The 57,671-nt window shown below is 59.8% G+C and carries 40 protein-coding genes (1 of these 40 running past the window's edge); 16 read left to right on the forward strand and 24 right to left on the reverse strand.

Annotation, left to right across the window (positions count from 1 at the left end; all coding sequences use genetic code 11):
- Both M2447_RS02050 and M2447_RS02055 read left to right on the forward strand, forming a co-directional pair.
- Window positions 1-118 (forward strand): IS3 family transposase (locus M2447_RS02050; protein WP_277557410.1); only part of this gene is annotated, 118 nt, incomplete at its 5' end.
- Window positions 119-247: 129 nt separating this feature from the next.
- The gene (locus M2447_RS02055; protein WP_277557196.1) at window positions 248-1,084 is read left to right on the forward strand and encodes a hypothetical protein; all 837 of its coding nucleotides are present in this window, start codon (window positions 248-250) and stop codon (window positions 1,082-1,084) included.
- Window positions 1,085-1,789: 705 nt separating this feature from the next.
- Here the strand turns inward: M2447_RS02055 and M2447_RS02060 are convergent.
- Window positions 1,790-5,143 (reverse strand): family 78 glycoside hydrolase catalytic domain, encoded by a 3,354-nt coding sequence (locus M2447_RS02060; RefSeq protein ID WP_277557197.1) that lies wholly within the window; start codon window positions 5,141-5,143, stop codon window positions 1,790-1,792.
- Window positions 5,144-5,296: 153 nt separating this feature from the next.
- Here M2447_RS02060 and M2447_RS02065 point away from each other — a divergent pair, with 153 nt between their 5' ends.
- A complete protein-coding gene (locus M2447_RS02065; protein ID WP_277557198.1) occupies window positions 5,297-7,891 on the forward strand; it encodes a U32 family peptidase in 2,595 nt (864 codons plus the stop codon).
- Window positions 7,892-8,265: 374 nt separating this feature from the next.
- Here M2447_RS02065 and M2447_RS02070 read toward each other — a convergent pair whose 3' ends face one another.
- From M2447_RS02070 to M2447_RS02095, 6 genes are all read right to left on the reverse strand, one after another.
- Entirely contained in the window at window positions 8,266-8,616 is a 351-nt protein-coding gene (locus M2447_RS02070) for a hypothetical protein (protein WP_277557199.1), read from the reverse strand.
- 12 nt (window positions 8,617-8,628) lie between these two features.
- Window positions 8,629-9,006 (reverse strand): VOC family protein, encoded by a 378-nt coding sequence (locus M2447_RS02075; protein WP_277509433.1) that lies wholly within the window; start codon window positions 9,004-9,006, stop codon window positions 8,629-8,631.
- An 81-nt stretch (window positions 9,007-9,087) separates the two neighbouring features.
- A complete protein-coding gene (locus M2447_RS02080) occupies window positions 9,088-10,083 on the reverse strand; it encodes an alpha/beta fold hydrolase (RefSeq protein WP_277557200.1) in 996 nt (331 codons plus the stop codon).
- The gene (locus M2447_RS02085; protein WP_277557201.1) at window positions 10,083-11,123 is read right to left on the reverse strand and encodes a 3-oxoacyl-ACP synthase III; all 1,041 of its coding nucleotides are present in this window, start codon (window positions 11,121-11,123) and stop codon (window positions 10,083-10,085) included. Before M2447_RS02085 ends, M2447_RS02080 begins: the two co-directional genes overlap by 1 nt.
- Window positions 11,124-11,286: 163 nt before the next feature.
- The gene (locus M2447_RS02090; RefSeq protein WP_277557202.1) at window positions 11,287-12,144 is read right to left on the reverse strand and encodes an SDR family oxidoreductase; all 858 of its coding nucleotides are present in this window, start codon (window positions 12,142-12,144) and stop codon (window positions 11,287-11,289) included.
- Between the two features lie 29 nt (window positions 12,145-12,173).
- The gene (locus M2447_RS02095) at window positions 12,174-12,740 is read right to left on the reverse strand and encodes a 3-hydroxyacyl-ACP dehydratase FabZ family protein (RefSeq protein WP_277557203.1); all 567 of its coding nucleotides are present in this window, start codon (window positions 12,738-12,740) and stop codon (window positions 12,174-12,176) included.
- Between the two features lie 94 nt (window positions 12,741-12,834).
- Here M2447_RS02095 and M2447_RS02100 point away from each other — a divergent pair, with 94 nt between their 5' ends.
- The 9 genes from M2447_RS02100 to M2447_RS02140 all read left to right on the forward strand — a co-directional run bounded on the left by M2447_RS02100 (window position 12,835) and on the right by M2447_RS02140 (window position 23,087).
- A complete protein-coding gene (locus tag M2447_RS02100; protein ID WP_277557204.1) occupies window positions 12,835-13,137 on the forward strand; it encodes a DUF971 domain-containing protein in 303 nt (100 codons plus the stop codon).
- A gap of 148 nt (window positions 13,138-13,285) precedes the next feature.
- On the forward strand, window positions 13,286-13,744 hold the full coding sequence (gene hisI, locus M2447_RS02105) for a phosphoribosyl-AMP cyclohydrolase (protein ID WP_277557205.1): 459 nt from the start codon (window positions 13,286-13,288) through the stop codon (window positions 13,742-13,744).
- A gap of 109 nt (window positions 13,745-13,853) precedes the next feature.
- On the forward strand, window positions 13,854-14,786 hold the full coding sequence (locus M2447_RS02110) for a metalloregulator ArsR/SmtB family transcription factor (protein WP_277557206.1): 933 nt from the start codon (window positions 13,854-13,856) through the stop codon (window positions 14,784-14,786).
- 216 nt (window positions 14,787-15,002) lie between these two features.
- Complete coding sequence (locus M2447_RS02115; RefSeq protein ID WP_277557207.1) at window positions 15,003-15,980, forward strand: MoxR family ATPase; 978 nt, start codon at window positions 15,003-15,005, stop codon at window positions 15,978-15,980.
- 143 nt (window positions 15,981-16,123) lie between these two features.
- Window positions 16,124-17,035: a DUF58 domain-containing protein gene (locus tag M2447_RS02120; RefSeq protein ID WP_277557208.1), complete on the forward strand. Its 912-nt coding sequence runs from the start codon at window positions 16,124-16,126 to the stop codon at window positions 17,033-17,035.
- Between the two features lie 235 nt (window positions 17,036-17,270).
- Complete coding sequence (locus tag M2447_RS02125) at window positions 17,271-18,329, forward strand: VWA domain-containing protein (protein WP_277557209.1); 1,059 nt, start codon at window positions 17,271-17,273, stop codon at window positions 18,327-18,329.
- The gene (locus M2447_RS02130) at window positions 18,326-19,423 is read left to right on the forward strand and encodes a VWA domain-containing protein (RefSeq protein WP_277557210.1); all 1,098 of its coding nucleotides are present in this window, start codon (window positions 18,326-18,328) and stop codon (window positions 19,421-19,423) included. The genes M2447_RS02125 and M2447_RS02130 overlap by 4 nt, the downstream gene beginning before the upstream one ends.
- Window positions 19,420-20,493 (forward strand): hypothetical protein, encoded by a 1,074-nt coding sequence (locus tag M2447_RS02135; RefSeq protein ID WP_277557211.1) that lies wholly within the window; start codon window positions 19,420-19,422, stop codon window positions 20,491-20,493. Before M2447_RS02130 ends, M2447_RS02135 begins: the two co-directional genes overlap by 4 nt.
- 23 nt (window positions 20,494-20,516) lie before the next feature.
- Window positions 20,517-23,087, forward strand: coding sequence for a BatD family protein (locus M2447_RS02140; RefSeq protein ID WP_277557212.1), 2,571 nt, complete (start codon window positions 20,517-20,519; stop codon window positions 23,085-23,087).
- A gap of 21 nt (window positions 23,088-23,108) precedes the next feature.
- On the opposite strand, the gene mfd is transcribed toward M2447_RS02140, so the two are convergent.
- From mfd to M2447_RS02165, 5 genes are all read right to left on the reverse strand, one after another.
- Window positions 23,109-26,645, reverse strand: coding sequence for a transcription-repair coupling factor (mfd, locus tag M2447_RS02145; RefSeq protein WP_277557213.1), 3,537 nt, complete (start codon window positions 26,643-26,645; stop codon window positions 23,109-23,111).
- A gap of 142 nt (window positions 26,646-26,787) precedes the next feature.
- Entirely contained in the window at window positions 26,788-33,000 is a 6,213-nt protein-coding gene (locus M2447_RS02150) for an alpha-2-macroglobulin family protein (RefSeq protein ID WP_277557214.1), read from the reverse strand.
- Between the two features lie 120 nt (window positions 33,001-33,120).
- A complete protein-coding gene (locus M2447_RS02155) occupies window positions 33,121-34,548 on the reverse strand; it encodes an NAD(P)/FAD-dependent oxidoreductase (RefSeq protein WP_277557215.1) in 1,428 nt (475 codons plus the stop codon).
- 140 nt (window positions 34,549-34,688) lie between these two features.
- A complete protein-coding gene (locus M2447_RS02160) occupies window positions 34,689-35,228 on the reverse strand; it encodes a DJ-1 family glyoxalase III (protein WP_277557216.1) in 540 nt (179 codons plus the stop codon).
- A 210-nt stretch (window positions 35,229-35,438) separates the two neighbouring features.
- Window positions 35,439-36,419 carry an RNA polymerase sigma factor RpoD/SigA gene (locus M2447_RS02165; protein ID WP_277557217.1) on the reverse strand — a complete coding sequence of 327 codons (981 nt, stop codon included), beginning with the start codon at window positions 36,417-36,419 and terminating at the stop codon, window positions 35,439-35,441.
- A gap of 413 nt (window positions 36,420-36,832) precedes the next feature.
- Between M2447_RS02165 and M2447_RS02170 the strand changes: the two genes are divergently transcribed.
- Entirely contained in the window at window positions 36,833-38,152 is a 1,320-nt protein-coding gene (locus M2447_RS02170; RefSeq protein WP_277557218.1) for a hemolysin family protein, read from the forward strand.
- A gap of 360 nt (window positions 38,153-38,512) precedes the next feature.
- Here M2447_RS02170 and fmt read toward each other — a convergent pair whose 3' ends face one another.
- The 4 genes from fmt to M2447_RS02190 form a co-directional block, all read right to left on the reverse strand.
- Window positions 38,513-39,589 carry a methionyl-tRNA formyltransferase gene (fmt, locus tag M2447_RS02175; RefSeq protein ID WP_277557219.1) on the reverse strand — a complete coding sequence of 359 codons (1,077 nt, stop codon included), beginning with the start codon at window positions 39,587-39,589 and terminating at the stop codon, window positions 38,513-38,515.
- Window positions 39,590-39,685: 96 nt separating this feature from the next.
- Window positions 39,686-41,218: a ribosome biogenesis GTPase Der gene (gene der / locus M2447_RS02180; protein ID WP_277557220.1), complete on the reverse strand. Its 1,533-nt coding sequence runs from the start codon at window positions 41,216-41,218 to the stop codon at window positions 39,686-39,688.
- A gap of 165 nt (window positions 41,219-41,383) precedes the next feature.
- Window positions 41,384-41,812, reverse strand: coding sequence for a biopolymer transporter ExbD (locus M2447_RS02185; RefSeq protein WP_277509406.1), 429 nt, complete (start codon window positions 41,810-41,812; stop codon window positions 41,384-41,386).
- A gap of 126 nt (window positions 41,813-41,938) precedes the next feature.
- Window positions 41,939-42,625: a MotA/TolQ/ExbB proton channel family protein gene (locus M2447_RS02190; protein WP_277509405.1), complete on the reverse strand. Its 687-nt coding sequence runs from the start codon at window positions 42,623-42,625 to the stop codon at window positions 41,939-41,941.
- 223 nt (window positions 42,626-42,848) lie between these two features.
- Between M2447_RS02190 and ribH the strand changes: the two genes are divergently transcribed.
- The 3 genes from ribH to ftsY all read left to right on the forward strand — a co-directional run bounded on the left by ribH (window position 42,849) and on the right by ftsY (window position 44,937).
- The gene (gene ribH, locus M2447_RS02195; RefSeq protein WP_277557221.1) at window positions 42,849-43,328 is read left to right on the forward strand and encodes a 6,7-dimethyl-8-ribityllumazine synthase; all 480 of its coding nucleotides are present in this window, start codon (window positions 42,849-42,851) and stop codon (window positions 43,326-43,328) included.
- Window positions 43,325-43,777, forward strand: a complete 453-nt coding sequence (nusB, locus tag M2447_RS02200; RefSeq protein WP_277557222.1) for a transcription antitermination factor NusB — start codon at window positions 43,325-43,327, stop codon at window positions 43,775-43,777. The genes ribH and nusB overlap by 4 nt, the downstream gene beginning before the upstream one ends.
- Window positions 43,778-43,986: 209 nt before the next feature.
- Window positions 43,987-44,937, forward strand: coding sequence for a signal recognition particle-docking protein FtsY (gene ftsY, locus M2447_RS02205; protein WP_108825574.1), 951 nt, complete (start codon window positions 43,987-43,989; stop codon window positions 44,935-44,937).
- Between the two features lie 18 nt (window positions 44,938-44,955).
- Here the strand turns inward: ftsY and M2447_RS02210 are convergent, their stop codons facing one another.
- The 8 genes from M2447_RS02210 to M2447_RS02245 form a co-directional block, all read right to left on the reverse strand.
- Window positions 44,956-45,537 (reverse strand): NAD(P)H-dependent oxidoreductase, encoded by a 582-nt coding sequence (locus M2447_RS02210; protein ID WP_277557223.1) that lies wholly within the window; start codon window positions 45,535-45,537, stop codon window positions 44,956-44,958.
- A gap of 432 nt (window positions 45,538-45,969) precedes the next feature.
- The gene (locus tag M2447_RS02215) at window positions 45,970-49,083 is read right to left on the reverse strand and encodes a type I restriction endonuclease (RefSeq protein ID WP_277557224.1); all 3,114 of its coding nucleotides are present in this window, start codon (window positions 49,081-49,083) and stop codon (window positions 45,970-45,972) included.
- Window positions 49,080-50,363, reverse strand: coding sequence for a restriction endonuclease subunit S (locus M2447_RS02220; RefSeq protein ID WP_277557225.1), 1,284 nt, complete (start codon window positions 50,361-50,363; stop codon window positions 49,080-49,082). The genes M2447_RS02215 and M2447_RS02220 overlap by 4 nt, the downstream gene beginning before the upstream one ends.
- Before the next feature lie 14 nt (window positions 50,364-50,377).
- Complete coding sequence (locus M2447_RS02225; RefSeq protein WP_277557226.1) at window positions 50,378-52,375, reverse strand: AAA family ATPase; 1,998 nt, start codon at window positions 52,373-52,375, stop codon at window positions 50,378-50,380.
- A 128-nt stretch (window positions 52,376-52,503) separates the two neighbouring features.
- The gene (locus tag M2447_RS02230; protein ID WP_277557227.1) at window positions 52,504-53,505 is read right to left on the reverse strand and encodes a virulence RhuM family protein; all 1,002 of its coding nucleotides are present in this window, start codon (window positions 53,503-53,505) and stop codon (window positions 52,504-52,506) included.
- Entirely contained in the window at window positions 53,502-55,835 is a 2,334-nt protein-coding gene (locus tag M2447_RS02235) for a class I SAM-dependent DNA methyltransferase (RefSeq protein ID WP_277557228.1), read from the reverse strand. The genes M2447_RS02230 and M2447_RS02235 overlap by 4 nt, the downstream gene beginning before the upstream one ends.
- Window positions 55,836-55,897: 62 nt before the next feature.
- Entirely contained in the window at window positions 55,898-56,938 is a 1,041-nt protein-coding gene (locus M2447_RS02240) for a PDDEXK nuclease domain-containing protein (RefSeq protein ID WP_277509392.1), read from the reverse strand.
- 119 nt (window positions 56,939-57,057) lie between these two features.
- Window positions 57,058-57,671 carry the 3' portion of a carbon-nitrogen hydrolase gene (locus M2447_RS02245; protein ID WP_277509390.1) on the reverse strand. The gene runs 268 nt beyond the window's last position, so only the last 614 of its 882 coding nucleotides appear in the window; the start codon falls outside the window, past its right edge — the gene reads right to left on this strand; it ends in the stop codon at window positions 57,058-57,060.

Consider the following 57,671-nt stretch of genomic DNA (forward strand, 5'->3'; position numbering starts at 1 on the left):
CCGGGCGCAGGGCCGTGCGACGGTCTTTGAGTGGATTGAGGCGTTTTACAATCCCCGGCGTCTGCACTCCTCACTCGGATATCTTTCCCCGGTTGACTTCGAAAAACTTAACAACTGATCTCCCTTTCCCGTCTGCGCCACTGTCCGCAATTCGAGGGTAAGCCCACCTGATCGCATCGTTTACCATCGTGGCAGCGTCATTTATGCGCGCTTAAAGGATGGAGGAGAAGAGGACTACCGGCATCCGTTGGATGTATCCAATGGCCTTGAGTGCGGTTGTGTGTGTGATGAGTGTAATGAACCGCTTTTGGGGTGTGCGAATGACCCGGTGAAGCGGGAAGCTGGGGCATACAAGAAAATCGCCTATTTTGCCCACCAGTCCAACTCTGAGTGCGCGCCCAAGGGCGAACGTGGATTGTTGGAGGCTTTCAGGTTGGTGATTGATGCTTCGCGAAAAATACTGCTGCCGGCGGCCTGCCAGAGGCTGGATGATGGACAGGTGCTGAATGTCCCTTATCGAAAGGCGGCAGTGGCTGATGTCTATTCGCTCTCAGTCGAGCCCAGACAGCCGGGTGAGCCGTATTCGCTTTGGGTTGAGACTTCGCTGGGGACAATCCGCTTGTTGGTCGTCGTCAATCGCCCACGGGTCTTGAGCGCAAAAGCGTTGGAGCAAAAAACGTGTTCGATTGTGACTGCAAACATGGTTCCTGATGTTGGCGGAATCATTCAAATGAGGGACGTGCTTGCGGCGGTTAATGAGGCGAGGGGATTGTATTGGGAATATTATCCAGAGATGGAGGCGGACAAGGCTGCTCAGGCGGAAAAGATCCGTCTTTCCCGAGCAATCGAGCAGATTCGTAGCCGCGAGATTAGGATAGCACCGAAACGTGAGGTGCGGGTAGCGTATGGAGGGAGAGTAAAGGAAAAGAAGGTGGATATCAGCGACGAAGAGGCGGTGCGGAGGGGGTGGAGGCGTGTGCTCTGTGTAGCGTGTAAGGCAGAGACCTGTTACGGCCCACCAGCTGGGGTTTGGCGGTATTGCACGGAATGCGGTCGATACACCAATTTCTGGACTATGGATTGAAGGGTTTATTTAACAGGAGAATGCGAATGTTGTCGAAATGCCAACAGCTGTGCCCGACGCGCCATTTTATCACGGCTGTGCAAGGTAGTGCTCGTTCCTCGCCTCCACCTTGACAGCCGTGTTTTTTTGCGCCTATCGGGTCACTGCTTAATAGGAATCACATGGAGAACTTAATGCGCCGCTCGTTGGCGGCTGGGTCGCCTGGCCTTGACGTTTCAAGAACGGCAAAGATTCCACGTCATGCCTTGTCCGCGATAGAGCAGTAAAACGCATAGGATGCATCGAATCGGCAGGGGCCAACCTCAAATTTGCCAGTGTCGGCTTCCACCCATTAAGGACATCGGCAAAAGTGCAGGTGTTGCGATTATCCGAAAGACGGACACTGGCAGCGTAAAGCACTTATACGCGAGTGCGCACCAACGCGCAAAAATGAAATTTTAAGGCGTGCAAAACTGCAAATAAACACCCATCTTGAAATATAGAAATGTATTCATTTTTTGAATACAAGAGGCGTTCAAGTGATGCCAAAAAAGAGCTTAGGTTGCCACAAGGTTGCCAAAAACGCTTCTTTTTGCTTCCCTTGTTTGCCCTTTTCTGCTACTGTATTCCTTTCGTAAAATATTAATAATCAACAAGTCCGCCAATCTCAACGACTTAATCAAAAGCATGGAATAGGGTTCGAATCCCTCCTCCTCCGCCATGCGGTTACTGCTCCGCGGTGAAAATATAATTGCCAGATTCGATGGCGTAGACGGCCTTGTTATCGGAATCGGCACCGCGCAGGGCGCGGACGCCCTTGGCGTTTGCGACTGCAACACCGCCTTCGCGCACGGTTGCCGGATTTTTGGTCGGGATGTGGACCGTGGCGGTAGAGCCGGTGGGTATTGAAATTTCCAATACAAATTTTCCGCCTTCCTTTTTCCATGCGCACGCGACCGGGCCGCGAGGTGATTCGTAGGTGGCGCGTGCCCAGGTGATGTCTCCGACGACTTGCGGCTTGATGATGATTTTGCGGAAGCCGGGGCCTTCGGGATCGGGCTGCACGCCCACAAGGTCGCCGTAAAACCATTCCGTGACCTGCCCGAGCATGAAGTGGTTTTGCGAGGTTTGGCGGCGGGCGTTCCATGCCTCGGTCAGGCTGGTCGCGCCTTGGGCGAGTTGGTGGGCGTAGCCGGGTTTTTCGTCGCCTCGCGTGAGCATTTTGTGGATGAGGTCGGAGCGGCCGTTGTCGGCGAGGGCGCGGAGAAGGTAGCGATAACCGACATCGCCCGAGGTGACGCCGTAGTCGTCGGCTTGAAGGCGCGCGACGAGTGTGTCGAACACGACTTTGCGGCGTTCGGGCGGGACAAGGCCGAGCGCGAGGGGCATGGCCTGCGCGGTTTGCGAGCCGGTGGCGTAAGTGGCGATGTTTGGGTCGTCGGTGAAGGGTTTTTGCGCGGGGTCGCCGTCGTTGTTGAGGAAGGCGCGGTTGAATGCGTCGGCGATTTTTGCGGCTTCCTTGTTCAGGCGGGAGGCGTCGTCGGCGCGGCCGATGACGGTGGCGATGCGCGCGAGCGTGTGTGTGATTTCGTAATAGATGGCGGTGGCGGTGAGGGGCACGGGGGTGAGTTGAGAGACGCCGGGGCGGCGCGGGCCGGAGTCAAACCAGTCGCCGAGGCCGTGCGAGAGGATGTGTTTTTTTGCGCGGGTGTTGAGATAATCGACGTAGTCATCCATCGCGTCGAAGTAGTCGCGCAGGGGTTTGTCGTCGTCGGTCCAGATGTAGTGCTGCCAGGCGGCGAGGACAAACGCGGCGCCCCACTCGGGGGAGTCTCGGAAGCCGCCGGCGAAGATGGTGTATTCGGGCGCGATGTCGGGGACGAGGCCGGAGGGGAGTTGCGAGTCGGCCATGTCGCGGAAGCATTTTGCGAAGAGGCGCGCGGCGTCCCATTCGTAGCGGAGCGCGGGGCCGTTGAGGTGGTATTGTTCGAGCCAGCCGAGTTTTTCGCGGTGCGGGCAGTCGGTGAGAACGTGCGCGAGGTTGCTGCGCTGCGCCCAGCGCACGAGCGTGCGGATGCGGTTGAAGAGTTCGTCCGAGCAGGCGAAATCCCCTGCGGGCGGCGTGTCGGAATGGGTGACGAGTGATTTGATTTTTTCGACGACGGGGCGGTTTTGGCTGCCGTCGGGCGGGATGCGCTCGACCTGAATGTAGCGCGTGCCGTGGTAATAGGTGTCGGGAGTCCACGATTCGCCGAAGGGATCGCCGCGCAGCGTGTATTGCCAGTAGGCTGCGCCGCCGCCGACCGACCTGCGGTCGAGGGCGCCGGTGCCGGGATCAACGAGCTCGGCGGGCGTGAGTCGCACGATGGAGCCGGCGGGGCCGCGCACGGTGAGCGAGGGCATCATCGAGGCGTTTTGCCCGAAGTCGATGATGCTGACGCCGTCGCGTATTTGTTTTTCGGATACAGGTGAGAATTCCTCGAAATGGTTGAAGTGCGGGGATGCGAGCGAGAGTCCGCGGAATTTGCCGGCGGGGCCGGGGGTGGTTGCGGCGGGCGTCCATGCGCTGTCGTCGAACCCGGAGTCGGTCCAGCCACGCGGTTCGAGGCGGGCGTCGTAGTCCTCGCCGCCGTAGAGGTTGGAGTAGGTGGCGGGGCCGGTCGAGACGCGCCAGGCGCCGTCGGTGCTGATTGTTTCGACGAGGCCGTCGTCGTATTCGAGGCGGATTTGTCCGTGGGCGACGAGGGGCCGGAAGGGGGTTGTGAATTTGTGATAGCGGTTTAGTGGGTCGGGCCGGATGTTGTAAAAACCGCCGTGGAGGATGAGCGCGAGGACGTTGGATCCCTCGTGGAGCCGCGAGGTGATGTCGTAGGTGTCGTAGAGGACGGTTTTGTTGTAGTTGGTCCAGCCCGGTGCGAGGAGGCCGGTGGTGATGCGCGTGCAGCCGACGGAAAACTCGTAATGGCCAAGGCCGGTGATGTGGGCGAGCGCGCGGACAAGGCCGGGGCGCACGTTGAATTTGCGGCGCAGGAGAAGGGTGGTGTTGGCGCGCGGGTTGTGCTCGGAGGTGTCGAGCCCGTCCGTGATCGCGCCGGGCCGCCAGTTCACGCTGTCGTCGCTGGTGTCGCTCGCGGTGACCGGGGCGTTGAGTGCGATGTTCTTTTTTTCGGGGCCGGAAAGGACTTCGATCTGGCTGAGGGCGAGAACGGGTTTGCCGTCGGCGGGCGCGCGGAGCTTGGTGGCGGTGACGCGGAGGTAGCGCGCGATGGCTGTGTGCGTTGCCGGGGGTGTGCGCTTGATGACGGCGCTTCGCGGATTGAGATCGTTTGCGGTGTCGTCGGAGATGGTGTGGATGCGGTGGGCTTTTTTGAAGGCGGGATCGTCCGACGCCTCGATTTTAAAACGAACGGGGAAGCCGTGCCGGTCCGGAAAACCGTGCCTGACGGCGCGAAGGATGACGGTGTCGATGGGCTGCGGCGAGCCGAGGTCGAGTTGCACCCACTTGGGCGTGTTTGCGTGTTTTGCCTCGCGAGAACAGAAGCCGAACGCCTTGCGCTCCCATTTGAGGAGCGCGGGGTCGGTGATCCATTGCGCGCCGGGTTGCCAGCCGGGGCCGAGAGGAGTGTCGAGCACGCCCGTGGTGAAGGTGGCGACGGGACTCCACTTCGAGGCGCGCGAGCCGGGGGCGTTGCTCCAAACTCGAACTTTCCAGAAAACTTGCTGCGAGGTGGCGAGCGGGCGTCCGTTGTAGGGGATGTTGAGGGTTTCGGACGATGTGACGCGTCCGCTATTCCAGAGGTCGCCGTAGTCGCGCGCGAGACGCTCGGCGCTCGTGGCCGCGAGGATTTCGTAGGCGAGCTGGTTTTCGCCGCGTTCGGGCGAGGATATCCGCCAGCTGAAACGCGGTTTTTCGGAGTCGATGCCGAGCGGACTTTCGAGATTTTCGCAGCGCAGCGAATCGACCTCAAGCGCGGCGCGAGCGGCGGATGCGAAAGCGAACAAAGTGACAAGCATCGCAACCGCCGCGAGGGCGTGGCGCGACCCGCATGTTTTGCAAATCATCGTTCCGATACGAAACATGAAAAGATGTTTTATGCGCATGGGCCGCGAGGTGAAGCGGAAACGCAGAAAAGCGCGCAAAATTTGGGGGATTTTTTTTGAACGCGTTTGGCGAAAAATGACGGCGGAATTGCGCGCGCTTGATTTGGGCGGGTTCGCTTGTAGTTGTTTTGCATGGTGCAAAATAACGACACGCCTCGCCGTCCCGAAATCCTCGCGCCCGCGGGGGATTGGGAATGCGTGCGCGCGGCGGTCGAGAACGGCGCCGACGCGGTCTATTTCGGACTGGAGCGCTTCAACGCCCGCATGCGCGCGAAAAATTTCACGCAGGCCGACCTGCCCGCGCTCATGGCGTTTCTGCACACGCGCGGCGTGCGCGGTTACGTGACGTTCAACACGCTTGTGTTTCCCGGCGAGATCGGCGAGGCGCGCGACTACGCGCGCACGATCATCGCCGCCGGCGCCGACGCAGCCATCGTGCAGGATGTGGGCGCGTGCAAACTCATCCGCGAAATCTCGCCCGATTTCCCCATCCACGCGTCCACGCAAATGACGGTCACGAGCGCGGCGGGCGTTGCGTTTGCGCGCGAACTCGGCGCGTCGCTCGTGGTGCTTGCCCGCGAAAACACGCTCGCCGACATCGAGGCGATCCAAGCCGCGCAGCGCGCCTCCGGCCACGCGCCGCTTTCGCTTGAGGTGTTTGCGCACGGCGCGCTTTGCGTGGCCTACTCCGGCCAATGCCTGACCAGCGAGGCGCTCGGCGGGCGTTCCGCCAACCGCGGAGAGTGCGCGCAGGCGTGCCGGCTGCCCTACGAGTTGATTTGCGACGACCGCAAGGTCGATCTCGGCGACCGGCGCTACCTGCTCAGCCCGCGTGATCTCGCGGGCATCGACGTGCTGCCGGAACTCGCGCGCCTCGGCGTCGCCTCGCTCAAAATCGAGGGCCGCCTGAAATCGCCCGAATACGTGGCGAGCATCACGCGCGTTTATCGGGCGGCGCTCGATAAACTAATGGAGAACGAAAAATGCATAATGGAGAATGTCGGGGGCGATTGGCAGTCCGGGACTGCCCCGCATTCGAAATATGAACTGGAGATGACTTTTTCGCGCGGGCTGGGCACGGGATGGTTTCGCGGCATCGACAATCAAAATCTCGTCCACGCGCGCTTCGGCACCAAGCGAGGCGTGTTTTTGGGCGAGGTCGCGCGCGTGCAAAACGAAAGCGCCACGCTCCGCCTCGCCGCGCCGCTCAAGCCGGGCGACGGCGTTGTGTTCGACGCGGGCACGCCCGAAATCCGCGAGGAAGGCGGACGCGTTTACCAAGTCGATGCGCGCCCCGGCGGCGAAACGACCCTGCGCTTCGGCCATGGCGACATCAATTTCGGGCGCGTGCGCCCCGGCCAGCTTTTGTGGAAAACCAACGACCCCGCGCTCGACCGTGAATTGCGCGCCACCTACGACGGCGACAAGATTCGTCACACGCGCCCCGTTGACGCCGAGGTGCACGGCCACGCCGACGCGCCGCTCACGCTGATTCTCAACGACCGCGCCGGGCATGTCGTGCGCGAGGATTCCGCGGTCGCGCTTTCGCCTGCGCAAACCCAGCCGCTCACGGAGTCGCGCCTGCGCGACCAAATCGGACGCCTCGGCGGCACGCCCTACAGTCTTGGCAAACTCGCCTCGCGCATCGAGGGCGACGTCATGCTGCCGATGAGCGAGCTCAATCGCCTGCGCCGCGCCGCCGTTGAAAAACTCACCGCCCTGCGCGCCGCGCCGAAACGCTGGACGATTCACAACGGATCGAGTGGCACGGGCGACTCAACCGTGATTCGGCGCATTCAACACGGGCGAGTCGCCCGTGCCACTCAACCCGCCGCAGCCGAAATCATTCCCGTCTTGCGCAATCTTTCCCAGCTTGAGGCGGCGCTCACGGTGCCGGACATCGCGACGGTTTATTGCGAGTTCGAAAATCCGAAACACTACCGCGAGGCGGTGGCGCGCGTCCGCGATTTGGGAAAACCGGATTTGGAAATATGGGTTGCGCCGCCGCGCATCACCAAACCCGGCGAGGAATGGATACTCGCGCAAACGCGCTCGGCAAACGCCGACGGCTACATCGCGCGCAATGCCGACCACCTGCGCTACTTCGCGGACGACCGCAAGCGGGGCGATTTTTCGCTCAACGTCGCCAACCAAATCGCCGCCGAATATTTTCTCGCACATCATGGACTTGAGCGCGTTACCGCATCCTACGACCTGAACATCGCGCAACTCGAGGCGCTGTTGCAGGCGTCGAACAACGCTGCGCGTGCGCTCACGCCGGCATCCTACGACATCACGATTCACCAGCGCATGCCTATGTTTCACATGGAGCATTGTGTGTTTTGCACGTTTCTCTCCGGCGGCAAGGATTACCGCGACTGCGGACGTCCCTGCGAAAAACACCGTGCGCGCCTGCGCGACAGGACGGGCGCGGAGTTTCCGCTCAAGGCCGACGCCGGCTGCCGCAACACCGTTTTCAACAACCGCGCGCAAACCGGCGCCGAGTATGTCGCGCGGTTGCTCGCGCTTGGCGCGCGCCATTTTCGCGTGGAGTTTGTCGATGAGACGCCCGGCGAAGTCGTGCAAACGCTCGCGCGCTACCGTCAACTCCTGCGCGGTGAAATCGACGGCGCGGCACTCTGGCGCGAATTAAAACTGCTCAACCAGCTCGGCGTGACGCGCGGCCAGATGGAAGCCGCCCCGAGAATCCTCCGCCGCAAAAATTGACGGGAACGCGCTTGCGCCCCGGGAGCGCGGGCATCCTGCCCGCCGGTTTGGATGCTTGGGCGGCGCGGTGTGCCGCGCCGTCTTGCGGGCAAGATGCCCGCGCTCCCAGGCGCAATCCTGGTTTGAGCAAAGTTTTGAGATATGCCCCTTTTCCCGCAGTGGTTATTTCTTGTCTTCAAAAACGGCCGCGGTTGCGTGATACGTTTTCTGATATGTCCGCAAACAACACACAGGCTGCGAAACTTGTTTTGGATGTCCGCGCCGAACTCGGCGAGGGGGCGTTTGAATTTGCGGGGTAGAAGCTTTTAACCGCGAATGAACGCTAATGGACGCGAATAAAGGCAAGGGCAAGGTTTGTGAATTAGTTATGATTACTAGGTGTAGTTCTTTGTATAAATAATCCATCCCTCTTCATAATTTATGGTTATTATCAAATGATTATTTTCGCTTTTTTTCTCATATCGTGTGTCGTTGATTCGATGGCCAGACATCTTCATTTTTTCAACAAATAGAAGAAACTCTTCATGAGTTCCGCGTGATTGGAGTGTGTAGGTATAATCGTTATCGCCACAAAATGTTCGGGTCATTTCTTCTCGGACAAATGTATAGGGCATCGCTTCTTTTGGGGTCACTGGCTGGAAATAACTCCACACCAACGATAGGGAAGGCAGGAAGAGGACGCCCAAGAAAACCCATACCCAACGGTGGCGCAGAATTTTTTTCATAACTGGATGTATTCAGAACGGTTGCGTGCGCTGGCAGAATTGGAGGGCTAGGCCCCAGGGGTCGCGCATCATGAGGAGGGCGTTGCCGCCGGGGGTTTCCTCGACGACGAAGGTGGCTCCGGCTTTTTCCAGGCGGGCGCGGTCGGCTTTGGTGTCGGTTGAGACGAAGGCGACGTGGAGGACGAGCGGGGGCTGGTTGGCGTAATCGGGATAGGGCGTGGCGGGGTTGCTGTAGATTTCGATGAAGACGCGGCCGGTTTCGTCGGCAAGGAAATGCGTGTGCGGCGCGGCTTCGACGCGGCGGGCGACCGTGAGGCCGAGGTGCTCGACCCACCATGCGGCTTGGGCGCGGGCGTCGGGAGAGTTGAAGGCGAAGTGTTCGAATTTCATGGGCGGGTTGGTGCGGTTGGTGGTGGGTGGGTGTTGGCCGAGGGAAGCGACTTAAATCGACCGAAGTCGACTTGAGTCGATTTAAGTCGATGGAAATAGAGGCTCGAAAAACTGCACGATTTTGGCGCGCACTTCCTCGCCGCCGTCGTCGAGGAGGTAGTGGCCGGTGTCGGGGAAGTGGTGCGTGGCGGCGTCGGGATAAACTTTGCGCCAGCGGTTGTAGAAGTGATCGTTGAAACAGAAATCGGCGCCGCCCCAGACGATGAGTTTCGGGTTGGCGGCGAGGAGCGGGAGGTTGCGCTCGATGGCGGTCAGCGTGGCGTGGGTGGGGTGCGCGGGCGACATGGGGATGTCGCGCACGAATTCGTGCACGGCGACGCGGTTGGCCCAGTTGTTGTGGGGGAAAAGATAGGCGCGTTTTTCGTCGGGGGTGAGTTTGCGGCGGTGCATGGTCATCCATGTCGCCGGCCATGCGAAGCCGTTGACGCCGCGGACGATCAGGGCGCCGATGCCGAGGGGGGCGCGGCAGAGGCCGATGCGCGCGGGCATGTGGATGTCGGGGAACGCCGCCGTATTCAGAATTGTGATACGTCCGATTTTTTCGGGGTGGCGCGTGGCGAAGCCGAAGCCGATTGCGCCGCCCCAATCGTGAACGATGAGGTGAACGCGGCGGAGGTTGAGCGCCGCGACGAGCGCCTCGATGTCGGCGATGCGTTGCGCGAGTGTGTAGGGGTAATCGCGGGCGGAGGGTTTTTCGGAGAGGCCCATGCCGATGTGGTCGGGGGCGATGCAGCGGAGCGAGGGCGAGAGGGCGCGGATGATGTCGCGATAAAAAAACGACCACGTGGGATTGCCGTGAAGCATGAGCACGGCCTCGTCGGTGCGCGGGCCTTCGTCGGCGTAGTTCATGCGCGCGCCGCGGGGCGTGACGAAGGTGTTTTGCGCAAAGGGATAGAGGGCGCGGAGCCAGTCGGGGAGGGGCGCGCAGTTCGTAGCGCGGACTGCCAAGTCTGCTTTTTCGGAGGCAGACTTGGCAGTCTGCGCTACGCTGGCGTTCGTTTCGTTCGGGGTGTTCATCACCATTCGACTCCGAGCATGAGGCAGTTGAGGCCGCTGCCGATTCCGAGGAGGGCGACGCGGTCGCCGGGTTTGACGGCGGAGTTCTCGGCGGCGAGGGCGAGCGTGACGGGGAGCGAGGCGGAGCCCATGTTGCCGAGTGTTTCGAAGGTGGAGAAATCCTTGGCGAGATCGAGTCCGACGGTTTCGTAGAGTTTGCGGCGGTGCACGGAGCCGACTTGGTGGCAGATGTAGCGGTCGATGCCGGCGGTGTCCCACGCGGTGGCGGCGGTGAAGTCGGCCCAGGTTTCGCGGGCGAGGCCGACGCCGGCGATGAGGAGTTGCTCGGAGTCGGTTTGCATGGCGAGGGCTTCGGCGCCGTGGGTGTCGCCCTGGCAGAGGTCGTTGTATTGCGTGGCGGCGCGCCCGGCTCCGCCGATGAGTCGCGGGGCGCGGCTGCCGGCGGGGAGGAGCGAGCGGTGGCAGAGGATGGCGGCGACGGCTCCGGAGCCGATGGTGAGGTTGGCGAAGTAGGGTTTGATTTCGTTGCGGTTGAGCGGCGCGGTGGTGAGGTGCGCGAGTGTTTGCTCGATGAGGGGGCGTCCGTTTTCGCCGGAGACGATCATGCCGGCGCCGATCTGGCCGGATTCGATGAGGCCGGCGAGGATGACCATGCTGTTGAGGAAACCGAGGCAGGCGTTGGAGACGTCGAAGATTTGCGCGCGGGCGGTGAGGCCGATTTTGCGGTGGGCGAAGGAGGCGGTGGCGGGTTCGAGCATGTCGCGGCAAACGGCGGCGTGCGTGAACATTTCGATTTGCTCGGCGCGGAGGGAGGATTTGGCGAGCACGGCGCGTCCGGCGGCGGCGCTGGCGTCGGATGCGCGCGTGTGCGCAGGCCAGTGGCGGCGCTCGCGAATGCCGGTCATGAGTTCGAGGCGGCCGAAGGGCAGGCGCAGGCGTTCGTAGAGCGGGCGGAGTTGTTCCTCGATCGCGGCGGATGTCCAGACTTCGTCAGGCAGCGCGATGGCGAGGGATTCGATGTGGACGTTTTCGAACTTCATGAGTGGGAGGCGGAGTGCGCGAGCGCTAGAAATTCCAAATTCCAGTGATCAAATTCCAATGGGCGAGGCTCCGCCTCGTCCGGCGGCTGAAAGCCGCCGCTCCTTGTCGCATGCGCGTGTCTCACACGAGTTTGTCCATTGGAATTTGGCATTTGGAATTTGATCATTGGAATTTGGAATTTCCACCGGCGTCAGCCGGTGGCTCGGGTCTCATTGCGAGGCGGATGATTTCGGCGTCGTAAAAGTTGCCGCCGAGGCCGGCGTCGATGGTGAGCGTGGTGGCGTTGATGCCGCTGGCGCGCGGGCTGAGCAGGAACACGGCGGAGTCGGCGACTTCCCGCGTGGCGAGGTTGCGTTTGCGGAGGGTGAGTTTTTCGGAGTAAAGGTAGCTTTCGATGTAACCGGGGATGCCGGCGGAGGCGCTGGTTTTGAGCGGGCCGGCGCCGACGATGTTGAAGCGCACTTCGCGCGTGGCGGGATCGGCGGAGAAGGATTTTGCGAGGAAGCGCGAGGCGGATTCGAGCGCGGCCTTGATCGGGCCCATGTAGCCGTAGTTGTCGGGCGTGACGAGGAGCGACGAGATGCCGATGGTGACGACGGAGGCGTCGGACGCGAGGTGCTGCTTGAAGGCGCGGGCGATTTCGACGAGCGAGAAGGCGGAGATGGTCACGGCCTGGAGGAAGTCGGTGCGCTTGGTTTCGTCGAAGGGTTTCAGGCCCTCGGAGTAATTGGCGAAGGCGATGGAGTGGACGATGCCGTGGATGGGCGCGTGTCCGGCGGTGGCGATTTCGGCGGCGAGGCGCGCGGGCGCGCCTTCGTGTTCGACGTCGCAGATGAAAACGGGTTTTCCGGCGAGAAGGTTTTCGAGGGATTTTTTGCGCGCCTCGGAGCGGACGCTGTAAATGACGCGCGCGCCTTGTTCCTCGAGCGTGCGCGCGATGTGCCACGCGACGCTTTTGCGATTGGCGACGCCGAAGACGACAAATGTTTTTCCGGCGATTTGGAGGAAGTCGGTGCTCATATTGTTTCAGTTTTTCCGATTTCAGCCCTTCAGCCCTTCAGGCCTTGTGTCTCTGCCGGCCCAGAGGGCACCCCGTCAGAGCCAGCCCTTCGGGCCGCCACCTCCGGTGGCGCCATCTTCGCGCTGTCGCGCTCGTCAGCCTTTCCTGTTTGGCCTTCGGGTGTTTTCCAGACGACGGAATAATCGACGTTCATGACGCGCGTGCCGTCGGGTTTTTTGATTGAGCCGGTCATCATGGTGAAGCCGCCGAGGGTTTCTTTTTTCCTCACGTCGATGACGATGGTGTCACCGGGATAAACGGGGGCGCGGAAGCGCACGTCGTTTATTTTGGCGAGGAGCGGCACGCCTTCGCCGGGTTTGGCGCCCGCGGCCTGCGCCTGGCGGGCCATGTAGAGAGCGCCGGTTTGGAAGACGGCCTCGCAGAGCAGCACGCCGGGCGTGATGGGCGCGCCGGGATAGTGGCCGCGATAAAAATCCTCGTCGGCGCGCCATGTGCGGCGAGCGGTGAGTCCGTCGGCGGTTTCGGCGACGATTTCGTCCACAAACAAAAACGGCGGGCGATGCGGTATGAGTTCTGTGACTGCTTGCGTTGACATTAGTAAAAGGAGAATGAGAAGGGGCGTTTTGATGCGAGGCAAGAATCCGTTCTTTCACAAATGCGCAAAGTTGCCTACAAACACCGTTTTAATTTTGAAGACGCCGCGGAACATCCAGCTCATCGGGACCGAAGTCGCCATCGCGTGGGACGATGGCAGCGAGTCGTATTTTCAGGGTGAAAAGCTCCGCGCGGCGTCCCCGAGCGCCGAGACGCGGGGCGAAAAGGACATCCTTGGCAACCAATACGGCGGGGACGGCCCGAGGGAGTTTCCGGGCGTGACGGTCGTCGGCTGGGCGCGCGTGGGCAATTACGCGCTGCGTTTCGATTTCAGCGACGGACATGGGAGCGGCATTTATAGCTTTGAGTATCTTGAGAAGTTGGCTCGCCAATTGTGATTTTTTATTTTGGATTTTCGATGTCAGACACTCATAGGCTCGTAGACTCGATTTTGGATTGCGCGCTTCCGCGCGAAAACGAAATCACGGTGGAGTGGCAGCTCCCAATCCAAAATCGAGAATCCAAAATCCAAAATTTCCACACACCATGAACTATCCAGCACGCACCAATAATCAGGAGATCGAGCTTGGCTCGACGTTTCAGCCGAAGTTCGGCGAGGACGGCCTCATCCCTTGCATCACGCAGGACATCACCACGGGGCAGGTTCTCATGTTTGCCTTCATGAACGCCGAGTCGTTCGCGCACACGCTCAAGACGCGCAAGGCCACCTACTGGAGCCGCTCGCGCAAAAAACTTTGGGTGAAGGGCGAGGAGTCCGGCAACGTGCAATGGGTGAAAGAAATCTACACCGACTGCGATCAGGACGTCGTCCTCGTAAAGGTTGAGCAAACCGGCTCGGCCAACGCCTCCTGCCACAACGGCTACAAGAGCTGCTTCTACCGCAAGTTTGCCGACCTCGACACCGCCGCCGCCGGCACCGAATACAAGCTCACGACAATCGCCGAACGCCTCTTCGACCCGGCGACGGTGTATAAGAAGAAGTAGCGAGTAGCGGGTAGTGAGTAGCGAGTAGATAGGTCGGCTAAACCACGCTTGCGTCCGGCTTCTACTCGCTACCCGCTACTCACTACTCGCTACTTTCCCCTCTTCCGCCATGTCCGCCACTTGGGATATTCTCAAAGTCATTTCCGATCCGACGCGGGTGCGTCTGCTCGCGTTGCTGCAACACGAGGAACTCGCCGTCGCGGAAATGCAGGATATCCTCGGCATGGCGCAATCGCGCATCTCGTCGCAGCTCGCGATTTTGCGGCAGGCGGGGCTTGTCGCGGATCGCCGCGAGGGGAAGAAGTCGTTTTACTCGTCGGTCGCGCAAGCCGATCCTGCGCAAAACGCGCTCGTCAAGGCGGCGTGCAATGCCGCGACGGGCGATCCCGCGCTTGTCGAGGATCGCGAAAATCTTGACCGCGTGCTCGCGCGCCGGCGCCAGCAATCCGAGGCGTATTTTAACCTCATCGCGGGCAAGCTCGGCAAAAACCATTGTCCCGGACGTTCGTGGGAGGCCATCGGGCATCTCGCGCTCCGTCTCACGCCCGCGATCACGATTGCCGATCTCGGGGCGGGGGAGGGGTTGGTTTCGCAACTCCTCGCGCGCCGCGCCGAGCGCGTTTGGTGCATCGACAATTCGCCGCGCATGGTCGAGGTCGGCACCGAGTTGGCCAAGCGCAACAACCTCGCCAACCTCGCCTACAAACTCGGCGACATCGAGGACGTGCCGCTGCCCGACGCGTCGGTCGATCTCGCGATACTCAGCCAGGCGCTCCACCACGCGCAGCATCCGCAAAAAGCGGTCGGCGAAGCGTGGCGCATACTGCGCCCCGGCGGACGCCTTCTAGTGCTCGACCTGAAGGCGCACACGTTTGAAAAAGCGCGCGAACTTTACTCCGATGTTTGGCTCGGCTTTCAGGAAAACGTGTTGCACGGATTTTTGAAAAAAGCCGGTTTCCAGCAAGTCGAGGTTTCGGTCGTCGCGCGCGAGCCGATGGAGCCGTTTTTCGAAACGCTCCTGGCGAGCGGAACGAAAGCGTGACGTTCGTAGGGGCGCACCTGGCGTGCGCCCTCGTGCCCGCCCGCTTTGTGCAAGCGCGCGCGGATCGTTTTTCGGATGCGAGGGCGCACGCGAGGTGCGCCCCTACGGCGTGTTTTTTCTGCAAATCCAACTTGCACGACACGGCTCCACGGAAACAATTGTCCGTTCATTCAGTCTTAGCACATTTTCAAACACACCATCTCCACATCACAGCTTATGATTACCGGTCCCGTTTGGTCCAAGAAACTCCGCGAAGAAATTGGCAAGGCAGTCATCGGTCAGGAGGCCACCATCGAGCGGCTGCTCGTCGCCCTGCTCGCCAATGGCCACGTGCTTCTCGAGGGCATGCCCGGCCTCGCGAAAACCCTCCTCGTCAAATCGCTCGGCACCGCGCTCGGCGTGCAGTTTGAGCGCATCCAGTTCACGCCCGACCTTCTGCCGAGCGACGTCGTGGGCACGATGGTTTTCCAGCCGAAAACCGGCGAGTTCGTGTCGCATCGCGGCCCGATTTTCGCGAACCTCGTGCTCGCCGACGAAATCAACCGCGCCCCCGCCAAGGTGCAAAGCGCGCTGCTTGAGGCCATGCAGGAGCGGCAGGTCACCATCGGCGGGCAAACGCATCCGCTCCCGAAGCCGTTTTTCGTGATGGCCACGCAAAACCCCGTCGAGCAGGAGGGCACTTATCCGCTTCCCGAGGCGCAAACCGACCGCTTCCTTTTCAAGCTCATCGTCGATTACCCGAGCAGCGACGAGGAATCGCAAATGATGCAGCGCTGGGGCCAGGTCACCAAGCAGCCCGAGCTGCTTCCCGTTTCCAGCGGCGAGGAGCTCCTCTCGTTGCGCACGGAAGTGGACAGGGTGCACGTCGCGCCCGCGATGCAGGGCTACATGCTCGCGCTCGTCCGCGCCACGCGCGCGCTGGCCGCCGATCCGTCCACGCAACTCGAGCCGAATGCCAGACGCCATCTTTCCTTCGGCGCCTCGCCCCGCGCCTCGCTCGCGCTCTACCAGGCTTCGCGCGCGCTCGCATGGATGCGCGGGCAGGATTTTGTCAGCCCGTCGCTCGTGCAAGACATCGCAACCGACGTCCTCCGCCACCGCATGGGCCTGACCTACGAGGCCGAGGCTGAAAACATAACCACCGACAAAGTCGTCGCCATGGTGCTCGACAAAACTCCGGTGCCGAAACTGTGAAGAAATTTTCGATTCTCGATTCTCGATTTGACGGACTGTCGCTAACGCTCGAAACGATTGCGCGCTACCGCGCGAAAACGAAATCGAAAATGGAGCGGTAGCTCCCAATCGAAAATCGAGAATCGAAAATCGAAAATTCCGCCATGTCCGCTCCTCTCACGCCACAGAATCTCCTTCCCGGAATCTCCAACCCGCTCGCGCTCCTGCGCAAGCTGGAGTGGCGCGTGCGCAATGCCGTCGAATCCACGCTCGGCGGCATTTACCGCTCGGCGTTTCGCGGGCGCGGCATGGAGTTCGACCAAGTCGTGCGTTACGAATTCGGAGACGACATCCGCGACATCGACTGGAACGTCACCGCGCGCCTCGGCGAACCCTACCGGAAAAAATTTGTCGAGGAGCGCGAGGTCACGCTGATCGTCGTTTTTGAGGACACGCCCAGCCTGCAATTCGGCTCCGCGGGCATTTCCAAGCGCGAGGCGCTGCTCGAACTCGCCGGGCTCGTCATGCTCCTCGGCGCGGTCAACCGCGACCGCGTCGGCACCATCCACGCCACGCCGCGCGGCTACACGCTTCACGAGCCGGTGCGCGGACGCGGCCCCATCATGCACGCCGCAGCCGAACTCTTCGGCCAGCCCGCGCCCGACATCACCGACGGCGCCACGACCGCCGCGATTCCGTGGCAGCTCCTCTCGCGCTCCGCTCCCAAGCACAGCATCATGATTTGGCTCGGCGATTTCGCCCCGCGCCCCGCGCCCGAGGGCTGGCCGATTTTCCAGCGCCGTTACCAGACGATGGGCTTTCGCATCGACGACCCGTGGGAGCGCGCGCTGCCCGCCGGCGAGGGCTTCGCCGCCTACGATCCGGTGAGCGGACGCCTCGTGAACATCGGCGGCACCTCCGCCGAGCGCGCCGCGCACGCCCGCTGGCGCGAGACGCGCGATGCCAACTGGCGCGCGCTTTTCCCCGACCAGTTCAGCCGCCTCCAAGTCGGCACCGACGAAAACCGCCTGGATGCGCTCGTCCGCTTTTTCCACAGGAGAATGAGCGCGCGCTGACGCGCGCGCAAATTCCAAATTCCAGCAGCCAAATTCCAGTAAAATTCCAATGACCAAATTCCAAAAAACAAACCGTTCCAACCTCGCGCTTGCGAACGGAGCGGCGGTCTCCAGGCCGCCGGACGAGGCGCAGCCTCGCCTCTTTGAAATTTGGAATTTGAAATCTGGAATTTCGTTGGAATTTGACCACTGGAATTTGGAATTTTTTCCACAGGAGGGCACCGCATAACCACTGATGTTTGACGGCACCTACATCTTCAAGGACCCGCTCTGGTTTCTCGCGTTGCTCGCCATCCCCGCGATCATGTGGCTGCGCTCGCGCCGCACCGTGCCCGTGTTGATCGTTCCGTTTGCCGCCGCGTGGCATCGCGCGTCGCTCACCGGCCCCTCGCGCTGGCCCGTCATTTTTGCCTCGCTCGGAATCGTCCTCATCACCATCGCGCTCGCGCGTCCGCAAAAAGTCGAGGACAAGCGCGAAGTCCGCACGCAAGGCTACGACCTCATGCTCTCCATCGACCTTTCCGGCTCGATGTATTCCGAGGACTTCACCGAGGGCGGCACGCCCATCAACCGCCTCCAGGCGATCAAACCCGTCATCAAGGCCTTCATCAACGACCGCCCCAGCGACCGCATCGGCGTCGTCCTTTTCGCCGGGCACGCCTACACGCTTGCGCCGCTCACCTTCGATCACGACTGGCTCGCGCGCCAGATCGAGCAAATCAACATCGGCCTCATCGAGGACGGCACGGCAATCGGCGACGGACTCGGCGTGGCGCTCACCCGGCTCGAACAATCCGAGCGCACCGAGGACGGCAACAAGCGCAAAGGCGCCTTCGTGATTCTCCTCACCGACGGCGCCAACAACCGCGGCATGCTCTCCCCGCAGCAAGCCACCGAAATCGCCAAGGAGCGCAACATCCCCGTCTACACCATCGGAGCCGGGCGCGAGGGCTGGGTGCCGTTTCCCGTCCTCGACCAAAATAGAAACCGCGTCGGCACGCGCCGCGTGGTCAGCGACCTCGACGAGGAAACGCTGCGCACCATCGCGCGCGAAACCGGCGGCCTCTATTTTCGCGCCCGCGACAACAACACCATCAAGTCCGCGTTCGCCGCCATCGACCGCGCGCAAAAAATCGAGTTTCAAGCCAAGTCCTACCTCGTCACCACCGAGTATTTCCACTGGTTCGCCATTCCCGGCGGCGCGCTCTTTTTACTCGCCGCATTGTTCACGCGCCTGAATACGCGCGCTTCATTCCGCACTCCGAGTTCCGAACTCCGCACTTCCACCCAATGAGTTTTTACTGGCCGCAACTTCTCTGGCTCCTCGCCATCCCCGCGTTTTTCCTGCTCGGGGAAATCGTGCGTCGCGCTGGTGTCGCGTTCACCTACCCGAAAATCCTCCGCGCCCGCGCCGGCCGACGCTCGCTCCGGCTTGAATCCGACAATCCAAAATCCAAAATCCAAAATCCAAAATCGTCCCGTCCCCGCGTGCTGCTCTACCTCGGCCTCGCGCTCGCCATCGCCGCGTGCGCCCGTCCGCAATGGGGACGCATCGAGGAACCCGTTTTCGACCAGTCCCGCGAAATCCTGATCGCGCTCGACCTCTCGCGCTCGATGGACGCGACCGATGTCAAGCCCACGCGCCTCGACCGCGCGCGCCTGCTCGTTTCCGGACTCCTCTCCGATCTCAAGGGCGAGCGCGTCGGCCTGATTGTTTTTGCCGGCACCGCGTTTTTGCAAAGCCCGCTCAGTTCCGACTACGAAATCCTTCGCGACTTCCTGCCGCTCATGGACACGAAGTATCTGCCCCAGGGCGGCACCGATTACACCGCGCTCCTGAACTCCGCGCTCGGCTCCTTCAGCCAGGGCGACGGCGCCGACCGCTTCCTCATCATCCTCAGCGACGGCGAGGCAAACGACGACACCTGGCGCACCCTCGTTGACAAACTCAAGGAGCGAAACATCCGCGTTGTCAGCCTCGGCGTCGGCACCGAGGCCGGCTCGATCATGCCCGACGGCGCGGGCGGACTCATCAAGGACGAGCGCGGCGCGGTCGTGCTCTCCAAGCTCGAAAGCAAAACCCTTCGCGAACTCGCCGAGGCCACCACCGGCGTCTATGCCGACGCCAGCAGTTGGGTCAACCTTGCCGAGATCATCGAGCAAACCGTCGCCACCGGACGCAAAGGCGCGTTTCGCGAGGAAAACCGCGTGCGCCTCGCCGAGCGCTACCAATGGCCGCTCGCCGCCGCGCTGCTCCTGCTCGCGTTCAGCTACTGGTTCGAGTTTCCCGTGCGCCCCAAAAACCGCGCCATCCGCCTCGCCCCGCAAAAGAAACATCCCGCCAACGTAGCGCAGACTGCCAAGTCTGCCCCTCCGCCACTCGCATGACACTGCGCCCGACATCTCTTTTTTCAAAAATCCCCGGTCGAATCAGCCTGATCGGACTGGCCGGCTTGCTCTGTCTCTCGCTCCCGCAACTTTTCGCCATCGAAGTCGCGAAACCCGCCGAACCCACCGAGCCGGCCGCGCCCGTCGAGGATCCCGCGAAGCCGCTCGGCGAACTCGTCGGACGACTCTCCGCGCTCGACACGCTCGCGCCGCGCGACTTCGCCGACTTCGCCACCGAGACGATCGCCTACAGCCAGGCCGTGCAGGCGTCGAAACAGCCTGTATCCGAAAAACCAATACGCGACGCGCTCGCCGCCGTTGACCAGGGCCGCAAGCTCGACCCCAAGGCCGCCGACTGGGACGACCTTCAATCCCGCCTCGAAAAATTCCTCGAAAAAACCGAGCAGCAAAACCAGGACCAGCAGCAACAGGACAAAAACGACCAGGACAAGCAGGATAAGGACAAACAAGACCAGCAGCAGAATCAGCAGGACAAACAAAACCAGTCCGGCGACAAAAACGACGACCAGCAAAACAAGCAGGACCAGCAAAACCAACAACAGCAGCAGGGTGACAAGTCCGAGCAGCAACAAGGCGACCAGCAAAAACAATCCGGCGAAAACCAGGACCAGCAGCAACAGCAAGGCTCGCAAGATCAGCAGAACCAGCAATCCGGCGACCAACAGCAGCAACAACAGGACAAGCAGGACGGCCAGGGCAAAAACGACAACGCCCAGGAGCAGGAACCCAAACCCAAACAGGAATCCGCGTTCGGTGACATGCGGAAAAAAGACGAGGACAAACAAAACGCCGGCCAGCAATCACAGGAGCAGCAGCAACAACAGCAACCCGAAGCCCAGCCCGAACAATCCGAAAACATGCAGCAAATCGGCGGCTCCGACGGCAAGGAGCAGAAGCCCATCGACTCGCGCCTGATCATCCCCATGCAGCAGCTCGATCAAGTGCGCGACAAGGACGCCCCCGCGATTCTTTTCCAGCGCATGCAAGCCGCGCAGGACGGCGGCCAGCAGCAACAATCCGCGCAACAACCCAAAGGCAAGAATTGGTAATGACGAACTTTCTCAGATTCACGATGACGCGACTCACCACAACTCTTCCGCTGCTCGCCACGCTGATCCTTTCGGCCCTTCAGCCCTTCAGCCTTTCAGCCCTTTCTCAAACCATCCGCTGGGACCCATCCGGCGGCAGCCTCGCCAAGGGCCAGGTCAGCCAGATCCAGCTCGTGTTTGAAAACTGCCAGCCGCAGGGCAACGTCGCGTTTCCACCCGTGGCCGGCCTCGAACTTCAGCACAACGGCAGCCGCTCGCAAAACTTCAGCAGCATCAACGGCCGCACCGTGCAAAGCGTCTCCTTCGGCTTCAACGCCCGCCCCACCACCGAGCAGCGCGTCACCATCCCCGCGTTCAAGATCAACACCGACAAGGGCGAGGTCACCGTGGCGTCCGTCAGTTTCGACGTCGGCGCGGCCACCGTGCAGGGCGGGCAACTCACGCTCGACCAAGTCGTCGGCTCCAAATTCATCGTTCCCCAAACCGTCTGGGCCGGCGAGGTGTTTCCCCTCACGTATCGCATCACCGCGCTAAAACGTTTCCTCAACTCGCTCGGCAGCGAGCACCCCGAGTGGGACTCGCTCCCGCTCAATCCCGAGCCCTGGCCGAAATACCAAGTGGCCGACGAACTCAAAAACGGCGAACCGTGGATCAACGTCACCTACACCACCCGCGCCATCGCGCGCGATCCCGGCGAGATCACGCTCAACCCCGCGCGCCACGCCGTCGCGCTCAACACCGGGCGCCGCGACATCTTCGGCTTCGCGCAACAGGAGCAATTTGCCATCACAAGCGACCAGCCCAAAATCACCGTCAAGCCGCTTCCCGCCGGCGCGCCCGCGAAATTCTCCGGCGCGGTCGGCCAGTTTAAACTCGAATCGAAAATCGTCCCCGAAAACGCCGCCGTCGGCGAACCCATCACCTGGACGCTCACGCTTTCCGGCCAGGGCAACTGGCCCGACATCCAATCGCTCCCCTCGCGTTCCGTCTCAAAGGATTTCCACGCCATCCAGCCGCAAGTGAAACGCACGCCGCAGGGTGAAAACGCGCTCTACGAATTCACCCTCTCCGAGGATGTCGTGCTCGTCCCCACCAAGCCCGGCCCCTACACGCTCGGCCCCGTCGAATGGAGTTACTTCGACCCCGCGCAAGGCCGCTACGTGACCGTCACCGCTCCCGCCGCAAAAATCACCGTCGCCCCCGCCGCCAACGCCGCCGCGCCCATCTTCGCCGGCTCGGGCACGCAAGCCGCGACGCCCACTCCCGGCGCGCTCACACTCGCCGACGCGCCGAAGCAACCCGCCAACATCCCCGGCGATCCGCTCCCCTCCGCCGCCCCCGCGCCGACACCGCTCCCGCGCTCCCCGCTCATTCTCTACCTTCTGGCCGCCGGCCTCTGGCCTCTTCTTCTCTGGCTCGTCCTTGCGTTTCTGCGCGCGCGCCGCACCGATCCAAACCGCCCTCAACGTGAAGCCCGCGCGCGCATCCAGAAAACACTCGCCGCAATCGACGAGACACCCGCCGCCGAACGCGAACGCCTCGTCTCGCTCCTGCAAGCCTGGCAGCACGACACCGCCATCCTCTGGAAAATCCCGCAAGTCGTGCCCTCCGCGTCGCTGTTCCTGAAAACAAACGACAAGGAAACCGGCGCCGCATGGTCCGCGCTCTGGAGCGACAGTGAACGCGCTCTCTACCGCGCCGGCTCGCCGCTTCCTCCCGACTGGAGCGCGCGCGCCCACGACGCGCTCGCCGCCAAACGCGCGCGCGGCTTCAACCCGCTCTCGCTCTTCGCCCCGCGCAACCTCTTCCCGCTCGCCGCGGCGCTGCTTGTTTCCATTTCAGTCCTTCAGCCCTTCAGCCCATCGGCCTTCGGCGCCACCAACACAAGCTCCGCTCAAACACCGGAAGCCGCCTACAAATCCGGCGATTTCAAAACCGCCGAAACCGCGTGGCGCCGCGCCGTCGAGGCCGCGCCGACCGATTGGGTGTCGCGCCACAACCTCTCGCTCTCGCTCGCGCAACAAGACCGCTGGGCCGAGGCGGGCGCGCACGCCTTTGCCGCGTTTGTGCAGCACCCGAACGAACCCGCGATGCTCCGCAATGTGCTCCTCACGCTCAGTCGCGCCGGATACACGCCGAGCGCGGTTGCGGAAGTCACGCGCCCCGGACCGGTGCGGGAAGTCGCGTTGCGCTATGCGCCCGCGCAATGGCAATGCGCGCTCGGCATGTCGGTCGCGCTCGCCGCGCTCGCCTTCGCGTTTGTGCTGCTCGCCGTTTACGGACGCCGCTTCCGGCTGCCGCTTTTCATCCTGGCGGGCGCGGCGTTTGGCTTCGCGGCGCTTGGCGTGACGGTGTCGCTGCTCAGCCTGCACGCCTACGGTTCCGCGAAGGACGAACGCGCGGTGATCGTATGGAAATCGGGATCGCTCCGCTCGATTCCGACAGTCGCCGACACAACGCAAAAAACCACGCCGCTCGCCGCGGGCACGGTTGCGATTGTCGACAAGGATTTCCCCGGCTGGGTGCGCCTCGTTTTCGAGGACGGCCAAACCGGCTGGGTGCCAAGGGAAGACATCGTGCGCTTGTGGAAGTGAGTTTGCGGGCGCGCGGCGGTTTTACGCATTCGGCAGGTTGTTCAGGAAAACGAGAATTTCCTTCAATCGCGCGAGCGGTTTGGGGGCGGCGAGTCGCGGGAAGCGCGTGCCGTGCATCACAAAAGCGTCGTGCTTGCCGGTGTTGCGCAGGCATTTCAGGCGGGTGCCGGCGGTTTCCACGCTGAGGATGTTTTTCTGCTCCGCGCGTATCCGGATTTCGGTGATTAAAAACAGCGCCTTCACTTCGTCGCCGTATTTGCCGAAACGGTCGCGCAGGTCGTTTTGGATTTGCTTGAGCGCGTCGGGGGTTTCGGCGAGCGCGAGGCGGCGATAGAAATCAATGCGCAGCCGCGTTTCCGAAATATACGCGCTCGGGATGCGCGCCTGGATTTTCGGAATCTCGACAATGCCGCTGGCGGCGTCCTCGGCCGCCTTGATCGCGGAGTAGGACGTGGCGTGGGCTTGGGAGTGTAGGGCGCGCTCGCCGGAATTGGGTTTGAGTTTTGTGGCGGCTCCGGGCGGCGGCTTCGGCGAAGCCGCCCTGCCTTCATCCGCCTCGCCCACATAGACAAAATCCAGCTTCACATTTGCGCGAATGCTCGCCGCCGTTTTTTCGCCTTTCAGGCGCGCCACCGATTGCCGCAACAACTGGCAATACAGCTCGAAGCCGACGCCGACGATGTGGCCGCTTTGCTCCGCGCCCAACAGGTTTCCCGCGCCGCGCAGTTCGAGGTCGCGCATTGCGATGCGGAAGCCCGCGCCGAGCTGGTTGTGCGCGCGGAGGGCGTTCAGGCGCTGGCGCGCGATTTCCACGAGGTGCGTGTGGCGGTGCAGCAGCAGATACGCGTAGGCTTGGTGCTTGAAACGCCCGACGCGGCCGCGGAGCTGGTAAAGTTGCGAGAGGCCGAAGCGATCCGCGCCCTCGATGATGATTGTGTTGCAGTTCGGAATATCGAGGCCGCTTTCGATAATGGTGGTGCAGACGAGGATGTCGTATTTGCCCGCGACAAAATCGGTCATCACATGCTCGAGGTCCTTTTCGTGCATTTGTCCGTGGCCGACGCCGATGCGCAGGTCGGGCAAAAGTTCGCGCAGGCGCGCGGCGACGAGGTCGATTGTTTGCACGCGGTTGTGCAGATAAAAAACTTGCCCGCCGCGTCGCAGCTCGTGGCGCACGGCCTCGACGATGAGTTTTTCGTCGTAGGTTTTGACGATGGTCTGGACGGGGTGGCGGTTGGTGGGCGCGGTTTCGATGACGCTCATGTCGCGCGCGCCGGTGAGCGCCATGTAGAGCGTGCGCGGGATCGGCGTGGCGCTCATCGAGAGCACGTCCACGGTGGCGCGCATGGTTTTGAGGCGCTCCTTGTGTTTCACGCCGAAACGCTGCTCCTCGTCGATGACAACGAGGCCAAGGTTGCGAAAGACGATGTCTTTTTGGAGAAGGCGGTGCGTGCCGATGAGGATGTCAACTTGTCCGGCGGCGGTGGCGGCGATGATTTTGTTCTGCTCGCCGCGCGTGCGGAAGCGCGAGACCATTTCGATCACGATCGGGTAGCCGGCCATGCGTTCGCGAAAGGTGTTGAGGTGTTGTTGCGCGAGCACGGTTGTCGGCACGAGGAGCGCGACCTGGTAGCCGTCCTGCACGGCCTTAAACGCGGCGCGGATGGCGACCTCGGTTTTGCCGAAGCCGACGTCGCCGCAGATGAGGCGGTCCATGCTGCGCTCGCGTTCCATGTCGGCCTTGGTTTCATCGATGGCGCGGAGCTGGTCGCGCGTTTCGGTGAATGGGAACGACGCCTCGAATTCCTTTTGCCAGGTGGTGTCGCCTCCAAAGGCGTGCCCGGACTGCGCCTCGCGCGCGGCCTGGATGCGGAGCAGTTCGGCGGCGAGGTCGATGGTGGCGACTTCGGCGGCGCGGCGTGTTTTTTCCCAGCGGTTGGTGCCGATGCGCCCGAGCTGCGGGCGCGTTTTGCTGAGGCCGACGTAGCGGCTGACGAGATGCGATTCCTGCAACGGAACGTGGAGCGTGACGCCGTCGTCGAACTCGAGCGAGATGACTTCGCGCATGCCCGTGGCGTGGTCGATTTTTGCGAGGCCGCGATAGATGGCGATGCCGTGCTGGATGTGGACAACGAGATCGCCCTCGACGAGCTCGGAGAAGTCGAGGAGCTGGTCGACTTGGGCGCGCTGCACGAGCGCGCGTTGTTGCAGCGCCGCGCCGCCGGCCCGTCGCGCGCGCTGGCGCCCGAAGAGTTCGGTTTCGGTGATGTAGAGCGCGGGTTGGAAAGGCGGCGCAGATATTTCTGCCTGTGCCACCTTGCGCGTTATGCGGAAGCCTTCGTTCAATGTGCCGCGCAGGTAGCGCGGACGGATTTTTTTGAAGGCGGTTGTGCCGGCGAGGATTTCCTTGGCGCGGTTTTCCTCGCCCTCCTTGGCGGTGATAATCGTGAGCGCGTAGCCGTCGCGGGTTGTCCATTGGGCGACTTGTTTCAGGAAACGCGCGCGGGCGTCCTCCTCGGCTTGGAGACGTTCGTTGGCGACGAGATCATTGGAGGGATAACTGCGGTGGTGAACAAGGCTGTCGGTTTCCCAAACAACTTCGCGCGTGCCGGGCGCGTCGAAAATTTCGCTGGCCTCGTCGAGATCGCTGACTCCAAAAAGTCCGGAGACTTTTTGGAGAAGGGTGAAGAGTGAAGGGGGAAGGGTGAAATCGGACGCAGGCGTGGTGCTGACGCCGGCTTCGCTGGAGAGCGCGTTGAAATTTTCCTCCAGCATTGCGGGTTCGACGAGGAGCAGGTTTGTGCCGGCGGGAAGGTAATCGGCCATGCCCGTCTTCGACGGCTCGAGGCGCACGCGCGGACTGGCGGAGAGCGTGATACTGGCAACGGATTCGCCCGAGCGTTGTGTGAGCGGATCGAAGGCGCGGATGTCCTCGATTTCATCGCCGAAAAAATCGAGGCGATAAGGTTGCGTGGCGGTGATCGGATAAACGTCGATGATGCCGCCGCGCACGGCGTAGCTGCCCGGCGCCTCGCAAACGGCCTCGCTGTCGTAGTCGAGCTCGCGGAGTTTTTCTATTAGCGCCTGAAACGGCTGCGCTTGTCCGCGCGAGAGCGTGATTTCCGCCGTGGCAAATTGCGCGAGGGCGGGGACGGGTTGTGACAATGCCGCGGGCGTTGTGACAATCAGTTTGGGGTGTGAAATTTTTGGTTCAGCGTTAAGGGAACCTCGCAGGGCGGAGAGGACGGTAAGGCGGTCGGCGCTGGCGGCAAAGGCTTCGCGCATGTCGCGCGTGTCGGGCATCGATTCGGGGAGGATGTAGATCGCGGCGGAGTTTCCGGTTTTCAGTTTGCGGTTTCCAGTTGGGGAATCTGTTGCGCCGGCAGTTTCAAAAAACGCGATATCCTCTGCGAGTTGTTCGGCGAGCTTGGGTTCGTCGACAACGATCAACCACAGCGGCGCGGGGTGGGCGCGCACGAGCTCGCCGATGACTGCGCCGCGGGCGGGCGGGCAGACTCCGACGTGCTTTGCTCGATACGGAATCGCTGAGGCTGACATTTATGTCGCAGATTGAACAACGAAGGTGCCGATGCGCGAAGTTTTTTTAATCGCGGAAGCGCGGAAGGGCGGAAAGGCGAAAATTCAGAATGAGATTTGATTCCGTGCTTCAGCTCTTCCGCGTTTCCGCGATGGGGTTTTCCTATTCGACGACGAGGGTGGTGCTGGCGGAGTGGGAGTTGTATTCGGGCGCATACATGCACTGGATTTCGGCGATGCCGCTTTCGTAGACGCCGCGCAGTTGCACGCGCACCGGATACTCGAACACATGCGTGCCGGCGGGCAGCCAGTCCATGAAGAAGTGCGTGGCGGTGTCGCGCGTGCTCTCATAGTAGCCGAGGCCGTTTTTCCAGCGGTAACCGCTCAGGACGTTGACCGGCTCGGTGCCGCTGCCTCGCTGGTCTTTCAAGTGCACGAACTCCATGTCTCGGTCGGTGCGCAGTTCGATGCGCGCGATGAGGGTGTCGCCGGGTTCGAGCTTGGTTTTGTCGAGCGCGACGAGGGTTGGGCCGCTCGATGTGTTGATTTGTTTCCAAAGGGTTTTCTTGAGCGTGAGCGGCGTGCCTTCGTGCGGGGTGATTTTGTCGATGGTTTGAAGATACTGCCAGGTGACGCCGCCCCACGCCGGGCCGGCGTCGGTTTTGGTGACGGTGATTTTTTCTCCCATTGACGGTGTGATCGAGGGGCCGGGGATGCGTTCGCGATAATAGCCGGTGCCGGCTTCGGATTGGGCGGGTTCGATTTTTTTGCCGCCAAGCGAAACGGTGACAAGGGCGTCGGAGGCGAGTTTGTCGGCGCCGCGCAGGAGCAGCGCGTAGACGGCGTCGGCGGTCGCCTTGGTGCTGGGCCAGGCTTGGGTTTGTTTTTGCTTGAGCAGCCAGAGTTGGAGGTCGGAGACGGCTTGGGTGTCGCGCGCGACTTCGTCGAAGACTTCGATCATGAGCGCCTGGGTTTCGATTGGGGCCTGCCACCAGAACCAGCCGCGGTTGGTGTCGGCCCAATACATGCCGAGTTCGTCGTGGTTTTGGGCGTGTTGCTTGAGCGAGGTGACGATGGCGGCGGGTGTGGCGGTGTCGCCCATTCGGGCGAGCGCGAGGGCGGCGTGGCCTTGGGATTGGCGCGGAAGCGAGAGCCAGTGTTTGCGGGCTTGCGCGGTGTAGAAGTCGTAGGCGGCGCGGGCGGTGTCGGGGATGGGGATTTGCTTCAGGTAGAAGCTGCGTGTGTAGAGTTGGAATGCGTCGGCGCTGCGGATGTGGTTGCCGTCGGGGTTGAAGTTTTCCGTGGCGATGAGCTCGGCATGGTGTTTGGCGAGGGCGGCGTCGAGCGCGGTGACGGCGCGCTTGAGCATGGTGTCGGCGCGGTTGTCGAGCGGGATGCCGAAGTGGCGCAGGCGCGCGAATCCGGCGACGAGGTAGCGGGTGATGTAGTCGCTGCCGCGTCCGCCGGGGAACCATGCCCAGAGTCCGTCGTTCATCTGGCGCTCGGCGAGTTGCGCGATGATGGCCTGGGTTTGCGCGGCGGTGCGGTTGGCATCGAAGAGATTTCCGATGGCGCGGCGGTTTTCACTTTCGCGCGTGGCGTCGCGCAGCCACGGGGTTTCCTCGATGAGCACGGATTTGAGGTCCTCGTTTTTGAGGAGGGGCGATTCGAGCGCGGGGGTGTTGCGCCATTGCTCGAAGACGCGCGCGATTTTCGGGTCGGAGTTGGCGATGTGCGCGGCGAGGGCGTTGGCGTAGTAGCGGTTGAAGAGTTGCTCGGTGCATTCGTGCGGGTATTCCATGAGGTTGGGCAGCGCAAGCACGGCATACCAAGCGGGGTTGCCGGTCATTTGCACGGTCAGGGATTCGTGGCGAAGGGCTGAAGGACTGAAGGACTGAAGGGCTGAAGTTTCGGACTCGGCCAGCTTGGGGAATCGGAAGGTGTAAGTGCCTTTGTCGCGGACGGGCAGTGTGATGGATTCGGTGACGAGCTGGCGGCGACTGAGGACGGGCAGGAAACCCTCCTCGCCGTCGCTGACCGCGCCGGTGGAGGCGACGGCTTTGTAGGTGAGAAAACCCTGGCCGTCGGGAATGGTGATGCGCCAGGAGAGCGTTTGGGATCTGTTTGCTCCCAAACTGAAGTTTACGGGTTTCTGTTCACTGTTTACAGTTGAGCCGGTGAAGAGATTCACGGCTTCGAGAGAGCTGGCGTCGGCGAAGCTGAGTTGGGCGGAGCCGGTTTGCGGCTTGTCCGTCATGTTGGTGACTTTGACGGTGAACTCGACGGTGTCGCCCTCGCGTAGGAAGCGCGGCGGGTTGGGTTGCACCATGAGGTCTTTTGCGGTGACGGCGGTGTCGGTGAGGATGGCGGAGCGCAGTTGTTTGTCGTGCGCGAAGCCGAGGAACTTCCAGCGGGTGAGCGCCTCGGGCACGGTGAACTCCATGCGCACGGAGCCGTCCGAATCGGTGAGAAGTTGCGGGAAGAAGAAAGCCGTTTCGTTAAGGTTCTTGCGCGCAGTGACGGCGGTCAGGTCGGGGGCGGGAGATAATGGAATGCCGTCAACGGAAAAAGCGGCGTGTTTGGGATCGAGACCGCCGACGCGAATAAACGAGGCTTCTTCATCGCTAAGGTCGAGCGTGACTCCGGGCATGTATTTCATGAACTCGCCCACGGTTTTATTAGAGATCTCACCAAAGTTATCAACGGAGACAGCCTCTATATATGATGATGCAGCTCTTTGCTGCATAACGCCGCTGGATTCTTCATCTGTCACGACATATCTATCCAGCTTGATAATATCATTCGTGTTAAATGATATGCCCCAATGGCGGTATTGTGAACCGTGATTAATCCTGTGGTATTTCAACTTAATCGAATAGATCACATCGTCGAACTCAATGCCTCTATTACTAATGCTCCAATTTCTATAATATCCGCTTTCGAAACGGAAGGGCGCGATGGTTGAGGGCCAGTTGTGGGGGCGATATTGATCGAGTGACGCGTCGTAGAGCGCGGCGGCGAATTCGGCGGCGACGGTAGTCGCATCCGGCGAGGTGATTTTGGCCGTCCATGTTTCGCGTCCGCCGGGAACGAGCTTGGAGTTAAAGTGCTCCCATGAGATTTTTAGTTTTTTGTTGCCCCAGGGGATGTCGATGCGGCGAGTTTTGGTGACGAGGCGGTTGTCGCGGACTTGCACAATGTTCAACGTGATGCCGCCGCGCATGGACTCTGTGATTTCAATGGGGATGTGTTGCTGTGAGGCGTTTGGTTTCGTCCAGAATGCGCGCAGAGTTTCGCCGTCCTGCTCGATGCTAATATGGGCGCGCGCAGTATCGTAACCGGAGCTCCAGAGCGCGGTGAGTGTGTCGCCGGGTTGCGCGGTCCAATTGGGCGCGGCGAGAGAGATGGGCTCCTTGATGGGATGGCGCGGGGCTTCGGGTGCGAGGACGCGGATTTCGGTTTGCGCGGTGACGGGTTTGCCGAAGCGATCCTGCGTGGTGACGATGGCGCGATAGATGCCGGCGGGGAGCTTCTGTGTGATTTTGGCAAGGCCGGTTTTTGAGTCGGTTGTGAATGCTTGGATGGCGAGAGCATCTTTTTCAGCAGGCCATTTCTGGGGATCAGGTGAAGTAGGGTCGATGGTAGAGTATTCGCTTGAGGCGCGATGATAATAGTAACGGCCTTTTTGCGCCTCGGGTTGCGGAACCGAGGCGGGTTGCGTGAGCGCGTGAAATGCGATTTGGCCGGTGGCGGATTGCGGGGCGCCGTCGAGCGTGGTGGTGGCGAGTTTCAGGGCGACTGGGGCTTGGTCGGTGAGCCAGTCGCCTTCGATTGTGATGTCGGCGGCGATCGCGGTGTAACCAACGGAGACGGTGCGCGAGGCGGTGCGTGTTTCGCCAGTGGTGTCGGTGACTTCGGCGGTGACGGAATAGGCGAACACGGGTTCGTTCTTGGCATCGGCGACGGGGTCGGGCAGGGCGGTGAATTCGAGTGTGAATTTGCCCGATGCGTCGGTTGTCGCGGTTCCGTGGGCGATGGCGTGGGGTTGGTTGGGAAGGAAGTCCGTCCACCAGCACCAGCGCGGCCAGCGGATGAGGCGCTGGACGCGCCAGGTAACCTTGGCTCCATCGATGGGTGCGCCGGTGTAGGAGACGGCGGCGCCGGCGAGGGTGACGGTGTCGTTGAGCTTGGGGGCGATTTCCGGTGCGGGGAGCGTGACCTCGAATTTTGGGCGTTTGTATTCCTCGACGTTGACGCTGGTGTCGCCGATCTCATTGGTTTGCGAATGGAGGCGATAGTATCCGGTGAGGCGTCCGGCGGGAACAGTGAAGCTGCCGGACACGGAGCCGAAGCCGTTGGTGACGAGTTCAAGTTTTCCCGCCTCCTTGCTGTTGGGGTCGGAGAGCACGATGGTGAGCCGATGATTGGTGAGAAGCGAGTAGTTGCCTTTCTTGGGAATGGCGCGCATGGCGACCGCCTTAAAATTGATGGATTGCCCCGGGCGGTAGATTGAGCGGTCTGTGAAAAAATAAATGCGGGTGTGTTCGTTTCCGGCGGGCGGATGGTTGGCGTATCCATAATCATTGCTGGAGACGGCGATTACCCGGCCATCGGGCGCAATCGCATGGATGACACGTAGCCTGTTGTGGCGAGGCGATTTCGCGCGGTTGTCGGTCAACAGGAAGAATCCATCCTCGTTCGCGGTGGTTTTCTCCACATGGTAGTTTTCGTTTTCACCATCAAACGCTGCGGAAACCGTGGCAGCCGGAACGGGATCGCCGGTAATCGCATTAACAACAAAGCCGGAGACGTTTCCATCCAGCCTGTTGTATCCGTTGTGGATGATGGCGAGGTCGGACACCCATACCGTGGCGGTTGTTATGACGTTTTTTTCCTCGGAAAAGTTTTTGTCAGGGCTGGCCGCGATGAGGTAAAGTCCCGGCTTGAGGTCGCGGGGCGCGGGAAGTTTTTCATCGCGATAACGGTAATCCGGCGTGGCGGGGAGGTTGGCATTCCAGGATTTCGCGATTTTGCGATCCTTGAATTGATCCCAATTCGCGGACATAAAGATGCTGTTTTGACTTTTGATGAGGGCGTTTTGATCGACCTCGTATGCTCGAAAATAGACTTTTTTGAGATTACGATACTGAACGCTAATGAAAGGAGCCGTGGCATCGTCCGAGATGGGCCAGGTGCTTTCAGTGGTGATGCTTTGAAGCGAACCGGCCTTGATCCTAACGATGATATTACGAAGGGAGTTGAATGCGCTTTTATTGAGCGAATTCGCGTCGTTGTTGACGGCGGCTTGGGCGATTGCGACTGCTTCGTCGGGGGCATCATGCTGCCGGAGTTGGGCAAGTGTGAGCGCGGCTGCGGTGGCGACGGAGGGTTCGGCGGGTGACGCGCGCTCAATGAAATCACGCAAAGCGGCGAAATAGCGGTCTTGGGCGGGCGAGCCGAGGATGCGCGCGGCCCAGTTGAGGCGGGAGTGCTCAATGTCGGCGAGGGCGAGTTGGGGGAGCGGGTCGTCGAGATGGAAGCGGAGGAGTTGTTGGTAGAGTTGGATGGCGCGAAGGACGGGTTGGGTGGTGCGGGCAACCTGCCCGAGTTCCGATTTCACGGGCGGGCTGCTCGTTCCACTTTCAGGGTTCCATGCGAGGAATTCTTCGAGGGAGCCGAGTATGGGGGAGTCGGGGGTGGGCTCGAAGGTATTCTCGGATTTGGCGACTCCCTGTTCGCCAGCACTGTAAAAGGCGATGGCTTCGTGGACGAGAAAATCGTAGAGGGTGGGGCGGTAGTCGTCGGGGAGATTGCCTTTGGCGAGGAGAGGTTCGAGTTTGGCGATGGGTGTTTTTTGGAGCACGACGGGATCGGCGAGCGCGGCCTCAAAATGTCGCGCGGTTTCGGCGAGGACGCGGCGGGCATCCCATGTGCGGAAATCGTCGGAGGGCTGCTCTGCGGTTTGTGTGCGTTGGAGGAGTTGCCAGCGGTTTTGTTGGTAGTAGTTCCACCATGTTTTTGCGAGCGCGGCTTCGAGAAGCGGGCGCATTGACGCAGGTAGCGCGGGCGCGTGGTCGTCGGCCAGCCATGCGGTGAGCGAACGAATGCGCGCGGCGGGTTGGCCGCGGCGGTCCACGTTGGCGGCGTCGGCTTGCGCTTTGATGAGAATTGCACGGACGGCTTCGGGCCAGGCTTCGTCGGCGATGGCTCCGGTGATTATTTTATCGAGCGCGGCGGAGGCGGTTTTGGGCTGGCCTGCTTTTTGTGCGTCGGCGACAGCGCGCCAGTCCGCGGCGCGATCCGCCGCGAAGAGTGAAGGGTGAAGGGTGAAGAGCGAAAGGAGGAGCGCGAGGACGAGCGGGAGGTTGCGTTTCATATAAAGGAAAAACGGTTGAGTTGAGTTTTTATTAACCACGGAGAGGCACGGAGGAATTCATGAGGAATGGCTGATCAATTTTTCTCTGTCTCCGTGCATCTCCGTGTTCTCCGTGGTTAATTATTGGTTTGTTTTTTCGGCAAGTTCTTCGAGGGGGTAGGTGATGATTTCGGCGATGGTGGGATGATACCAGGGAGCGCGGAGCATGTCGTGGACTGTCGCGCGCATTACGAGCGGGGTGCTGAAGATGTGAATCAGCTCGCCGGCGTCGCGGCCCACGATTTCGGCGCCGAGGATGCGGCCGCGTTTTGGGTCGGCGAGGACTTTTACGTAGCCGGCGTTGGCGTCCATGAGGATGGTTTTGCCGTGGTCGTTGTAGGGATAGCTGGCGGCGATGAAGGGGATTTTTTTTGCGCGGAGCTGGCTTTCGAGCAGACCGATGGTGGCGAGCGCGGGGTCGGTGAAGACGACGTTGAGGAGGTGCGTTGGAGAGAGGATTGCGGGGATGCGCGGCGGGCGGGTTGACGGGAGAAATGCGTGGCGGGCGGCGAGTTCGCCTTGGGCGATGGCGAGGTGCACGATGTCGTTGGGACCGCAGACATCGCCGCCGGCGTAGATGTGCGGCGCGGTGGTTTGCTGGTGGCGGTTGGCGCGGATGCGGCCGGCGGGTGTGAGGCGGACGCCGGCGGCGGCGAGATTGAGGCCGGCGGTGTTGGGTTCGCGTCCGAGGGCGTTGAAGAGGTGGGCGGCTTCGCGGGCGACGCTTTTTGTGGTGCCGTTGCGCGTGTGCGCGAAGGTTACGCGGACGCCGCGTTTTGTCCGCGCGATTTTTTCTATGCGAGTGTGGGTAAAGAGTTCGACGCCCTCGTCGCGGAGCGCCTGCTGAATGACGGCGCTGGCCTCGGGGGAGTGATCGCGGAGGATGTTGGGGCTGCGCTGGATGAGCGTCACGCGGACGCCGAGGCGGCGGAGGTATTGCGTGAGTTCGACGGCGATGATGCCGCCGCCGAGGACGATCACGCTTTTGGGGATGAAGTTGAGGTCGAGGACGTCGTCGCTTGTCCAGTGCGGGGTGTCGGCGAGGCCGTGTATTGGCGGAGTGGATACGCGCGAGCCGGTGGCGATGAGGATTTTTTTTGCGGAGAGCCGGGTGCGTTTGTCGTCGTTGAGTTCGACGGTGTGCGGGTCGATGAATCGGGCGTTTGCGCGGTAGAGGTCGTATTTGCCGGAGTTCATGGCGCGCGCGCGGTAGTCGGCGAACTCGGCGATGATTTTTTTCTTCCGCGCGTGCATGGCGCGGATATCCGGGCGCGCGACGGGGATGTGGAGGCCGAAGGTTTTGCCTTTTTGCGCGAGGTGGAGAACCTCGGTCATCCAGAGGAGGGTTTTCGAAGGCATGCATCCGCGAAGAATGCACAGGCCGCCGAGTTCGCGCGCGCCGTCAACGATGGCGACGCGTTTGCCGAATTCGTCGCGCGCGACTCGCGCCGCGTTAAAACCGGCGGAGCCGCCGCCGAGGACGAGAAGGTCGTAGGGTTTGGTGGGCATGTGAAAAAGGTTTGCTGGCGTTAAATTTCAGGCAGGGGAGCGGCGGAAGGGTGAAGAGTGAATGGTGACGGGTGAAAACGGAAGAAGTGCGCTTTTTCCTCACTCTTTCTTTTTCAGGTTTCACTCTTCCGCGCAGCGGCTCAGGCGCAAATGGAGGCTTGGATTTCGCGGGCTTTTTCGGGGGTGGTGAGTTTTTCGACGAGCACCAGTCCGAAGTCGATGGCGGTGCCGGCGCCGCGCGAGGTGATGATGTTGGCGTCAACAACAACGCGTTCTTGCATGAGCGCGGTGGGGAGTTCGTTGAGGACGGATGTGTGGCAGGTGTAGCGGAGGCCGGCGAGGAGGCCGGCGTCGTTGAGGACGGTGGGCGCGGCGCAGATGGCGGCGAGCCAGTGGCCGGCCCCGGCGTGGGCGCGCACGAGCGCGGAGACGCGCGGATCGGCGCGGAGGAGTTTCACGCCGGGGCCGCCGGGGATGAGGAGCATGTCGCGAAGTTTTTCCGAATTTGCGGAAAGTGTGGCGTCGGCTTGGATTGTGATGCCGTTGCGGCCGTTCACGGAGAGGGTTTCCGTGAGCGAGGCGGTGGTGACCCCGACTCCGGCGCGGCGGAGCATGTCGATGGGGGCGATGGCTTCGAGTTCCTCAAAGCCTTCCGGCAATAGTGCAAGGACTGTTGGCATGATGGGTGTGAAAACGGAAGGAGTTAGGATGTAGGAGTCAGGAGTCAGAATACAAGAGTCAGGAGTTGAATAATGGTGAAGTGTGGAAACAAGACTACACAGAATGAGGGCGGTTGCACTCGGAAAGTTTGAGGGGGCGGCTCGGGACGGGCTGCGCAAAAAAGCCGAGCGGGGGCTCGGCTTTTTCCGGGACGCGGGTGCGCGAGGGTTTTAGGAGACCGATTGTGTGTTGGCCTCGATGAACTCGCGGATGACCTCCATGCGTTTGCGCTGGCGCGTTTCCTCGGCGACTTCGGCGCGCGAGCGCAGGGCCTCGTTTTGCGCCATGGCTTTTCGCATTTTTATGAGGGCGGAGTTTTGCAACTGCCGGATGCGTTCGCGTGTGATGCGGAATTTCACGCCGATTTCCTCAAGGGTCATTTCGTTGAGCCCTTCGAGGCCAAAGCGCAGTTTGATGATTTCGGCTTCGCGCGGGTCGAGCGCGTTGATCATGTTGCGGAGATCGATGCTAAGATTGCGCGCGCGCAGGCTGTCGAACGGGTCCGCGGTGTTTTCGTCGCCAATGAGTTCCCCAAGGGGCGCCGAGTCGCTGTCGCTGCCGACGGGGGCGTCGAGCGAGCTTGGGCGGGCGCTGACGGATTTGAGGTGCGTGACCTTGGCGGTCGGAATCTGGAGTTCGGCGGCGAGCTCCTCGTCGGTCGGCTCGCGTCCGAGTTCCTCGCTGAGCGCGTGGGCGGCGCGGCGGAGTTTTGAGATTTTTTCGACGAGATGGACGGGCAGGCGGATCGTTTTGCTTTGGTTGGCGAGGGCGCGCTTGATCGATTGTTTGATCCACCACGCGGCGTAGGTGGAGAGTTTTCCGCCCTTGTCGGGGTCAAAGCGCTCGACGGCCTTGATTAGGCCGATGTTGCCCTCGCTAATGAGGTCGAGGAAGGGGAGGCCGAAGTCCTTGTAATCGCGGGCGATTCTCACGACGAGTCGGAGGTTGGCCTTGATCATGTGGTCGCGGGCTTCCTTGTCGCCGCTGAGGACGCGGCGGGCGAGGGCGGTTTCCTCCTCCAAGCTAAGAAGCGGCGTCCTGCCGATTTCCTGCAAGTAGAGTTGCAGGTTGCTTCGTCCGGCGGACTCGGTCTCGACGGAGGGGGCCTCGTATTTTTCAAGAAACGACGGCGGCGCATCCGGCGATGGCATGCGGTTTGGCGCGAAGGGGGGTGTGGTTGTCAGTTCGGTTTCATCATGCTGTGCATGTGTGTTATTTTGGTATGGTTGATTGAACATGGGCTGCATTTCTACGTGTGTTTGAGTGCTTTTGTGGGCGCGCCACTGATGTTACTCGATTTAAAAATGCGCAAAAAATTGTTAATAAATCGCGATTTGGCAGGTGTTTATATTTTATTTACAATTTCGCGCGGAAAGTCGGGCGCCAAGTGGGGGTAAATACCAAGAATCGTGTGTGAGTGCCTGCGACGTGTGCGCTGGAATCCGTGGAGGCAAACATAACAGCACTTGTTTGCGCCTAAATTGCTGAAAAAGGCGGAGCGTTCGTTTTTGGGCTCAATGTATTTGCATGGCGGGCTTCCAGCCTTCAATGATTCCGCCAATTCATGACCAGCCTTTCAACAGAACTTTTTGTCATTTTCCTTTTGTTGCTGGCCAACGGCTTTTTTGCGCTCGCGGAGATTGCAGTCGTCTCGGCCCGCAAGGCCCGCCTGAAGCAACTCGCCGACGAGGGCAAGGCGCGCGCTGCGGTCGCGCTCGCCACGGCGATCTCGCCGACCCGCTTCCTGTCCACCGTGCAAATCGGAATCACGCTGATCGGTTACACGAATGTCGCGTTCAGTAGCGAGACTGTCGGCAGGAAACTGGATGTGTTGCTGGCGCAGGTGTCGTGGATGCCGGCGTTCACCCGGGAAATCGCCATCGCGCTGGTTGTTGTCGTGCTGACGCTCGGCACGGTTGTCTTGGGCGAGCTGGTGCCGAAACGGATCGCGCTTGCGTATCCCGAGCGCATCGCGATGTGGACGGCGCCCATCCTCAACAAGCTCGCGGTCGTGGTCTCGCCGGTTGTCGCGTTGCTGTCATATTTGACCGAGGGATTCCTGCGTATTTTCGGACTGAACAAGGCGCCGAAGGACGCGCCCGTCTCGGACGAGGAGGTCAACATACTCATCGAGCAGGGATTGCACGCGGGCGTGTTCAACAAGGCCGAGCAGGAAATGGTGGAAGGCGTGCTCGAACTCGACCAGATGGCCGTGACCGCGATCATGACGCCCCGCCCGAAGATTGTTTTTCTCAACCTCGACGACACCGAGGAGGTGAACTGGCGCAAAATCGTGGCGAGCGGCCATTCGTATTTTCCCGTTTACCAAGGCAGCCGCGATCATGTGCTCGGCATGATCGCCGTGAAGGCGCTCTGGGCGCATTCGGCGATCGGGTTAAAAACCAATTTGAAGGACCTGCTCGTTTCGCCGCTGGTGGTGCCCGAGACGATGATGGCGATGCACCTCCTGGAGTCGTTCAAGAAGACCGGCAAGCACATCGCGCTTATAACCGACGAGTTCGGCGCGATCCAGGGGCTCGTCACGCTCATTGACGTGCTCGAGGCGATTGTCGGCGACCTGCCCGCGCAGGACAGCCGCGAGGCGCCCGCATCGAAACAGCGCGAGGACGGCTCGTGGCTGATCGACGCCACTCTGACCACGGGCGACTTAAAATCGCTGCTCAACATCGACGAGCTTCCCCACGAGGAGGAGGCGGATTTTCAAACGCTCGGCGGTTTCATGGTGACGAATTTCGGACGCATTCCCGCGTCCGGGGACTTCTTTGAATACGCGGGCTGGCGCTTCGAAATCGTGGACATGGACCGCCACCGCGTGGACAAGGTGCTCGTGAGCAAAGTGGATGCGGGCGCGGCGGAGAAGTAGCAACGCCTTCCGCAATATGGTTCATGGTTGGCGATGGCGGAAAATGCCTCGCGTATTCAGTTTTCGAATACATGATTCAAGGGGCGTGGATCTTCGATTGCGCAACCCTTTCAGGGTTGTGTGCGTTTTTTTCCAATTCCCCAGGGTGGCTTGCGCTTCGCTGCAGCAACCCTGGGCTGTCTTATGGAAGCCCGTTGGGCTTCAATACCGATGTTTTATAAAAGTGTTTGGGTGGATGCGGTTGCCAAGTGCGCCAATCGGTCGAAGCGTTCGTTTTCCACCATGGTGCGTAGGGGCGTCGCTTGCGACGCCCGTGAACGGCGCGCATTGTCCCCAAGCAGGGCGTCGCTTGCGACGCCCCTACGAGAGTAATTTCGTCATGGGTTGCGAGCTCAGTAGCGTGCCGGGGCTGATGGAACATTTAATCTGGTAGTCGGCCGCGGGAACCATTTTGCCGTATGGGCGTTGCAGGCGGTGAATGCGAAGGATGCCGTCGGCAGTGGCGATGTGGATGATGCTGGTGTCAGAGGGAAGGATAGTGCCGGGCGGGAGCGGATCCGCCGTGCCAGCCAATCCGCCGGCTGCCCACATCAGCGTATTGCCAAATGACACGCAACTGACCTTGCCCTTGTAACCCGACAGTATGCGCATCCATGTGGGAATGGTCCATTCCACGCTATCCGCCTGGCCGAATTTTATCGGGTGGGTGCCGTTGATTTCGACGCTGCACGCTGGCCACGGATAAAGGCCGTTGATGCGGGCGGCGAGCACGGCGGCGGGGACGTTGAAATCGAGCGCGCTATCGGCCTTGTCAAGGCGCCGGCAAAAGGTGGCGTCCGCCTCGTTTTGTTCGGTGAACTGAAGCCCGCCGGTTGCGAGTCGGGGAAGCGCGCGGGCGATGAGGGGGACGCAGGCGGCGGCGAGTTTTTGCTCCACGTCGAGCGCCGTATCCAGATTTTCGATACGAACGCGCTCGACATCGGCGACGGGGCCGGCGTCGAGTTTACGGACGATGCGCATGAGCGAGACGCCGGTTTCGCGCTCGCCGCACGCGATGGCGGTCTGGATGGGCGACGCGCCGCGATACTTGGGAAGCAGCGAGGTGTGGAGGTTGAGCGTGCCGAGGCGGGGCGTGTTGATGAAGTCGTCGCGCAGGATGTGCCCGTAGGCCATGACGAGCGAGAGGTCGGGCGCGAGCGAGGCGAGTTCGGCGCGGGTTTCACCGGTGAGTTTTTCCGGCTGGTGCACGGGGATGCCGTGCTCGAGCGCCCACGTTTTTATGGCGTTGGGCCGGATTTTCATGCCGCGCCCCGAGGGGCGGTCGGGCTGCGTGTAAACCGCGACGATGCGCGCGTGCTGTGCGCCGTCGGCGCCGGCGATCCAGTTGAGAAGCGGCAGGGCGATGGGATCGGAACCCATGAAAACGATGCGAAGCATGGAGAAGGGTGAAGAGTGAATGGTGAAGAGTGAAAGAAAGGCACTGCGGCCGGGATAGTGACTCGTGCGTTCGACAATTTAAGCCGCTGTGAGTAATCAGTCCTCGATTGTTTCGAAAGGTTGGAAGTCGTCGTCATCGCCGCCGGGAGTTTCGCCGGCGGGCGAGTTTTTGCGGAGGCGGGCGAGGTGCGCGCGTTTTTCGTCGCTGTATTTGCCGACGCGCTCGGGGTCGATTTTTTTGCCGACGAGGTCGAAATAAACGGGGCAGCCGTGGAGATCGAATTCGTTGATAACGCCGGCCTCCAGGTAGCGGCGGTAGTTTTCGGCGAGGTTTCCCTCGCGGTTGCAGAAAATTTTTATCCGGAAGGGGTGGTTGCTGGTTTGCGTGGCGTAGTAGATGCGGAAGCGGCGGCCGGCGACGGCGGGCGGCGGTGTGCGCTCGGCGAGGTGGACGATGAGTTTGTTGAGTCGCGCGGTGGGGATTTTTTTATCGAGGACGCGATGCAGTTTCACGGCGCTGTTTAACATGCGCGACACTTCGTAGCCGCTCATGGCCGAGACAAAGATGAGGGGCGCGCCGGGCGTGAAGTAGAGGCGCTCGAACACGGCTTTCTCGTATTTCTCTCGGTATTCGCGCTCATCCTTGAATCCGCGCAGCGCGGTGCCGGCGGTCGTGCCGTCGGCGAACGCCTTGTGCACGAGATCCCATTTGTTGACGACGACGATGATGGGTTTGTGCTCCTTGATGGCTTCGCCGGCGATGGCCTTGTCCTGCTGGGTGACGCCTTCCATGGCGTCGAGAACCACAAAGACGACGTCGGTTTCCTTGATCGAGTCGAGCGAGCGGAGGCGCGAAAAATATTCGACGGGCGATGCGAGCTTGGTCGCGGCCTTGATGCCGGCGGTGTCGATGAGGCGGAAGGGGTGGAGTTTTTTGTCGCGTCCCCGGAATTGGAAGTCGTAGGTGACCGCGTCGCGCGTGGTGCCGGGCACGTCGCTGACGATGAGGCGGTCGGAGCGGAGGAGGCGGTTGGAGAGCGAGGATTTGCCGACATTGGGGCGCCCGATGAAGCAGACGCAGAGAGGTTTCGGCGCGCCATCTTGTGTTTCTACCGCCTCGCCGGTGTCGCTGGCGTCGAGGTGTTGTTTTATCGCGGTGCGAAGGTCGGTTTCGCCGCGTCCGTGCTCGGCGGAGATGAAGAGGGGCTCGCCGAGGCCGAGGCGGTAGGCTTCGGCGACGTCGATTTTTTCCTCGCCGAAATCGGCCTTGTTCACAACGAGGAGCACGGGCTTTTTGCCTTTGCGCAGCTCGGCGGCGATGCGTGTGTCGAGCGCGGTGAGGCCCTCGAGTCCGTCGACGACAAAGAGGATGAGCGTGGCGGTGTCGATGGCGAAGGAGACTTGTTTTTCGGACGCGGCGATGAGTTGCGCGGGCGTCTCTCCGCCCTTGAGCCCGAGTCCGCCGGTGTCCTGGAGCGTGTAGTCGCCGTCGGCGATGCGCGTGGTGACGACGTCGCGCGTGATGCCGGGCTTGTCGTGGACAATGGAAATGCGTTTGCGCGCGAGCCTGTTGAAGAGGCGGCTTTTGCCGACATTGGGACGACCTACGATGACAACGGAGCGGGACATGGGAAAAAAGGAGTCAGGATTCAGAATACAGGAGTCAGGAGGGCGCTGCCGCGCCGAAAGTTTTTTAATGATGAGATTTGGTTTGAGACACTGGCGATCCGGCTCTCCGGCCTTTGGCTTTCTGATTCAGCCTTTCAGCCGTTCAGTTCTTCAGCCCTTCCTTCGCTACGCTCCGGCCTGGGTGTCGAAGGTGACTTTGTTTAGGTTGTTCTGCTTGAGATCGTCGATCAGCGAAATGATTTTTTGATAGGGCACGTTGCCGTCGGCGCGGATACGGATGACGATGTTTGCCGGGTTTGCGCCAAGGGCCTTGAGGCGGGTGCGGAGTTCGCTGAGCGTGACCAGTTGTTGATCGATGAAGTAGTCGCCTTGTTCGCGGATGGTGACGGCGATGAATTGGGTTTTCGGGTCGGGCTTCAGGCCTTCGGACGGAGATTGGATGGGCAGGTTTACGGGAATGGTTTGCTCCTGGTTGATCAGGGGCGTGGCGATCATGAAAATGATCAGAAGCGTGAAGCCGAGGTCGATCAGGTTGGTGACGTTCAACTCTGCGATCGGGTGCGACTGGCGCGGGCGTCTGACAAAACGGGACATTGTGGTGGAAGTTCTGAAGTTCTGAAAACCTGAATGCTGAATTTCGGAACTTCGTCGGTGTGAGATTTGTGGTGTCTGGGATGATTTTTTCAGCCTTCAGGCCTTCAGGTTTTCAGGCTTTTCCCCTTATTGTGATTCGAGCTCGATGCGGTCGGAGAGGGAGCTGGCGAAGTTTTCGAGCTCGGTGATGAGGCGTTTGTTGTTTGAGAAAAGATAATTGTATCCGAACATCGAGGGAATCGCGACCACGAGGCCGGCGACCGTGGTGAGGAGCGCGGAGGCGACGCCCGGCGCGAGGGTCTGGATGCTGGCGGTTTGCTGCACGGTAACGGCGTTGAAGGATTCCATGACGCCCCAGACGGTGCCGAGCAGCCCGAGGAAGGGCGCGCCGGACACGATCGAGGCGAGAAACACCATGCTCGACTCATAGTTGAGGATCTGGCGCGAGAGGGCGCGCTGGAGGGCGTTTTCGGTGTGCTCGAGACGGTATTGTTTTGTGTCGATTCCCTTGGCCTTGCCGATCTCGGCGGCGCGCCAGTAGGCGTTGATTGCGTCGGCGAAAAGGTCGCCGTAGGGGATCGAGCGTTTGTTGCGGTAGGACTCGGGGAGATCGAGCAGCGATCGCTGGTCGCGGAGGTGCTGGTCGAAGGCGAGATTGAGCCGGCGGAGTTGCGCGAGGTCGTTGCGTTTGCCGATCATCACGGCCCATGCGATGATGCTGGCCACGGCGAGCCCGCACACGATGACCTTGCCGACAAGATCGCAGCGCATGAACACATCAACAACGGAAATACTTGCCAGGATCGAATACATGAACGTGAAAACAATGAAAATGGTTTGAGTTTTGAAAAACGAAGATTGAAGCGTTGCGGTTTTTGGGGGCGGGCATCAACAGGAAAAGGGCGTTTGTGCGCGGTTTTTCTTTGCGGGAGGCGGAATGTGCGCGGGGTTTTTCGCGCGAAGGCGGATCGGGCGCATTTTCGATGTTGCGCCGCGCGCCCGCCGATTGCACACAGACAGGTTCATTTTTTCACTCATGAGTCTCGACACGCCCAAGCCACAATCCATCAACGGCGCCGCCTTCAAGGTCGGCATCGTAGCCGCGCGCTTCAACGGCGTGCTCGTCGATGCGCTTCTGCATCAGGCATACGAGACGCTCGTCAGCGCCGGCGTTAAGGAAAAAAACATCCGCATCCACCGCGTGCCCGGCTCGAACGAGGCGCCCTCCGCCGTGCAACTGCTCGCCGCCTCGCAAAAGCCCGACGTTCTCATCGCGCTCGGCGTGCTCATACGCGGCGACACCATCCACTATGAGGTGATCGCCGACGCCTCCGCGCACGCGCTCCAGCGGGTCGCGCTCGACACGCGCACGCCGGTCATCAACGGCATCATTGTCGCCGAAAACCAGCAGCAGGCAAAAACGCGCTGCCTCGGCAAGATCTCGCGCGGTGGCGAGTTCGCGCACACCGCGCTCGAAATGGCCGCGTTGAAGAAAACCCTTTCCGCAAAAAAATGAACCACGGTAAAAAAGGCATCTTTGCCCAGCGCCGCGACGGCCGCGTCGCCGCCATGCAGTTTCTCTACGCTTGGAGCCTCAACGCGCCCGCGAACCTCGCGCAGGATTTGCACGTGTTTTTCCAATCACAACAAAACCCCCGCGAGCATTACGCGTTCGGCGAGGAGCTCATCAATGGCGTGATCGAAAACCTCGGCGAGATCGACGCCCGCATCAAGGAGTTCGCGCACAACTGGGAGTTCGACCGCATCGCGCGCATCGACCTCGCGATCCTGCGCATGGCGATTTTCGAGATGACGCATCGCAAGGACATCCCGCCCATCGTCTCCATCAACGAGGCCATCGACCTCTCGAAACAATTTTCCACGCACGATTCAAAACGCTTCATCAACGGCATCCTCGACCGGCTTAAAGACCAGCTCGGACGCGACGCCCGAAAAGCCGAGTGATTTTGAAAGGCTGAATGGCTGAAAGGCTGAAAGGCTGAAAAAGAAAATCAACGGCCGGAGCGCCAGAACGCCGGATTCCGCCCCTTTCCGCATCTTAAATTTGAATCTTCAACCTAAAACACTCATCGGCGCGGCAGCGCCCTCCTGACTCCTGACTCCTGACTCCTGACTCCTTCCGCATTCAGTCTTTCAGCCATTTTCTTATTTCCATGTTTGGTTTATTTAAAAAATTCAAAGACGGCCTCTCGAAAACCGTCACGGCCATTGCCTCGAAAACAGCCGCGCTTTTTGGCGGCAAACCAATCGACGCCTCATCGCTGGAAACCCTGGAGGAGGCGCTTTACACGGCGGATTTCGGAGTCGAGACAACCGAGGAAATTTTGCAGGAAATTCAGTCCGCCTACAAAAAGGACAAGACGCTCCGCGGACAGCAGGCGGCCGAAATCGGCGCGGCGGTTTTGCGCCGCGTGCTCGCCGGCTCCGAGGGTCGCCTCGAGGACACGCCGCCGTCCACCGCCGACGATGGCGCGCCGAATCCCACGGTCATCGCCATGATCGGCGTCAACGGCTCCGGCAAAACCACCACGTCGGCCAAGCTCGCGTGGCGCTTGCGCGAAGACAACAAAACCGTCGTGCTCGCCGCGTGCGACACCTTCCGCGCCGCCGCCGTTGAGCAGCTCAAAACCTGGGCCGCGCGTCTTGAACTCGACATCGTCGCGAGCCACACCGGCGCCGATTCCGCGGCCGTAGCTTATGACGCATGGCAGGCGGCGAAGGCGCGCAAGCGCGACGTCCTCATCGTCGATACCGCCGGGCGCCTCCACACCAAGGCGAATCTCATGGAGGAACTTGCGAAAATCCGCCGCGTGCTCCAGAAAAACGACCCGTCCGCGCCGCAGCATCGCTGGCTTGTTGTCGATGGCAGCCTCGGTTCCAACTCGATCCAACAGGCGAAGGTTTTCCATGAAAGCTTCAACCTCACCGGCCTCGTGCTCACGAAACTCGACGGCACCAGCCGCGGCGGCGCGATTGTGGGAATCTACCGCCAGCTCAAGCTCCCCATCTATTTCCTCGGTTTCGGCGAGCAACCCGAAGACCTCCAGCCCTTCTCAATCGACAACTACGTGAACGCAGTCTTCGGCTTGGAGAATGGGAATTAAGCCATCGCGCGTCCAGCGTCAGGAACAGAAAACCTTGCGCAGGTGATCTTGATAGCGGGCGATGTCGGCTTCGATGTCGGGCTGCTTGATGACGTCGTTGCACATGAAGGTGGGCAGCGGCGACATGCCGAGGAATTGGTTTGCCTTGTGAACGGGCAGATAAACGCCGTCCACTCCCACTCCTCCGAAAAATTGCGCGGGATCGTCGAACGCCTCCACGGGCGCGTTCCATGTCACGGAGAGCATGTAGCGCTTATTTTTGACGAGTCCGCCGGAGCCGTATTTGGCGTCGGAGTGACGGCTGCGCCCGTCGCTGGCGTAGAGCTTGCCGTGCCCGGCGGTGAAGACGTCGTCGATGTATTTTTTGATGATCCACGGCGGTCCCATCCACCAGCCGGGCATCTGGTAAATGAGAGCGTCGGCCCGAAAGATTTTGCCGACCTCGGCCTCGATATCGTAGCCATGATCGACATGGGTGACTTGGACATCGTGCCCGTTTGCGCGAAAGAACGTTTCCGCGATTTCCGTGAGCGTGTTGTTCAGCCGGCCTTCGGAATGCGCAAATCGCTTTGCGCCGTTGATAATGAGTATGTGCGACATGGGTGTTGGTGTGGTTCGAGTTTGTGATGCTGATGCGAGCGATTGAAAGGGGAAAAACTTAACCACAGATAAACGCAGATTGACGCGGATTCAAACAGGCAATCTCAAACTGCCGATCCGTTTGGCCGCGAAGAGGCGCAAGATGCGCAAAAGGAGAATTTTTTACTGTGCAAAATGCGCCCTCGGTAGGGCGAAGCCTCCGGCTGAGCCGAAATTGTTCGAATATCATGGCGTTTTCCGGCTCAGCCTGAGGCTTCGCCCTACCCAAAAACCGTCTGTTTCAAAGAGTAAAAGTATTGAGACAATTGGTATGAGGTGCGGGTTGGTCGGGCATGGGGGCGGGTGGTTATGGAGTTCTGTATCGTTAGGTTGAGCCCGGTTTGAGTTATTGCAATCTTTGCAACAACTCAGGCTCCACGAGGCAATCCGTCATCACTCCACCACGGGCTTTCTCAGCATTTCATAGACGTTGTGCAGCAGGTGTTCGAGCGCGAGCTTCCTGAAATCGCCGTCGCTCATCAGCTTGTTGAAGATGTCCTCGTTGCCGTCCATGCGGTCGATGACGAGGCCTTCGAAGGCTTTTTCAAAAACGTAGCGAAAGTCCTCTTTCGTGTTGGCGGCGGCGGCTTTTTTCAGCGTCTCGCTTCCAATTGCTTCCTCTTGAATCTGGTCGAAGAAAAGCTGGTCGGCTTGCGTGAAGTCGGTGCCGAAGCGTTCGTTGAGAATGTCGATGAGTTCGGACAATTTGACCGCCTTGTCATCCTGTCCGGTGCCGACGTCGCTGGGACCTTTGAGCGGGGAGCCGTCGCCGGTGTTGAGCGCGATTTGGCCTTCGCTGATTTTTTGCAGCCGGTAATATTGGAGTTCCACATCGTCGCCGAAGTCGTATCCGGGGCCGGTATTGCGGCGCGGGAGTTTGGTGAGGAGAAAGCGCAGGTAAGTGTAAAGCCGCTCCAGGTCGGAATCCTGATACGGGATGACTTGGGAGAGAAATCCATACATGTTGCGGAAGTTCACGAGCAGTGTTTTCAACTCCTCGCGCGTTTCCTCGGTGTTCGCTTTGAATCGCTCAACGGCTTTGTCCAAAATGCCGTTCATCGCCGCGTGTTCGCGGGCGGTTTCCTTGCGGCCTGACTTGAAATAGACTTCGCAGAAGGCGGCGACTTCTTCCTCGTGGATGAGTCCGGTTTCCTCGATCTGGTGATGCAGGCGGTAGAGATGCTGCGCGTCGGTGAGCGGCTCGGAGGGCGTGTCCTCGTAGTAGGGCTTGAAGGCCTTAAAAATGTCCTCGGGCTTGTTGCGGAAATCGAGGATGAAGGTGTCCTCTTTGCCCGGATGCATGCGGTTGAGGCGGGAGAGGGTTTGCACGGCGTGCAGGCCGGTCAGGGTTTTGTCCACATACATGGTGTGGAGAAGCGGCTGGTCGAATCCGGTCTGGTATTTTTCGGCGACGAGAAGAACTTGGTATTCATGACTGTCGAAGCGTTCGGGAAGTTCGCTTTCCTTTATGCCTCCGTTCATGCCGACTTCGGTGTAGTTTTTGCCCGGCGCCTCGGGGTCATCGACCGTGCCGGAAAAAGCGACGAGTGTTTTGATGTCGGTGTAACCTTTTTCGGCGATGTAGGCGTCGAAGGTTTGTTTGTAGCGCACGGCGTGGAGACGGCTTTCGGTGACAACCATCGCCTTGGCACGTCCGCCGATCTTGTGTCTCACGTGGGTGCGGAAGTGCTCGACCATCACCTCGGTTTTGGCGCGGAGGTTGACGGGGTGAAATGTGAGCGTGCGCGCCAGTTCGCGGGATGCTTTTTTGCGCTGCACGTGGGGATCGTCGTCGCCCACTTGCACGAGCCGGTAATACGCCTCGTAGGTGATGTAGTTTTTGAGAACGTCGAGGATGAACTTTTCCTCAATCGCCTGCCGCATGGTGTAGAGGTGAAAGGGCGCTTCTCCGGTCGGGCCGGGCTCGTCGAAGACTTTCAGAGTTTTGTATTTTGGCGTGGCGGTGAAGGCGAAGAAACTGAGGTTGGGTTGCTTGCCGCGTTTCATCATTTCGCGGACAACGCCCGCGAGGTGGTCGGCATCATCGTCGGGGTCGAGACCTTGCTCGGCCATGTATTTGCCGGCTTCCTCCTCAATGACATGTTCGCTGAGGATGCCTTTGAGTTCCATCGCGCTTTCGCCTGATTGGGAGCTGTGCGCCTCGTCAACGATGACGGCAAAGCGTTTGTCCTTCGTGGAGATGGTGATGCCGTATTGGGTTTCCTCGCGCAATTTTTCCAGCGTCTCGGCGATGAAGGGGAATTTCTGGAGCGTGGTGATGACGATGGGCGTGCCGTCGGCGAGCGCCTGCACGAGCTGGCGGGTGTCCTCGTCGATCTTTTTAACAACGCCCTGCTTGTGCTCGAATTGGTAAATGGTGTTTTGAAGCTGCTGGTCGAGAAGGCGGCGGTCGGTGACGACGATGACGGAATCGAAAACTTTTTTGTCCGCGTCGTCATGGAGCGAGGCGAGGCGGTGGGCGAGCCAGCCGATGGAGTTGGATTTGCCGGAGCCGGCGGAGTGCTGCACGAGGTAGTTGCGACCCGCGCCGTGCGCGCGCGCGTGCTCAATAAGGCGGCGCACCGAGTCGAGCTGGTGATAACGCGGAAACACCATCGTTTCCTTGGTGATCTTTTTTATGCTGCCGTCGTCGGCGAGGATGCGTTTTTCCTCAACTTGCAGGTGGATGAAGCGTCCGATGATGTCGAGGAAGCTGTCACGCTGCCAGACCTCGCGCCAGAGATAGGCGGTGCGGTGGCCGAAAGTGGCGGGAGCATCCTGCTCCTTTGTTGGGGAGCTGGAAGCTCCCCCCACGATGGGATTGCCGGCGTGGCCGTCGTTGCCGAGATTGAAGGGGAGAAAGTGCGTTTTGTCGCCGGAAAGGCGCGTGGTCATCCAGACTTCGTCCGGGTCAACTGCGAAGTGGACGAGCGTGCGTTTCTTAAACTCAAAAATCAATTCGCGGTGGTCGCGGTCGGTCTTGTATTGCCGCTTGGCGTTTTCGACCGTCTGGCCGGTGAGCGGGTTTTTCAGCTCGGCGGTGGCGATTGGCAGGCCGTTGAGGAAGAGAACGAGGTCGAGCGACTTGGAATGCGCCGCGCCGTAATAAAGCTGGCGGGTGACGCTGAGCACATTGCGGGCGTAGAGCGCGAGCGTGTCAGGGTTCATGCGGTTGCCCGGCGCAAAGACGGCGACGCGCAATTTCTTGCCGTAACATTTGAAGCCATTGCGCAGCACCTTGAGAATGCCCTGCGTGTCGATTTCCTTGACGAGATGGTCAATCACGACGGCGGGCGTATCCGCGCCGTGGATGGCTTCGAGACTCTTCCAGAGTTTGGGCTGGGTGTCCCTGATAAAATCGAGCACGAGCACGGGGTCGAGGGCGCGGGTTTTGTCGTAACGATCCTTGGCCTCGCCGTTGCGGTAATCAATGAATTGATAACCGCTGTGCGTGACGAGGTCATCAACAATGGCGTCTTCGAGCCGGGCTTCGATGTGCTTTTTCATGGGGTTTGCTTCGCAGGGATTTTTACATTGCGCACATCAATCTTGCCGGTGGTGGCGGCGGTGATGAGCGCCGTGCGGTATTCGGCGAGGCGGGCGATAGTTTGTTTTGTCGATACTGACAATTTGTCAATTAAAACGGTTTCATTTGTTATGCTTTTAGCGATAGCAATTTGTTCTTCATAAGGAGGGAATGGCATTTTTAGGCGGCCTATTGCCTCAACTGATAAACCCGGTTGTGCGGCAGATTCGGAATACTGATTGAGGTTCATTGCACGTAGCGTTTCGCCCAACCATATTGTATATAGCTTTCTATCCGGTTTTGCGACGACCGCATGTTCAGACGCCCAGAATTTACCCGAGGCATAATTTATGTTTCCGCAATGCGCACCTTGACGGCCAATCAAAACAAAATGCCCATCATGTGTATATTTGTCAAAGAAGCCCCTAATACCATTGCCACCGTAAACGGGATATGCACCTGCTTCCTCTATGTCTGAACTAGTAATAGACTCTCCACTTTTCATGCGAATGACATGATGCAGACTCATGACTTCCCAATGTTGCGGCACTTTGCCGAGCCAGGGGATACCGGAGTCTTTGAGCGGGGCGTTGGGGTTGAGGCCTTTGGTGACGGCTTGGGTGATGAGCGCGAGCCGCTTTTCCTTGAGCTTCTCCAGCAGAGCTTGCTTCTTCGCAATCAACGCGTCGATCTGCCCCGTCTTCCAATCCAAAAACGCCGCGATCTGGTGTTGCTCGGAAAGTGGGGGAACCTGCATGGGAAAGTTTTTAGCGAATTCTGGAGGAACCCGCTTCTGTCCACCGGCACCATACATCTCCGACTCGCCCAATTTCCGAAAACTATCCGATACCACAGCGTAAAATAGAAATTTATTATTCAACTTGGAATCGGCTCGCAACACATGTAGTTCAGTTGTCCCGAACGCTGCGCCATTCAATAACCCTGATGCCAACGCGGCTTTCCCGTTTTCAAAGCAAGGTGTGATTTTGGCCACAATAACATCATCGTTTTGAAATTCTGTGTATCCACTCGAAACATCTTCAATGACGCGGGTTTGATCAAGATTGATGCCTCCGTATTCACCCACTGCGTCCATGGGCACAAATGAAACCTCCTCTTCGGTCTTGAGTTTGCGCAGGCAAGGAGAAGGCGGATTCACCTTCATCACAAAACGCCCACGCATGACATCCCAAGACTCCGGCACATCACCGAGTTGAGAAATTTCGGAAGGTTTATATTTTGAATATGGAGGTAGTTTCATTTTTCCGAACAAGGTTATTTCCAAGAGGCGACAACACCATTGATTGCGTCAATGACCTTTCGGAACTTGCCAACCGTATCTGCATCGACCTCGGCGAGGCTTTTCTTTCCTAAATCTGTGATGATCCGCTTGGCGACACGTCCTTTATTGTATTCGCCTAATTTAAGCTTCGCAAAGGCATCGCCAACGCGATCAACAATGGACTTCTTCCCTGCAGTTTTCGGATCCAGCGCAATGACCCTCTTATCTCGTTCTTTAGCATAAGATTCATTTATTTTTTCGAGATAGTATTCCTCCCCGAATAGATCTTCCAACGCACATGGTTTTATGCCAATGGCGTCACCGACCATGACGACAAGCTTATCTTTAAGAATCCACTGATGAACCAACTGTTCAAATGCCTGTTCCCCAGCTGTATCGGAGTCAAGCAACACGGCAACGTTCAATTCCTGCCCCTTGAGAATTGTTCCGACATAGGCAACTTTGCTCGCGCCTCCTGCTGGGGTTATGACAAGCCTTTGGTCAATACCTTGTTGTCCAGCATCTTCAAACATTGTTGAGAATGTGGTAAGAACCCAAAAATCATCCACGCCCTCCACGATCAGATTGAATTGTCCGACAAATAGCGATTGGCTCCATGATAGACCGAGCGCGGCTTGTAGCGTGAATCGGGCATCCTTGTCGGCTAATGCCCAATCTTTGTGAATCCTTGAGCCTTCTTTTGGTTTCTCCTCGGCGATATAAATATTATCGAGTCGCTTAAAATCAATCATAAACGGCAAGTGCGTTGTATAAAAAAGCTGATTTCCATTTGCATAGGCCCTCATCCGTTCAAGCAAGTCCCTTTGTGCGGCGGCGTGTAAATGCAGCCCAGGCTCATCAAGCAGAATGATGGCATTTTTAAAATTTCCTTCAGTCTCGTGCATAAATCGCATATCGAAAGAGAAAAACCATTGAAACCCTTTTGATCGTTCTTCCAAGGGAATCAATCCCTTGTCGTTCACGTCTTTTACAAATGTGATGAAATGCTGTCCATCTGCCTGAAACATAACTTCATAACGCTTCTGTGACCATCGCTCCGCGATCAGAGTTGTAAGCGTCGCGCTTGCATCATTCATATCAAGAATGCGTTGCTCTCGATCGTCTGCCTCACCTTTCTCAACCTCTTCTTCTAAACTAAGCCCCGATTTTTCCATGATAATGATGATGGTTTCTTCATCGGGGCTGAGCCGTCCCTCGTTTTTGTGCTTCAGTATTTCGTCAAGCTGGGCAGAGCCTGCAAATGCACGGTGGTCATCCATATAAATAAACGTCGGCATGATTTCATGCACAACATCAACAGCTCGAAGTAACGGCGTAGCTTCGATCTCAGTAATCAAACTATCAATGATTTCACTTAACAGGGAAACTCCCTTTTGATCCTGTTGATTATATGGGGGTTGAGGATGCTTAAGGCGGGAAAGTGTATTTTTAAACTCCGGAAGTTTTTCGAGCGCACGGGAGCTTCCATCGGCTTCTTTTAGTGAGTCGATGAGTTCTTCCCTCTTAGTGGTATATTGATTTTGAAAATGTTCTGTGATGCCTTGTGGTGTTTCAGGAAGTTTGTTTCGGATCAGATCAACGACCCATTTCACACTATGTTCGTTGGTTGGATTTTTTGGCGTGAAATTGTGCGTGTAATCACCTGCATACGTCCTTGCAATTTCAACACCAGTGATGCCCTTCGCCGATTCGTGAACACCTTCAATTTGGGCAATTTCATCAGGGCTGAACTCAAATTTAGTTTCTACTACCACTTTGTTTGAAGATTTTTCCTTACGCCTTCCTCTTGGCCACTCCCGATCAATATTATATTCCGTTTCGTCAAATGGATTGAATTTCCAAAGTGCTTTTAGAAAGGAGGTCTTTCCTGATTCGTTTTTTCCGACTATTACGGCGATGTCGTCAATATCGACCCAGCCCGAATCAGTTATGCTTCGGTAGTTTTGGACGCGGCATGATGTTAGTTTCATTGTATTTTTTCCTTTAGTTGAATTTCCATTTTGCAGTTAAGGGTGTGATTCTCGTGGTGGAATAATTTGACATGATCACGCGGAGACCTCCCTGAGCAGGTCGAGGATTTCGGTTTCGAGGGTTAATTTCATGTGCTTGGCTTTCTTTTGCGTGCGGTTTTTTCGGCGTCTTCAAGTTCCTTGATGTCCTCGGCGTCGGCGGCGAGGGCTTCGGCGGCGCGGCGGGCGGCATCAAAGGTTTCGTAACGGTCGTGGGCGATGGTTTTCATGGTCTCGTGGCTGATGGCGCCGACGTGGTCGAGCACGGGGCGTTCGTTGAATTGCAGGAGGCGATCCACGTTTTGCCGCCAGTATTCGAGCGTGAGTTCTTTGCGCTCCTTGACGCGCAGCTCGGCTTGTTCGAGGAAAATGACGACGAGACGGTTGAGCGTGTCGACTTCGTCCGCAGTCAGGTAATTTTTGGCGGTGATGACGTCTTTTTTGCGCACGCGGCCGCCTTCCCATGCGGTGAGAGCCATGTTGGGCGCGGTCGGGTCGGCGCGCTCGACCACAATTTCGGCGGCGGTTTTTGAGGTGACGGCGTAGAGGAGTTTGTTTTGCACCTCGGCAAAGAATAGTTGGGCGTCGTGCTCGCCGGCGCGGTAATCGGTGCTGAGCGCGAAGAGGTCGCGCACTTTTTGGTAAAAACGCTTTTCCGAGGCGCGGATTTTTCGGATTTCGGCAAGAAGTTCGTCAAAGTAATCCCAGCCGCCGGGGTTTTCAAGGCGCTTGGTGTTGATGACAAATCCTTTGACGAGGTATTCGGCCAGGTGCGCCGTTGCCCACTGGCGGAATTGCGTGCCGCGCGGGCTTTTGACGCGGTAGCCGATGGCGAGAATCATTTCGAGCCGGTAGAGTTTGGTGCGGTAGTTCTTGCCGTCGGCGGCAGTTGTCAAGGATTCCTTGACAACTGAATTTTCGCTTAACTCATTTTCATCAAGTATGTTTTGAATATGCAGGCTGACGTTCTGCTTGCTCGTTGCGAACAGCTCGGCGATTTCCAATTGAGTCAGCCAGACTGTGCCGCCTTCCAAGCGGAGTTGGATTTCGGCGCGGCCGTCGTCGGTGTGATAGAGGATGAATTCGCTCACGCGGAGACCTCCTTAAGCAGGTCGAGGATTTCGGTTTCGAGGGTTTTGATGTCGGCTTCGATGGCTTCGAGCGGGCGCGGGGGCTCGTATTCGTAGAAGTGGCGGTTGAAGGGAATTTCGTAGCCGACTTTGATTTTGTCGTGGTCGATCCATGCGTCGGGACGGTAGGGCAGGACTTCCTTTTTCAAATAGACTTCGCAGTGGTCGCGGACGAGGGCGAGGAGCGGGGCGGTGTCCACTTTGCCTTTGTTTTTCTTGCTTTCGTAGTCGAGCGGAAGCGGGAGGGCGATGTTGTCGGGAAAGGGAACGTTTTCGGTGTCGCGAAGTTCGGGGTCGGGCTCGGGGTTGCCTTTTTTGTCGGTGCAGGCGTCGGCGTCGGGGTCGCGTTCGCCGAGCGTGCCGGGGGATAGGAGCGCGTCGCGGAGTTTGCCGGGGAGTTTTATGCCTGCGGCGTCGAAGGCGGCATCAAGTTGGGCGGCAAAGGTGTCGCGGTTTTTGATGAGTTTGGGTAGGGCGTGCTCGCCGAGCGCGCCGTTGTCGTCGGAGGCGGAGGATTTCGGCGGCTTCGGCGAAGCCGCCCTACCATGTGCCATGTTTTCGAGGACTTCGAGGATGGCGGCTTGCGCTTCCTCGCCAGCGAGTTCCTCGGACTCGATGGCTTTTTTGTTTTTTCGTTTGCGGGAAATGGCGATGCCGGCGAAGGCGGTGGTTTGCCGGACGCGCGCGATGCGTTCGGGGGTGACGGCGAAGTTGAGACGCAGCGGGCGTTCGACGGTGATTTTGAGGAAGCCGAAGTCTTGGTTGTTAAAAATTTTGCTGACAGAGCGGGGTTTTTGTTGGTCGCGCTCGGTGTCGATGTTGGTGCGGATTTCGGCAAGGGTGGCGCGGATGTCGTGGCGGAAGGTGTCGTAGAGTTTGGTGATGGCGGCGATGTGGTCGGGGCTTTTTTCAGTGCCATCGCCAATTTTTTTGCGCTTGTTGCCGAGGCTTTTTGTCATTTTCCAAGCGAAATCGACGGCGTTGATGAGCTGGATTTTGCCGCGGCGTTTTTTGGATTTTCGGTTGGAGACGATCCAAACGTAGGTGGAGATGCCGGTGTTGTAGAAGAGCTGGTCGGGGAGGCCGACGATGGCTTCGAGCATGTCGTTTTCGATGATCCAGCGGCGGATGTTGCTTTCGCCGCTGCCGGCGTCGCCGGTGAAGAGCGGGGAGCCGTTGAAGACGATGCCGATGCGGGAACCTTCGCCGCCGTCGGACGGGGAGGGCTCCATTTTGGAGATCATGTGGAGCAGGAAGAGGAGCGCGCCGTCGTTGATACGGGGGAGCCCGGGGCCGAAGCGGCCTTTGAAGCCGAATTTTTCGTGCTCGCCGGTGACGTGGTCTTTTTCGGGTTTCCACTCCACGCCGAAGGGCGGGTTGGCGAGCATGTAGTGGAAGCGTTCGCCGGGGTGGCCGTCGCCGTCGTGAAAGCCCTCCTTGGGTTTGCCGGTGCCGAGGGTGTCGCCAAAGACGATGTTTTTCACGTCCTCGCCCTTGATCATGAGGTCGGAGCCGCAGATGGCGTAGGATTCGGGGTTGTATTCCTGGCCGAAGAGTTCGAGGTGGGCGTCGGGGTTGAGGCCGGTTTCGGGGTCTTTGATGAGTTTTTCAGACTCGGACAACATGCCGCCGGTGCCGCAGGCGGGGTCGTAGATTTTGATGACTTTGCCCTTGGTGTAGACGAAGTCGTCGGGCGTGAAGAGGAGGTTGACGATGAGCTTGATGACTTCGCGCGGCGTGAAGTGATCGCCCGCCTCCTCGTTGGCCTGTTCGTTGAAGCGGCGGACAAGATCCTCGAAGATGTAGCCCATGGCGATGTTGGGAATGCGGTCGGGGTGGAGATCGACGGCGGCGATTTCCTTGACGACTTCGAAGAGGCGGTTGGCTTCGTCGAGCTTTTCGATCTCCTCGTCGAACTTGAATTTCTCGATGATTTTGCGGGCGCGGGAGGAGAAGCCGGCGATGTATTTGGAGAGGTTGGCGGCGAGTTTGTCGGGGTCGCCGAGGAGGGACTGAAAGGTGAAGCCGCTGGTGTTGTGGAAGGTGAGTTTGAACTTCCGGTTGATCATTTTTTCGATGGTGGCCTCGTCGTGCTTGGCGGCGGACTTGAGGCGTTTGTGTTCGGCGACGACGGCGTCCTTGGTGGATTCGAGCACGCAATCGAGGCGGCGCAAGACGGTGAGGGGAATCATCACGCGGCGATATTGCGGCGGGCGGTAGGGGCCGCGGAGAAGGTTGGCGATGCTCCAGATGACGTCGCCCTGCTGTTTGAATGCGTCGAGATTTGGCATGAAAAAGGGTGGGGGCTTGTTTGTTTTGAGTGAAGCGGGTTGGGTTCGAAATGGCGGCGGGATTATGTTTTTTTGTCGATTTCGAATTCCTTGATGGCGTTCAGGGCGTAGAATTCGTGGAGTTTTGCCTGAAGGAGTTTTTTGTCGGGCAGTTGTGTTTTGTATTCGGCGATGAGCGCAGGGGAAAGGCTGCGACTCAGGGCGTATTCCGCCACTTCGTCGTCCTTGCTCGCGCAGAGGAGAAGCCCGATGGAAGGGCGTTCGTGCGGCTTGCGAACATCGCGGTCGAGCGCTTCGAGGTAAAAATTCATTTTGCCGAGGTATTCGGGTTCGAAGCGTCCGACTTTCAGCTCTATCGCCACGAGGCAGTTGAGCCCACGGTGGAAGAAGAGCAGATCGAGCGCGAAATCCCTGCCACCGACTTGCAGGGGATATTCGGAGCCCGCGAAGCAGAAGTCGCGGCCTATTTCGATGAGGAAGTCGCGAAGGTGGTCGAGCAGGCCGCGATGAAGTTCAACTTCGGAGTGGGGTTGTGGGAGGTTGAGAAACTCCACGGCGTAGGCGTCGCGAAAAACAGAAAGTGCCTCGGGGAGGGTTTGTCTCACCACTGGCGAGACTTTTGGCGGATTGAGGGCGGTGCGCTCGAAAAGGGCGGCGGCGAATTGGCGTTCAAGCTGCCGTTTGCTCCAGTGCTCCTTGACGGCCATGCGCGCGTAGAACTCGCGTTCCTCGGGGCGTTTGCCTTGCCCGAGAATGATGAGATTGTGCGCCCATGGCAATTGTCGCACCAGTGGTGCGACAATTTCATCATGCCGGTAGGTTTCATAAAACTGGCGCATTCTAAGCAGGTTGCTACGAGAGAAACCGCGCGCGCCGGGCTGGATGAGGGCAATGTGGCGCGCGAGGCGGTCAACGGTGCCGTCGCCCCATTCGGCTGCGGCTATGCGCTGGCTGATGATTGCACCGATTTGCCAATAGAGATCGATCAAGGTTGCATTGACCGACTGCATGGCACGTTGTCTGGATGCGTCAATCAGGCGGACGATTTCAGCGAATCCCGTTTCGTCCGCAGGGGGTGGCACGTTTTTGGGCTTTTCGCTCATGATGTGGTTTTGATTTTGAGGCAGCGTGGCGAGGTGCGGGGTATAATCATACTGCGGTTATTGGGGATGGTTTTGTTGTCGCGTGTTTTTTTGGGGGGCAAAAATATGCACCCAATCACTCAGTCGATAAACCGCTTCGTCAGCCTATCGTAGGCGTCGATGCGGCGGTCGCGGAGGAAGGGCCAGTGGGTGCGGGTCACGTCAACTTTGTCGAGATCGACGGGGACTAGGAGGATTTCTTCCTTGTTGGTGCTCGCTTTCGCCAGGATTTGGCCGCTGGTGCCGGCCACGAAACTTTGGCCCCAGAACTCTATGCCGTCTCCGCCGACGCCGTCGATCACTTCGTGGCCGATGCGGTTGATCGAGGCGACGTAGCAGCCGTTGGCCACCGCGTGCGAGCGCTGGATCGTCTCCCACGCGCCGTGCTGGTTGACGCCGTATTCGGCTTTTTCTGACGGGTGCCAGCCGATGGCGGTCGGGTAGAAGAGGATTTCGGCGCCTTGCATCGCCGTGAGGCGCGCGCCTTCGGGATACCATTGGTCCCAGCAGATGAGGACGCCGATTTTGCCGTAGCGGGTTTCCCAGGCGCGGAAGCCGGTGTCGCCGGGCGTGAAGTAGAATTTTTCGTAGAAGAGCGGGTCGTCGGGAATGTGCATCTTGCGGTAGATGCCGAGGAGCGAGCCGTCGGCGTCGATGATGACCGCGGTGTTGTGGTAAAGGCCGGAGGCGCGTT

It is taken from the genome of Ereboglobus sp. PH5-10, assembly GCF_029504735.1.
Classification (GTDB): domain Bacteria; phylum Verrucomicrobiota; class Verrucomicrobiia; order Opitutales; family Opitutaceae; genus Ereboglobus.

Coding starts and splice junctions, on each gene's coding strand:
- M2447_RS02060 (WP_277557197.1), bottom strand. CDS start 5,143: ATGTTTCGTATCGGAACGATGATTTGCAAAACATGCGGGTCGCGCCAC.
- M2447_RS02065 (WP_277557198.1), top strand. CDS start 5,297: ATGGTGCAAAATAACGACACGCCTCGCCGTCCCGAAATCCTCGCGCCC.
- M2447_RS02070 (WP_277557199.1), bottom strand. CDS start 8,616: ATGAAAAAAATTCTGCGCCACCGTTGGGTATGGGTTTTCTTGGGCGTC.
- M2447_RS02075 (WP_277509433.1), bottom strand. CDS start 9,006: ATGAAATTCGAACACTTCGCCTTCAACTCTCCCGACGCCCGCGCCCAA.
- M2447_RS02080 (WP_277557200.1), bottom strand. CDS start 10,083: ATGAACACCCCGAACGAAACGAACGCCAGCGTAGCGCAGACTGCCAAG.
- M2447_RS02085 (WP_277557201.1), bottom strand. CDS start 11,123: ATGAAGTTCGAAAACGTCCACATCGAATCCCTCGCCATCGCGCTGCCT.
- M2447_RS02090 (WP_277557202.1), bottom strand. CDS start 12,144: ATGAGCACCGACTTCCTCCAAATCGCCGGAAAAACATTTGTCGTCTTC.
- M2447_RS02095 (WP_277557203.1), bottom strand. CDS start 12,740: ATGTCAACGCAAGCAGTCACAGAACTCATACCGCATCGCCCGCCGTTT.
- hisI (WP_277557205.1), top strand. CDS start 13,286: ATGAACTATCCAGCACGCACCAATAATCAGGAGATCGAGCTTGGCTCG.
- M2447_RS02110 (WP_277557206.1), top strand. CDS start 13,854: ATGTCCGCCACTTGGGATATTCTCAAAGTCATTTCCGATCCGACGCGG.
- M2447_RS02115 (WP_277557207.1), top strand. CDS start 15,003: ATGATTACCGGTCCCGTTTGGTCCAAGAAACTCCGCGAAGAAATTGGC.
- M2447_RS02120 (WP_277557208.1), top strand. CDS start 16,124: ATGTCCGCTCCTCTCACGCCACAGAATCTCCTTCCCGGAATCTCCAAC.
- M2447_RS02125 (WP_277557209.1), top strand. CDS start 17,271: ATGTTTGACGGCACCTACATCTTCAAGGACCCGCTCTGGTTTCTCGCG.
- M2447_RS02130 (WP_277557210.1), top strand. CDS start 18,326: ATGAGTTTTTACTGGCCGCAACTTCTCTGGCTCCTCGCCATCCCCGCG.
- M2447_RS02135 (WP_277557211.1), top strand. CDS start 19,420: ATGACACTGCGCCCGACATCTCTTTTTTCAAAAATCCCCGGTCGAATC.
- M2447_RS02140 (WP_277557212.1), top strand. CDS start 20,517: ATGACGCGACTCACCACAACTCTTCCGCTGCTCGCCACGCTGATCCTT.
- mfd (WP_277557213.1), bottom strand. CDS start 26,645: ATGTCAGCCTCAGCGATTCCGTATCGAGCAAAGCACGTCGGAGTCTGC.
- M2447_RS02150 (WP_277557214.1), bottom strand. CDS start 33,000: ATGAAACGCAACCTCCCGCTCGTCCTCGCGCTCCTCCTTTCGCTCTTC.
- M2447_RS02155 (WP_277557215.1), bottom strand. CDS start 34,548: ATGCCCACCAAACCCTACGACCTTCTCGTCCTCGGCGGCGGCTCCGCC.
- M2447_RS02160 (WP_277557216.1), bottom strand. CDS start 35,228: ATGCCAACAGTCCTTGCACTATTGCCGGAAGGCTTTGAGGAACTCGAA.
- M2447_RS02165 (WP_277557217.1), bottom strand. CDS start 36,419: ATGCCATCGCCGGATGCGCCGCCGTCGTTTCTTGAAAAATACGAGGCC.
- M2447_RS02170 (WP_277557218.1), top strand. CDS start 36,833: ATGACCAGCCTTTCAACAGAACTTTTTGTCATTTTCCTTTTGTTGCTG.
- fmt (WP_277557219.1), bottom strand. CDS start 39,589: ATGCTTCGCATCGTTTTCATGGGTTCCGATCCCATCGCCCTGCCGCTT.
- der (WP_277557220.1), bottom strand. CDS start 41,218: ATGTCCCGCTCCGTTGTCATCGTAGGTCGTCCCAATGTCGGCAAAAGC.
- M2447_RS02185 (WP_277509406.1), bottom strand. CDS start 41,812: ATGTCCCGTTTTGTCAGACGCCCGCGCCAGTCGCACCCGATCGCAGAG.
- M2447_RS02190 (WP_277509405.1), bottom strand. CDS start 42,625: ATGTATTCGATCCTGGCAAGTATTTCCGTTGTTGATGTGTTCATGCGC.
- ribH (WP_277557221.1), top strand. CDS start 42,849: ATGAGTCTCGACACGCCCAAGCCACAATCCATCAACGGCGCCGCCTTC.
- nusB (WP_277557222.1), top strand. CDS start 43,325: ATGAACCACGGTAAAAAAGGCATCTTTGCCCAGCGCCGCGACGGCCGC.
- ftsY (WP_108825574.1), top strand. CDS start 43,987: ATGTTTGGTTTATTTAAAAAATTCAAAGACGGCCTCTCGAAAACCGTC.
- M2447_RS02210 (WP_277557223.1), bottom strand. CDS start 45,537: ATGTCGCACATACTCATTATCAACGGCGCAAAGCGATTTGCGCATTCC.
- M2447_RS02215 (WP_277557224.1), bottom strand. CDS start 49,083: ATGAAAAAGCACATCGAAGCCCGGCTCGAAGACGCCATTGTTGATGAC.
- M2447_RS02220 (WP_277557225.1), bottom strand. CDS start 50,363: ATGAAACTACCTCCATATTCAAAATATAAACCTTCCGAAATTTCTCAA.
- M2447_RS02225 (WP_277557226.1), bottom strand. CDS start 52,375: ATGAAACTAACATCATGCCGCGTCCAAAACTACCGAAGCATAACTGAT.
- M2447_RS02235 (WP_277557228.1), bottom strand. CDS start 55,835: ATGCCAAATCTCGACGCATTCAAACAGCAGGGCGACGTCATCTGGAGC.
- M2447_RS02240 (WP_277509392.1), bottom strand. CDS start 56,938: ATGAGCGAAAAGCCCAAAAACGTGCCACCCCCTGCGGACGAAACGGGA.